At 68.6% G+C, this 54,414-nt stretch carries 63 protein-coding genes and 1 tRNA gene (1 of these 64 only partly in view); 29 read left to right on the forward strand and 35 right to left on the reverse strand.

The annotated features are described in order from the left end of the window. Positions 1–174: 174 nt before the first annotated feature. The 10 genes from AB0H36_RS15765 to AB0H36_RS15810 are packed head-to-tail and all read right to left on the reverse strand — an operon-like array spanning position 175 to position 6,216. Positions 175–2,490 carry an FtsK/SpoIIIE domain-containing protein gene (locus tag AB0H36_RS15765; RefSeq protein WP_360522541.1) on the reverse strand — a complete coding sequence of 772 codons (2,316 nt, stop codon included), beginning with the start codon at positions 2,488–2,490 and terminating at the stop codon, positions 175–177. Beyond that, entirely contained in the window at positions 2,490–3,500 is a 1,011-nt protein-coding gene (locus tag AB0H36_RS15770) for a hypothetical protein (protein ID WP_360522544.1), read from the reverse strand. The genes AB0H36_RS15765 and AB0H36_RS15770 overlap by 1 nt, the downstream gene beginning before the upstream one ends. Then, the gene (locus AB0H36_RS15775; RefSeq protein ID WP_360522547.1) at positions 3,497–3,865 is read right to left on the reverse strand and encodes a hypothetical protein; all 369 of its coding nucleotides are present in this window, start codon (positions 3,863–3,865) and stop codon (positions 3,497–3,499) included. The genes AB0H36_RS15770 and AB0H36_RS15775 overlap by 4 nt, the downstream gene beginning before the upstream one ends. After that, positions 3,865–4,104, reverse strand: a complete 240-nt coding sequence (locus AB0H36_RS15780) for a hypothetical protein (RefSeq protein WP_360522550.1) — start codon at positions 4,102–4,104, stop codon at positions 3,865–3,867. Before AB0H36_RS15780 ends, AB0H36_RS15775 begins: the two co-directional genes overlap by 1 nt. Before the next feature lie 26 nt (positions 4,105–4,130). Beyond that, on the reverse strand, positions 4,131–4,622 hold the full coding sequence (locus AB0H36_RS15785) for a hypothetical protein (RefSeq protein WP_360522553.1): 492 nt from the start codon (positions 4,620–4,622) through the stop codon (positions 4,131–4,133). Continuing rightward, positions 4,619–4,978: a hypothetical protein gene (locus tag AB0H36_RS15790; protein WP_360522556.1), complete on the reverse strand. Its 360-nt coding sequence runs from the start codon at positions 4,976–4,978 to the stop codon at positions 4,619–4,621. The genes AB0H36_RS15785 and AB0H36_RS15790 overlap by 4 nt, the downstream gene beginning before the upstream one ends. Continuing rightward, entirely contained in the window at positions 4,975–5,265 is a 291-nt protein-coding gene (locus AB0H36_RS15795) for a hypothetical protein (RefSeq protein ID WP_360522559.1), read from the reverse strand. The genes AB0H36_RS15790 and AB0H36_RS15795 overlap by 4 nt, the downstream gene beginning before the upstream one ends. After that, the gene (locus AB0H36_RS15800) at positions 5,262–5,633 is read right to left on the reverse strand and encodes a hypothetical protein (RefSeq protein ID WP_360522562.1); all 372 of its coding nucleotides are present in this window, start codon (positions 5,631–5,633) and stop codon (positions 5,262–5,264) included. Before AB0H36_RS15800 ends, AB0H36_RS15795 begins: the two co-directional genes overlap by 4 nt. Further along, positions 5,633–5,998 carry a hypothetical protein gene (locus AB0H36_RS15805; RefSeq protein ID WP_360522565.1) on the reverse strand — a complete coding sequence of 122 codons (366 nt, stop codon included), beginning with the start codon at positions 5,996–5,998 and terminating at the stop codon, positions 5,633–5,635. The genes AB0H36_RS15800 and AB0H36_RS15805 overlap by 1 nt, the downstream gene beginning before the upstream one ends. After that, complete coding sequence (locus AB0H36_RS15810; protein WP_360522568.1) at positions 5,995–6,216, reverse strand: hypothetical protein; 222 nt, start codon at positions 6,214–6,216, stop codon at positions 5,995–5,997. Before AB0H36_RS15810 ends, AB0H36_RS15805 begins: the two co-directional genes overlap by 4 nt. A gap of 377 nt (positions 6,217–6,593) precedes the next feature. Between AB0H36_RS15810 and AB0H36_RS15815 the strand changes: the two genes are divergently transcribed. From AB0H36_RS15815 to AB0H36_RS15825, 3 genes are read left to right on the forward strand one after another with little or no spacing between them, the layout of a single operon-like run. Next, positions 6,594–7,958 (forward strand): hypothetical protein, encoded by a 1,365-nt coding sequence (locus AB0H36_RS15815; protein WP_360522571.1) that lies wholly within the window; start codon positions 6,594–6,596, stop codon positions 7,956–7,958. After that, a complete protein-coding gene (locus AB0H36_RS15820) occupies positions 7,955–8,536 on the forward strand; it encodes an NUDIX hydrolase (RefSeq protein WP_360522574.1) in 582 nt (193 codons plus the stop codon). The genes AB0H36_RS15815 and AB0H36_RS15820 overlap by 4 nt, the downstream gene beginning before the upstream one ends. Beyond that, positions 8,529–8,927 carry a MazG nucleotide pyrophosphohydrolase domain-containing protein gene (locus AB0H36_RS15825; RefSeq protein WP_360522577.1) on the forward strand — a complete coding sequence of 133 codons (399 nt, stop codon included), beginning with the start codon at positions 8,529–8,531 and terminating at the stop codon, positions 8,925–8,927. Before AB0H36_RS15820 ends, AB0H36_RS15825 begins: the two co-directional genes overlap by 8 nt. 77 nt (positions 8,928–9,004) lie before the next feature. On the opposite strand, the gene AB0H36_RS15830 is transcribed toward AB0H36_RS15825, so the two are convergent. From AB0H36_RS15830 to AB0H36_RS15845, 4 genes are all read right to left on the reverse strand, one after another. Next, a complete protein-coding gene (locus AB0H36_RS15830) occupies positions 9,005–9,235 on the reverse strand; it encodes a helix-turn-helix domain-containing protein (protein ID WP_360522580.1) in 231 nt (76 codons plus the stop codon). Positions 9,236–9,450: 215 nt separating this feature from the next. After that, positions 9,451–9,837 (reverse strand): hypothetical protein, encoded by a 387-nt coding sequence (locus AB0H36_RS15835; protein ID WP_360522583.1) that lies wholly within the window; start codon positions 9,835–9,837, stop codon positions 9,451–9,453. A 128-nt stretch (positions 9,838–9,965) separates the two neighbouring features. Then, a complete protein-coding gene (locus AB0H36_RS15840) occupies positions 9,966–10,226 on the reverse strand; it encodes a hypothetical protein (RefSeq protein ID WP_360522586.1) in 261 nt (86 codons plus the stop codon). A 117-nt stretch (positions 10,227–10,343) separates the two neighbouring features. After that, on the reverse strand, positions 10,344–10,781 hold the full coding sequence (locus AB0H36_RS15845) for a hypothetical protein (protein ID WP_360522589.1): 438 nt from the start codon (positions 10,779–10,781) through the stop codon (positions 10,344–10,346). 605 nt (positions 10,782–11,386) lie between these two features. Here AB0H36_RS15845 and AB0H36_RS15850 point away from each other — a divergent pair. Next, positions 11,387–12,406: a hypothetical protein gene (locus AB0H36_RS15850; protein ID WP_360522592.1), complete on the forward strand. Its 1,020-nt coding sequence runs from the start codon at positions 11,387–11,389 to the stop codon at positions 12,404–12,406. Between the two features lie 92 nt (positions 12,407–12,498). Next, positions 12,499–12,882, forward strand: coding sequence for a hypothetical protein (locus AB0H36_RS15855; protein WP_360522595.1), 384 nt, complete (start codon positions 12,499–12,501; stop codon positions 12,880–12,882). A 63-nt stretch (positions 12,883–12,945) separates the two neighbouring features. Here the strand turns inward: AB0H36_RS15855 and AB0H36_RS15860 are convergent, their stop codons facing one another. Next, positions 12,946–13,317, reverse strand: a complete 372-nt coding sequence (locus AB0H36_RS15860) for a hypothetical protein (RefSeq protein ID WP_360522598.1) — start codon at positions 13,315–13,317, stop codon at positions 12,946–12,948. A gap of 69 nt (positions 13,318–13,386) precedes the next feature. Continuing rightward, on the reverse strand, positions 13,387–13,725 hold the full coding sequence (locus tag AB0H36_RS15865; RefSeq protein ID WP_360522601.1) for a hypothetical protein: 339 nt from the start codon (positions 13,723–13,725) through the stop codon (positions 13,387–13,389). A 572-nt stretch (positions 13,726–14,297) separates the two neighbouring features. On the opposite strand from AB0H36_RS15865, the gene AB0H36_RS15870 reads away from it, so the two are divergent. From AB0H36_RS15870 to AB0H36_RS15880, 3 genes are all read left to right on the forward strand, one after another. After that, a complete protein-coding gene (locus AB0H36_RS15870; protein ID WP_360522604.1) occupies positions 14,298–14,456 on the forward strand; it encodes a hypothetical protein in 159 nt (52 codons plus the stop codon). A 38-nt stretch (positions 14,457–14,494) separates the two neighbouring features. Then, positions 14,495–14,944 (forward strand): hypothetical protein, encoded by a 450-nt coding sequence (locus AB0H36_RS15875; protein WP_360522607.1) that lies wholly within the window; start codon positions 14,495–14,497, stop codon positions 14,942–14,944. A 287-nt stretch (positions 14,945–15,231) separates the two neighbouring features. Next, entirely contained in the window at positions 15,232–15,453 is a 222-nt protein-coding gene (locus AB0H36_RS15880; RefSeq protein WP_360522609.1) for a hypothetical protein, read from the forward strand. 195 nt (positions 15,454–15,648) lie between these two features. Here AB0H36_RS15880 and AB0H36_RS15885 read toward each other — a convergent pair. After that, positions 15,649–15,737: transfer RNA gene (locus tag AB0H36_RS15885), tRNA-Ser, on the reverse strand. 270 nt (positions 15,738–16,007) lie between these two features. On the opposite strand from AB0H36_RS15885, the gene AB0H36_RS15890 reads away from it, so the two are divergent. Then, entirely contained in the window at positions 16,008–17,255 is a 1,248-nt protein-coding gene (locus AB0H36_RS15890) for an MFS transporter (protein ID WP_360522612.1), read from the forward strand. A gap of 142 nt (positions 17,256–17,397) precedes the next feature. Then, positions 17,398–18,618, forward strand: coding sequence for an MFS transporter (locus AB0H36_RS15895; protein ID WP_360522615.1), 1,221 nt, complete (start codon positions 17,398–17,400; stop codon positions 18,616–18,618). An 85-nt stretch (positions 18,619–18,703) separates the two neighbouring features. Here AB0H36_RS15895 and AB0H36_RS15900 read toward each other — a convergent pair whose 3' ends face one another. Next, a complete protein-coding gene (locus AB0H36_RS15900) occupies positions 18,704–19,618 on the reverse strand; it encodes a phosphotransferase (RefSeq protein ID WP_360522618.1) in 915 nt (304 codons plus the stop codon). A gap of 422 nt (positions 19,619–20,040) precedes the next feature. Here AB0H36_RS15900 and AB0H36_RS15905 point away from each other — a divergent pair, with 422 nt between their 5' ends. After that, positions 20,041–20,610, forward strand: coding sequence for a gamma carbonic anhydrase family protein (locus tag AB0H36_RS15905; RefSeq protein ID WP_360522621.1), 570 nt, complete (start codon positions 20,041–20,043; stop codon positions 20,608–20,610). A gap of 65 nt (positions 20,611–20,675) precedes the next feature. On the opposite strand, the gene AB0H36_RS15910 is transcribed toward AB0H36_RS15905, so the two are convergent. From AB0H36_RS15910 to AB0H36_RS15930, 5 genes are all read right to left on the reverse strand, one after another. Beyond that, positions 20,676–21,275: a sucrase ferredoxin gene (locus AB0H36_RS15910; RefSeq protein ID WP_360522624.1), complete on the reverse strand. Its 600-nt coding sequence runs from the start codon at positions 21,273–21,275 to the stop codon at positions 20,676–20,678. A 362-nt stretch (positions 21,276–21,637) separates the two neighbouring features. After that, entirely contained in the window at positions 21,638–22,885 is a 1,248-nt protein-coding gene (locus tag AB0H36_RS15915; RefSeq protein WP_360522627.1) for a cupin domain-containing protein, read from the reverse strand. Further along, positions 22,882–23,367 (reverse strand): BatC protein, encoded by a 486-nt coding sequence (locus AB0H36_RS15920; protein ID WP_360522630.1) that lies wholly within the window; start codon positions 23,365–23,367, stop codon positions 22,882–22,884. The genes AB0H36_RS15915 and AB0H36_RS15920 overlap by 4 nt, the downstream gene beginning before the upstream one ends. Before the next feature lie 101 nt (positions 23,368–23,468). Continuing rightward, the gene (gene cobC / locus AB0H36_RS15925; RefSeq protein ID WP_360522633.1) at positions 23,469–24,518 is read right to left on the reverse strand and encodes an Rv2231c family pyridoxal phosphate-dependent protein CobC; all 1,050 of its coding nucleotides are present in this window, start codon (positions 24,516–24,518) and stop codon (positions 23,469–23,471) included. 46 nt (positions 24,519–24,564) lie between these two features. Further along, complete coding sequence (locus AB0H36_RS15930; RefSeq protein ID WP_360522636.1) at positions 24,565–25,356, reverse strand: carbon-nitrogen hydrolase family protein; 792 nt, start codon at positions 25,354–25,356, stop codon at positions 24,565–24,567. A gap of 44 nt (positions 25,357–25,400) precedes the next feature. On the opposite strand from AB0H36_RS15930, the gene AB0H36_RS15935 reads away from it, so the two are divergent. The 3 genes from AB0H36_RS15935 to AB0H36_RS15945 are packed head-to-tail and all read left to right on the forward strand — an operon-like array spanning position 25,401 to position 27,770. After that, complete coding sequence (locus AB0H36_RS15935) at positions 25,401–25,940, forward strand: NTP transferase domain-containing protein (protein WP_360522639.1); 540 nt, start codon at positions 25,401–25,403, stop codon at positions 25,938–25,940. Beyond that, positions 25,930–26,775 carry an aminoglycoside phosphotransferase family protein gene (locus tag AB0H36_RS15940; protein WP_360522642.1) on the forward strand — a complete coding sequence of 282 codons (846 nt, stop codon included), beginning with the start codon at positions 25,930–25,932 and terminating at the stop codon, positions 26,773–26,775. The genes AB0H36_RS15935 and AB0H36_RS15940 overlap by 11 nt, the downstream gene beginning before the upstream one ends. Before the next feature lie 17 nt (positions 26,776–26,792). Then, a complete protein-coding gene (locus AB0H36_RS15945) occupies positions 26,793–27,770 on the forward strand; it encodes an NAD(P)H-quinone oxidoreductase (RefSeq protein ID WP_360522645.1) in 978 nt (325 codons plus the stop codon). Here AB0H36_RS15945 and AB0H36_RS15950 read toward each other — a convergent pair. After that, the gene (locus AB0H36_RS15950; protein WP_360522648.1) at positions 27,759–28,181 is read right to left on the reverse strand and encodes a VOC family protein; all 423 of its coding nucleotides are present in this window, start codon (positions 28,179–28,181) and stop codon (positions 27,759–27,761) included. The two genes, AB0H36_RS15945 and AB0H36_RS15950, sit on opposite strands and share 12 nt — an antisense overlap. Positions 28,182–28,254: 73 nt before the next feature. Between AB0H36_RS15950 and AB0H36_RS15955 the strand changes: the two genes are divergently transcribed. The 6 genes from AB0H36_RS15955 (at position 28,255) to AB0H36_RS15980 (ending at position 34,246) form a co-directional block, all read left to right on the forward strand. Beyond that, positions 28,255–28,827 (forward strand): TetR/AcrR family transcriptional regulator, encoded by a 573-nt coding sequence (locus AB0H36_RS15955; protein WP_360522651.1) that lies wholly within the window; start codon positions 28,255–28,257, stop codon positions 28,825–28,827. Between the two features lie 114 nt (positions 28,828–28,941). After that, positions 28,942–29,514 (forward strand): PadR family transcriptional regulator, encoded by a 573-nt coding sequence (locus AB0H36_RS15960; RefSeq protein ID WP_360522654.1) that lies wholly within the window; start codon positions 28,942–28,944, stop codon positions 29,512–29,514. Next, the gene (locus AB0H36_RS15965) at positions 29,511–30,227 is read left to right on the forward strand and encodes an ABC transporter ATP-binding protein (protein WP_360522657.1); all 717 of its coding nucleotides are present in this window, start codon (positions 29,511–29,513) and stop codon (positions 30,225–30,227) included. The genes AB0H36_RS15960 and AB0H36_RS15965 overlap by 4 nt, the downstream gene beginning before the upstream one ends. Next, positions 30,227–32,863, forward strand: a complete 2,637-nt coding sequence (locus tag AB0H36_RS15970) for an ABC transporter permease (protein WP_360522660.1) — start codon at positions 30,227–30,229, stop codon at positions 32,861–32,863. The genes AB0H36_RS15965 and AB0H36_RS15970 overlap by 1 nt, the downstream gene beginning before the upstream one ends. 178 nt (positions 32,864–33,041) lie before the next feature. Next, positions 33,042–33,572 (forward strand): CGNR zinc finger domain-containing protein, encoded by a 531-nt coding sequence (locus tag AB0H36_RS15975; RefSeq protein WP_360522663.1) that lies wholly within the window; start codon positions 33,042–33,044, stop codon positions 33,570–33,572. A gap of 62 nt (positions 33,573–33,634) precedes the next feature. Beyond that, entirely contained in the window at positions 33,635–34,246 is a 612-nt protein-coding gene (locus tag AB0H36_RS15980; protein ID WP_360522666.1) for a bacterial proteasome activator family protein, read from the forward strand. Positions 34,247–34,250: 4 nt separating this feature from the next. Here the strand turns inward: AB0H36_RS15980 and AB0H36_RS15985 are convergent, their stop codons facing one another. After that, positions 34,251–35,069: an HAD-IIB family hydrolase gene (locus tag AB0H36_RS15985; protein WP_360522669.1), complete on the reverse strand. Its 819-nt coding sequence runs from the start codon at positions 35,067–35,069 to the stop codon at positions 34,251–34,253. Between the two features lie 572 nt (positions 35,070–35,641). On the opposite strand from AB0H36_RS15985, the gene AB0H36_RS15990 reads away from it, so the two are divergent. Then, a complete protein-coding gene (locus AB0H36_RS15990) occupies positions 35,642–36,196 on the forward strand; it encodes a WhiB family transcriptional regulator (protein WP_360522673.1) in 555 nt (184 codons plus the stop codon). Positions 36,197–36,367: 171 nt separating this feature from the next. On the opposite strand, the gene AB0H36_RS15995 is transcribed toward AB0H36_RS15990, so the two are convergent. Together AB0H36_RS15995 and serS are read right to left on the reverse strand one after the other, a co-directional pair. Beyond that, the gene (locus AB0H36_RS15995; protein WP_360522676.1) at positions 36,368–37,162 is read right to left on the reverse strand and encodes an HAD family hydrolase; all 795 of its coding nucleotides are present in this window, start codon (positions 37,160–37,162) and stop codon (positions 36,368–36,370) included. Then, positions 37,159–38,433: a serine--tRNA ligase gene (serS, locus tag AB0H36_RS16000; protein WP_360522679.1), complete on the reverse strand. Its 1,275-nt coding sequence runs from the start codon at positions 38,431–38,433 to the stop codon at positions 37,159–37,161. Before serS ends, AB0H36_RS15995 begins: the two co-directional genes overlap by 4 nt. A gap of 93 nt (positions 38,434–38,526) precedes the next feature. Between serS and AB0H36_RS16005 the strand changes: the two genes are divergently transcribed. Beyond that, the gene (locus tag AB0H36_RS16005) at positions 38,527–40,119 is read left to right on the forward strand and encodes a diacylglycerol kinase family protein (RefSeq protein ID WP_360522682.1); all 1,593 of its coding nucleotides are present in this window, start codon (positions 38,527–38,529) and stop codon (positions 40,117–40,119) included. 21 nt (positions 40,120–40,140) lie between these two features. On the opposite strand, the gene AB0H36_RS16010 is transcribed toward AB0H36_RS16005, so the two are convergent. Next, complete coding sequence (locus AB0H36_RS16010) at positions 40,141–40,635, reverse strand: DUF4446 family protein (RefSeq protein ID WP_360522685.1); 495 nt, start codon at positions 40,633–40,635, stop codon at positions 40,141–40,143. A 124-nt stretch (positions 40,636–40,759) separates the two neighbouring features. On the opposite strand from AB0H36_RS16010, the gene larB reads away from it, so the two are divergent. Continuing rightward, positions 40,760–41,479 carry a nickel pincer cofactor biosynthesis protein LarB gene (gene larB / locus AB0H36_RS16015; protein ID WP_360522688.1) on the forward strand — a complete coding sequence of 240 codons (720 nt, stop codon included), beginning with the start codon at positions 40,760–40,762 and terminating at the stop codon, positions 41,477–41,479. Beyond that, complete coding sequence (gene larC / locus AB0H36_RS16020) at positions 41,476–42,861, forward strand: nickel pincer cofactor biosynthesis protein LarC (RefSeq protein WP_360522691.1); 1,386 nt, start codon at positions 41,476–41,478, stop codon at positions 42,859–42,861. The genes larB and larC overlap by 4 nt, the downstream gene beginning before the upstream one ends. Before the next feature lie 15 nt (positions 42,862–42,876). Here the strand turns inward: larC and AB0H36_RS16025 are convergent, their stop codons facing one another. The 3 genes from AB0H36_RS16025 to AB0H36_RS16035 are packed head-to-tail and all read right to left on the reverse strand — an operon-like array spanning position 42,877 to position 45,557. After that, positions 42,877–43,197 carry a cupin domain-containing protein gene (locus tag AB0H36_RS16025; RefSeq protein WP_360522694.1) on the reverse strand — a complete coding sequence of 107 codons (321 nt, stop codon included), beginning with the start codon at positions 43,195–43,197 and terminating at the stop codon, positions 42,877–42,879. A 9-nt stretch (positions 43,198–43,206) separates the two neighbouring features. Beyond that, positions 43,207–44,772: a glycosyltransferase 87 family protein gene (locus tag AB0H36_RS16030; RefSeq protein ID WP_360522697.1), complete on the reverse strand. Its 1,566-nt coding sequence runs from the start codon at positions 44,770–44,772 to the stop codon at positions 43,207–43,209. Beyond that, on the reverse strand, positions 44,769–45,557 hold the full coding sequence (locus AB0H36_RS16035; RefSeq protein WP_360522700.1) for a glycosyltransferase: 789 nt from the start codon (positions 45,555–45,557) through the stop codon (positions 44,769–44,771). Before AB0H36_RS16035 ends, AB0H36_RS16030 begins: the two co-directional genes overlap by 4 nt. Positions 45,558–45,825: 268 nt before the next feature. On the opposite strand from AB0H36_RS16035, the gene AB0H36_RS16040 reads away from it, so the two are divergent. Beyond that, the gene (locus AB0H36_RS16040) at positions 45,826–47,043 is read left to right on the forward strand and encodes an arginine deiminase (protein WP_360522703.1); all 1,218 of its coding nucleotides are present in this window, start codon (positions 45,826–45,828) and stop codon (positions 47,041–47,043) included. Between the two features lie 789 nt (positions 47,044–47,832). Here the strand turns inward: AB0H36_RS16040 and AB0H36_RS16045 are convergent. Both AB0H36_RS16045 and AB0H36_RS16050 read right to left on the reverse strand, forming a co-directional pair. After that, a complete protein-coding gene (locus AB0H36_RS16045; protein WP_360522706.1) occupies positions 47,833–48,801 on the reverse strand; it encodes a DUF5926 family protein in 969 nt (322 codons plus the stop codon). Positions 48,802–48,914: 113 nt separating this feature from the next. Next, positions 48,915–49,331 (reverse strand): ATP-binding protein, encoded by a 417-nt coding sequence (locus AB0H36_RS16050; RefSeq protein WP_360522709.1) that lies wholly within the window; start codon positions 49,329–49,331, stop codon positions 48,915–48,917. Positions 49,332–49,730: 399 nt separating this feature from the next. On the opposite strand from AB0H36_RS16050, the gene AB0H36_RS16055 reads away from it, so the two are divergent. Genes AB0H36_RS16055 through AB0H36_RS16070 form a run of 4 tightly spaced genes read left to right on the forward strand, consistent with a single transcriptional unit; the run spans position 49,731 to position 52,954 of the window. Beyond that, positions 49,731–50,438: a hypothetical protein gene (locus tag AB0H36_RS16055; protein WP_360522712.1), complete on the forward strand. Its 708-nt coding sequence runs from the start codon at positions 49,731–49,733 to the stop codon at positions 50,436–50,438. Then, positions 50,435–51,286, forward strand: coding sequence for an NDP-sugar synthase (locus AB0H36_RS16060; protein WP_360522715.1), 852 nt, complete (start codon positions 50,435–50,437; stop codon positions 51,284–51,286). Before AB0H36_RS16055 ends, AB0H36_RS16060 begins: the two co-directional genes overlap by 4 nt. 8 nt (positions 51,287–51,294) lie before the next feature. Continuing rightward, complete coding sequence (locus AB0H36_RS16065) at positions 51,295–51,900, forward strand: phytanoyl-CoA dioxygenase family protein (RefSeq protein WP_360522718.1); 606 nt, start codon at positions 51,295–51,297, stop codon at positions 51,898–51,900. Next, on the forward strand, positions 51,893–52,954 hold the full coding sequence (locus AB0H36_RS16070; RefSeq protein WP_360522721.1) for a polyprenyl synthetase family protein: 1,062 nt from the start codon (positions 51,893–51,895) through the stop codon (positions 52,952–52,954). The genes AB0H36_RS16065 and AB0H36_RS16070 overlap by 8 nt, the downstream gene beginning before the upstream one ends. 3 nt (positions 52,955–52,957) lie before the next feature. Here the strand turns inward: AB0H36_RS16070 and AB0H36_RS16075 are convergent, their stop codons facing one another. After that, positions 52,958–53,824, reverse strand: coding sequence for a glycerophosphodiester phosphodiesterase (locus tag AB0H36_RS16075; RefSeq protein WP_360522724.1), 867 nt, complete (start codon positions 53,822–53,824; stop codon positions 52,958–52,960). Between the two features lie 242 nt (positions 53,825–54,066). After that, positions 54,067–54,414 carry the final stretch of an LLM class flavin-dependent oxidoreductase gene (locus AB0H36_RS16080; protein ID WP_360522727.1) on the reverse strand. 996 nt of this gene lie beyond the right edge of the window, so only the last 348 of its 1,344 coding nucleotides appear in the window; its start codon lies beyond the right edge, outside the window; its stop codon occupies positions 54,067–54,069.

Here is a 54,414-nt window from a genome sequence, read left to right on the forward strand (position 1 = left end):
CGACCGCTGCCAACCCTTCATCTGGACCAAAACCGCCGACGACCTACTCGACCACTGCAAACCCGGTCAAAGAACATCGTTTACGCGACACTAGGAACTGTGGTGATTCGCTGGCCCCGCTAGGGCCGGGCGGCAGCTAGCCGCGGATGGAGTTGTCGGGGTGCTCGGTTGGCGTTAGGCGGTCGCCTCCCCACCCGCAGTGTCGTCACGCTGCGTGTTCTTCTTCGCGGCGCGGCGCGCCTGATCGAGGTCGGCGCGGGTGAAGCCGCGCCGGTTGGCGTTCTTGCCGTCCGGCCCGGTGGCCCAGACCTGGGCGGTGGTGACGCCGTGCGGCTTGAGCGCGTTGGCCAGGCCGGTGGCGTCCCAGCCGCGGTAGACCTCGGGGCGCAGTTCCTCGAGCCGGTCGCAGATGACCTCGGAGTGGACCTTGTCCTCGCCCGGTGCCAGGACGGCGGCGATGTCGTCCAGCAGCGAGAACTGGTGGCCGGTGTGGGCGTCAGTGGTCTCGCCGGCCGCGTGCCCGGTGATCGTCCCGGCGGCCTCACGCAGCGCACGGGCGCGCTTGACGATCTGCTCGGCGGCGGGACCGTCGATGTAGTAGGCGCGGACAGTCTGGGGAACGTCGGCGTGACCCTTGAGGATGCCGATGCCCTTGTCCTTGGGCGTGAACACGGTCGCCCGCAGCCCGTTCTGGTAGCTGGAGGTGCCCAGGACCATGTCGTTCTCGGTCTGGCCCATCACCCGCAGGCAGTACCGGATCCCGGCGTTCGCGGAGATCCCGGTCGGCAGCGAGTCCTTGTCCGGACGCTGCGTGGCCAGGACCAGCATGATCCCCAGGGCGGGACCGCGCTTGATGATCGCCAGGCACAACTGCTCCGCCTCGGCCGCGCGGGACTTGTCCGAGAACAACTCCTGGCACTCATCAATCGCAACCACGATCGGGTACAGCCCCAGGGACCGCTTCGCCGCGATCTCCGGCGTGACCTTGTTCTCCTTGCGCAAGTCCACCGGGAGCCGCTTCAGCGCGTGCGCGCGGGACTCCAGTTCCGCGTGCACCTCGCGCAGTCCCGCCATCACCGCGTCCAGGGACTTGTCGTCGGCAGGACCGGAGTGGAACCGGTGCGACACCTGCTCCAGGGAGTCCAGGTCGCCGGTGCCCTTGAGCTCGTAGCAGTACAGCTCCACGGTCGGGTCCAGCGCGGCGGCCAGCAGGACCACCCGCAGCGCGAACGTCTTGCCGAACCGGGGCATCGCGCCGATCAGCATGTTGCCGAACATCAGCAGCAGCGTCACCATCCGGCCGCGCTGGTCGGTCGCGAACGCGAACGGCTCGAACAGCGACACCTTGCCCTTGTTCGCGAGCGGCCACGCGGCGGCCGGGGTCTTGGCCATGTCCTTGTCGCCGACCCACAGCACCAGGCGGCCCTCGTGCTGGTCGGGGTCCGGCTCGGGCCACACACACCCCAGCGGCCGGCGCAGCGCCGACGCGAGCGCGGACCGCTTCTCCATGATGTCGTAGGCGGTCACGCCATACGGCAGGTCCACGTCGGCCCGCCATCCGGGGCCGTCGCGGTGGATCGGGTTCGGGAACGTGATGCCCTTGCCGGACTTGACCGCCGCGTTCAGCAGGCTGTTGTTCATCGCGCCCAGGGCGCGGACGATCATGTCGGAGGTGAGTTCCGGGACCTTCCCGGTCACCACCGCCCGGCCGATCAGCGGCTTGTCCTCGGTCCCGCCCCGCACCCCCAGCCACGCGGCCACGGCGGTACCGAGCAGGACCGCGACCGGGACCGGAGCGGCGAACACCACCACCGCCAGTCCCGCCAGGACCGGGACCGCCAGCACCCCCGAGATCGCCAGCCGCGCCTTCTGCCGCTCGGCGGTCTTCTGCGCCAGCTTCATGTGCTCCAGCGCGTCAGCCTTGCGCACCGCCTCGGCGCGCAGCGGCCGGGTCTCGGCATCGGTCACCCAGCGGGTGTAGTCGACCATCAGCCGACCCGCACCGCGCGGCACCCGCACCGCGACCCGACCCGCATACAACGGCGTCCGGGCGGCGTGGAACTTCGCCTTGTGCTTCACCATCCCGCCCGCCCACACCACCGCCGCCTTACGAGTCGCGGCATCGGTCAGCCACAGCGGCAGCACCTCACGCCTGTCGTCCGTGCGGTCCCACGGAAACAGCCCCGGGACCGACCCCGGCACCGGGTCCACCGCCACCACCGCCGCAGCCGCCTCGCCGTCCTCATCGGAGTCCAGGTCGTAGTCGGCCGGTGCCGACTCCGACCCCGGTGGGACCTCGCGGGCGATCACGTCCTGCACGCGCGGACCGGTCCCGCCGTCGCTGCCCTGGCCGCCGGCGGCGCGGTCCTGGTCGGCGGCGGCCGGGTCGCGGTGCAGCGGGACCACCTCACCCATCACCTGCCCCGCCACCTCCCGGTCGCCGGAGTGGTCGTCGTGCTCGTCATGGTTCTTGCGGCCGATGAAGCGCATCAGGCGGCCTCTCCTTCGATCTCGTTCGTGCCGGAGGTGTCGGTGGTCGCGGCCGGTGTGATGTCGGCCGCCACCGCCTGGTCAGGTGTGGTGGCGTCGGTGGTGCTGTCGGGGGTTTCGGTCTTCCAGTCGCGCGCCCACCGTCGGCCCAGTGACGGGTCAACCTCGGCGACCCGGGCCAGCTCGCCGCCGGTCGGTTCCCGGCCCGCCGCAAGCTCGGCATCCCAGTGCGCCCGGGCCTTGTCCTTACCCGTCGTCTTGCCGGTGGTCTTGCCGCCGCGCTTGCCCGCCGGGCGCGCCGGCGCCTTGCGGGCGGGCCGCTTCCGACCCGGAGTAGTCAGAGCGGTGTCGGGCCGTTCTGTCACCTGGTCGGCGGGCGGCTGGCCCACCTCGAGTACGGCGGCCGGCTCCGGGGTGGCGGTGGGCTGCGCGAGAGGTGCTGCGGTCGGGTTGGCTTCGGCGGCGGTGCGCTCGGCGCGCAGCACGGCTTCGGTGAGCCGGTCGCGCAGCACCGGGGCGGTTTCGGCCGCGCAGAACACCAGCAGCGGCGGCACCGAGTGCAGCACGATCCCGGCCACGTCGAGCGCGGTGAACGAGTGCCAGGTGTTCATCGCGTACGTCGCGGCGAACGCGAACAGCTTCGTCCGCGACAGCCACCCGGTGGCGTCACTGACCTGGTAGCGGGCGGTGATCTGCTCGGCGCGCAGCACCGCGATCAGCACCAGCGACACCATCGGGTCCAGCAGCCACGCGGCCAGCCACGGCAGCGACCACGGGTCCGCGCCGGCGGCGGCGAACGCCTGCACGTTGACCATCGTGAACGCCAGCCCGAGCACGATCCCGACCCACATCAACACGTCCACCTGCGTGCGGATCGACTCCACCCGCAGCGCGATCACGTCCGGGTGCGTAGACAGCGCCCGCACCTGCGACGCCTGCGCGGCGGACTCACGCAACTTGTCCACCCCGGACACCTTCGCGTTGCCGGGGGCAACCAGTGCCGCGCTCATCGCGCGTCCTCCTCATCGTCGTTGTCGGTGCGGTAGCCCTGCGCGGCAATCGCCTGCTGCGCGCGGCCGAACCGCCATGCCATGTCGTTGGCCTGTGAAGCGGCCCGCGTCAGATCCAGGCCAGCCAGCTCAACGCTCGCCGCTGGGTCGCGGTCGTCGTCGTACACGTCGTGCGTGGTCAGCGACGACCTCAGGCCGGCGTCGATCTGGTCGGCCAGCTGCGACAGCGCGACACCCAGGGAGCGCAGGTTGCCGAGCAGGCTGTAAGCCAGCGGTGCCGGGATGGTGCGGTAGGTGCCGTGATTGAGGGCACGGATCGCCTCGTAGGCGGAGTCGGCGTGCTTGATCAGGCTCTCGTCGTTCATCAGGCAGCGTCCTTGAAGTCGGTGCGGTCACAGGTCTGGTTCGCGCCGTCGCGGGCCGGGAGGATCGCCATCACCGGCACCGGGGCGCAGGACTCGCAGATCGCGAACACCACGCCGGCCACGTCCATCCGCCGCCGGGTCCGCCGCAACGCGCACGCCTCGCACAGGCGGTCGGTGCCCTCGGCAACCCGCAGCACCAGATCGCGCGGTGCAGTGGCGTTGTAGCGCTTGCGGTTCATCAGCGGTCTCCAGTCAGGAAAGGTCGTCAGGCCGCGTCAGCGGTCATGTCAGTGGTGGTGGTGCGGCCGGTAGCCCAGTCGTCTTTGAGGTTGGCGGCGTGTCGCTCGGGCCGGATCTCGGACGGGTGCTTGATGAACCGGCCCGCGACGATGCCGACCACGGGCGGCTCGGTGGCCAGGAACGCCTTGCAGCGGTCGAACACCGGGCACGCGGTCCGGCACAGCTGCGCGGCGCGAAACACGTCCTCGCGGGTTACCCGGCCCACGGTCTGGTCGGCGTCCCAGGTCGCCGGGTCGGTCAGGCACGGCACCGTCACGCCCGCCTCGTACTCGGTCCGGATTGCCGCCTGAAGGTTGCGCTCGGCCCGCGCCTGCTTCTGCGTCAGAACGGCCAGCGGCAGGTCGTAGTCGTCAAGCGACCCGTACTCGTGGCGCACCACGGCCCTGGTGGTCTCGTCGTCGGCCAGCGACAGCGCGACGACCGGGACTGCCACAGTCAGCGGGTTGGGGGTGTTCATGCGGCGTCGCCTCCGGTCAGGTCGAACAGCTCGAGTTGGTCGGTGTTCTCAGCGGCGGCCAGGTCGGCGGCCTTCGTCGCGACCCGCTTGGCGCCGGCCTGGCAGGTGACGCACATCGCCACCAGGTCCACGGCGCCCGTGGTTGCCTGGAACGGCGAGGCCAGCAGATCGGCCGGGACAGCGGCGAGGCGATGTGACCGACCGTGCTCGGTCCCGCAGCGGCCGCCGGTCTTGGTGTGCGAACGCCCGCATTCGCCAGTGCACTCGCATCGCCAGCCCGCGCCGTTCATCACCAGCAACCAGGCCTCAGCGCCCAGCATCGGCGGACGGAACGGGTCGAACGCGCTGTACGTCATGCCGCGCCACCTCCTGGCCGGGCGAACTCCAGCACCCGGCCACCGGGGAGCGCGGTGGCGCGGTAGGCAGCCAGGTCGATCACCGGCGCCAGCACCACAGGCACCGCGGCCGGGGCGGTGGGGTGCTCCGCGGTCAGGTGCGCATCGGCGGCGGTCTGCGCGTCCGCCCAGCTGGTCGCGCGGCCGGTGCACGGCCACACCGCGGGCGAACACAGACACGTCCACTCCCAGCGACCCGGCGCGGCCCGCCGAACCCGGCACGGCCGGTCGATGCGCAACCCGGTCATGACGACACCGCCTGACCAGAGGGACGGTCAGCGGGCTTGATCAGCACCGACGTGGACAGCACCGCCGACAGGAACCCGCCGATCCCGACCGCCAGACCGACATGGCCGATGTGGGCCGCGACCACCACCGGGACACCGGCCACGACCGCCAGCGCGGGCAGGTACGGCAACAGCCGCTCGCCGTCCTCGGCCGCCCACACGAACCGCCACACCGTCTCCCCGATCTGCAGCGTCGCGGCCGGCAGCACCAACACCCGCACGACCGCGGACCGGTCCGCCAGGTCGATCCCGGCGACCATCGCCAGCACCAGGCCGGCGCACAGCGTGAACAGCACCGCCGACACACGAGCGGCCACCCGTGCGGTCATCACGCCACCTCCCGCGCCCGGTCGTCACCGTCGTCGCCGCGGTGACGCCACGACGGGCCCAGCACGAGGCTCGCCGCGCAGCCCTGATCGATCGCCTCGCGCAGCACCGGCGTGATGTCGGCCTGCGTCCAGCGCATCGCGTCCCACAGGTCGGCCGCCTCGTCGCGGACCACCACGATCGGGCCGGGCGTCGAACCGAACCGCTCCAGGCGGCGCTGCGACTCCAGCCACGCGGCCACGTCCAACCGGTAACGGCGCGAACCGAACCGGCCCTTGCGAACCTCCCAGCCCCGCGCCTTGTGGGAGGTGTCCGACGCGGCGTGCAGCGCGTCCATCACGCGGCCCCAGATCACCCGGGCGCTCACCGGCTACCACCGTTGAACAGCGTGTTGCCGATGTCGCCGATCACGTTCCGCGTGCCGTCCGTGAACGACTGCGACGGACGCTCCAGCGGCCCGTTGCTCGCCGCGATCGTCATGCCCAGCATCAGCGCAACCACCGCGACCAGCCCGGCAATGAAGTTCTTCCAACACATCAAGACCAGCGCCGACAACAGCACCAGCCCGAAGATCGCGAGTTCCATACCGTCTCTCCTTTCTCCACAGCGTCATCATTTACAGACTGACTCAGTACTCGAATACTGACTCAGTCAGTACTTGGTGTCAAGCCGTACCCGCCCGGTTACGCCGAGCGCCTATGTGATCCGCTCCTCGACCTGCCGCTGCCGTTAGGCTCGTAACAGCGCGCACATGACTGCACACGCGTGCGCACCGGGCGCAGACAGGAGGAGCGCGTGAGCCAGGTACTCACCGAGCCGCGGAGGACGGTCGAGGATCTCGCGACGCAGCTTGAGTTCCTGGAGGCTCATACCTGCAAGTCAACGGCCGATCCGGGCTCCAAACCATGAAAGGACGACTGCAACTCGTCTGCACATTTCCTGCACATCGGCGGGGCCGTTGAATGGATGTGCAGAGCGAGGTGTGGACCCCAGCAACCGTTCAGCTGCTTCAGGATGCCTATCGCGCCGTCATTCCGACGTTGACGGATGAGGAGTTCGCGCAGGACGTTCTGAGGATCGCACCACGCACGCTCTACAACTGGCGTAGCCGCCCGCAGACGAAGCTTCGACGGGACGTGCAGAGGGAGCTGAGTCGTGCTCTTGCCGATGCTCCAACCGCCGTAGCGACGCAATTCCGAGAGATGCGCCCGCTGCCCGGCACTACGGTGACAGCGACCGACGCCGGCCATACTCTGACCGCCTACCCATCTGGGTTGGACGCGGCCGTGACGATCCTGGAGAGCCTCACTGAGCCGTCCGCGGAGCGCGTCGCCTACCGGCCTGAAGACCTCGCCGCAACAGTGCTCGACTGGCTCACATCGGCGGTCGGACAGGCCGTCGCCACCACTGACGGACGTCGCGTTACAGCCGGCAATGTCGAGCAAGTCCGGACAATGATCTCCGCGATAGACACCATCGAGCGCCGAGCAGGCGGTGCAGAGTGCCGCGCGACGGCGCGGCGGTACCTCCACGAGGTGGCGTTGCCGATGCTTCAAGGCGAGATCGAGGCCCACGCCCGCTCGGAGCTGTTCTCCGCCGTGGCTGAGTTGTGCGAGATAGTCGGATGGATGTTCTACGATGCGGGACGCCATGGAGTGGGGCAGGCCTACTTCACTCAAGCCCTTCGGCTGGCCCGCGAGGTTGGCGATGACGCCCTGTCGGCCTACCTCATGACCAGCATCACTCACCAGGCACTGCACGTCGGACAAGCGGCTGCAGCTCTGCGTGTTGCGAAGGCTGCGCGGAACATTGCGGAGTCCGCTGGCAGTCCACAAGTGCTTGTCGAGGCAGACCTCCTGGTAGCCCGATCACACTCAGCCCTGGCTTCTGTCGGCGAAGCCACATCTGCCCTTCGCAGGGCTGAGCAATCGTACGAACGGATTCAGACTGCGGAGCCGCGTGCCTGGGTGCCGCAATGGGATGAAATCATGTTCGCGAGCCACGCAGGGACATGCTGGAACGATCTCGGTAATACGAAGGAAGCCAGGAGGCACCTCAGCCAGGTATGGGAAGGGTCGGGAGATCGGCCAAGGCGCAGAATTTACAGCGCGGCAGAACTCGGAATCGCAGCTGCCCGGGAAGGTGAACTAGAGCTTGCATGCCACTACGGCGAGGAAATCATCTCCCTTCGAGATAATATCGACTCGAATCGCGCACAACGACACCTAGAACGACTCGCCGCGAAACTCCAACCATTCAACTCCACGTACGCAGTCCGAGATTTCTTTGACCAGAGCGGTCTCACCCGGGAAGGTGTAACGAAATGATCCACCCCAGCCGCGAGGCTGACCTGGCAGCAGAAGGCGAACCGGAGAAGGAATTCAACCCGGGCATCGCGGGGAGGCTGCCAAAGAAGACGACCGCCGCGGGAGCGCTCGTTCGCAACAGCGATGGATTAATCCTTTTCCTCGAAGCTGTCTACAAACCGACCCTTGAAATCCCCGGTGGCGTTACTGAGTTCGATGAATCTCCTCTCGATGCTTGCCGTCGAGAAGCTCGGGAGGAGATCGGGATTGATATCGAAATCGGCCCGATACTGGTCGTGGACTGGATTCCCGCTCAGGGGGTTTGGTTCGACGGCATCATGTTCATCTTCGACGGCGGAGTTCTGACCGACGAACAGATCGAGCGCATCACCTTGGATGCGACTGAGGCGCGGCGCTTTCAGTTCCTGACGCTAGAGCAGGCAAGTGATCGCATGCGGCCATCAATGGTGCGGCGTATCGCTCGCGCCGAGGAAGCCCTCCGTAGAGGGTTCCCGAGCTATGCGGAATTCGGCCGGATGGTGACAAGCGGACCCACCGAAATGGTTCCATCCGAAAGGCACGGATTCCCGGGTGCGTGAGTCTCCATGGCGGCAGGTTCGTGAGTTCCACGAGAGGTTCGGCCTGGCGCACCCCGATCGACCAACCCAACTGGCGAGCGACTTAGCAGAGGCACGGCAAAGGATTCTCGATGAGGAAGTCCATGAGCTTGCTGAAGCCGCTCGGGGAGGGCGGTTAGATGAAATCGCACACGAACTGGCTGACGTTGTTTACGCGGCCTATGGAACGGCGATCAGTTACGGGATCGACCTTGATGCTGTCTTGGCAGTGATCCACCAAGCGAACATGACGAAGCTTGGAGCCGATGGGCGGCCAGTGGAGCACGACGGAAAGGTGCAGAAGGGCGACAGGTATCGCCCACCTGATGTCGCCAGCGTGCTTCACCGTCAAGTTTCGGCATCGGGCACCTGACCTCGACGTTCCCGGCGGGAACCGGCCGCACCAGGTTTGCGTGCTTAATCCGAACGGCGCCCGTCACCCAACAACGCCTAATCGTCAGCAGTTGGCCGTCCGCCGACGCCGGGCCGGGGGCGCGCCTCGTGCCACTCGATGATGCGACTGGGCTTCCAGACGTGCGTGCGCCCGATCGTCGCGTCCGGTGCTGGCATCTGCTCCCGCTGGCGATATGAGCTAACCGTGCCGAGGCGCACGCCCAGGTAGGCGGCGACGTCGCTTGTTGTCCACCACTCGGCAGCGGGATCAGGTACGGATTCGGTCACCCGGCCATTCTGTCGGACGTGAACCCATTGACACGAGCATGGTGAGCCGCACCCGGACTGGACGCGGTGTCGGGGACAGCACGGAGACACCATCTACTGTCCCCGCTGTCCCCCTGTCCCCCTCGGCGCTCTGACCTGCGGTTTTACCCCCGATTCAGGGGGACAGTCCCTCAACCTGCCTGTCCCCGCTGTCCCCGGTGCTCTCCCTGTTCGGGCTACGAGCCCCACTCGTCGCGCCAGTCTGGATGGTTGCGCCACGCGGTGGAGAGTTCCTGGATGGTCCTGCGGATCTCGGGCGGGGCGGACGGACTGGCGTCCCTCATCTCGTCGTACCGGGCGAGGATCAAGCGGATCGCTGCACAGAGTCGGCGGATGTCGAGCGCGTACCGCACCATGGCCGGCCCGAGGGGCTGATTGCGATACTCGGCGGCCTCTGTGGCCGCCTGGGTCTCCCACTCACGGACTCGTGCGCAGACGAACTCGAGTAGCGCATCACCGCGGGGATCAGGCAGGGGCGGCCGGGGCTTCGGAAAGGTCTGCTCCGTCCACGGCTTCGCCTGCCCGAGCACCCGCCGAGTGTCGCCGATCCCCTTACTCGTCATCCCTGTATTTGAACAGATGTTCCCTTAAGCCCCGAATTGAGATTTCGGTGGGTGACCTGGGCGGTTGCGTCGTGGACGCTGTCCGCGACGTAGAAGGTCTACAACCAGACTCGACGTCGCTCGGGGCGTTAGTGGGTTTCGACGTGCGCAAGCAACAGTTCGGCCGCGTCTAGGAAACCCGACCCCTCACCCGACCAATCGTCATCGAGGCAGACCACGGTGACTGTTGAACCATCCTGCGCCGGAACGAAGTGAGCACGAGCTCCCCGAGCCTCGATCGCGTCGTAGGGGATGGACGTCTTCGATCCGTTCGGCAGCCGCACCAGCGCGCGGCCGTTCCTGTCCTCAATGAACGTCGCGACGACACGACACAGTTGCCCAGGGTTCACGCCGCGACTCTCTCACGGTGCCGTGGCCGTGCTCGACCATGGGCAGTTCGTGCTTCGCCGGCATCGGCATGAGCGGCGACGCTGCGTCGCACTGACTGCGGCAGATGAAGACTTTCCTTAGTCGCCCTCGAAAGTGATCGAGCCACCCCACCCAGGGCGGCCCAAGCGGATCGCCACGTAGTCGGAGACCGCTTGGACGGTCTGCACCGCCAGTGGATCGTTGAGTCGGTCAGCCACGAATGCAAGTTCGTCAAGCAGCGATTCGCAGCGTGGGCGGTTCAACTGCTCTGCTTCGGGTCCGCCGAGCATGGGCAGCGTGTGAAGGTCATAGGCCGCAGCGACGCCAGTTAGGCGATAGAACAGGCGTCCGGACAACCACAGCGAGTCCGGCTCATCTGGACTCGACTCGAAGATGCCGACCGTCTCGTCGTCATCCTCGTACGTGGCCGCGTCCAGGCGGTCGGCATATCGGTCCGGGGTCACTGCAGCATCTTGCCAGGGACAGGCTGCCAAACGCCCTGGATTCGGCACGTTGGCGCGATTGGAGCGCGGCATAATCGGGCACCCACGGGCTAGTCTCCGAGGATGCCGACGATGGACGAGTGGCGCCGGGCCACGACCTTTTGGCCCCCTGAGCAGATACCTGATCAGCTTCGGCCGCTGATCTCCCACGCCGCGCACCCGCCGCTCGGCGTCTACGTGGGGGGGTTGGTTCGATCTCGTCGCCGTCTGCCACCAGCGATCGATCGAGGCCTTTCCGGACTACGTGATCGGCGCGATCAAGCAGAAGTTCGGACGCCTCGCATTCCAGGCCTCTCCGCGTCCTTGGCAGGGGCCCGGCACGTGGACTGCCGACGACCTTGAGCTACTAGATGAATTGATCGAGCCGCTCGAGGAGCGGAGTGAAGACGTTTGCGAGCGATGCGGCGCCCCTGGGCGGCTGCGCGAGTCGCGTCCGGTGATCCTCACGCTATGCGACCGGTGCGACGCTGAGGTGCTCAAGCCATGAAACCCGAGAGGCACTGATCTCGGCAGTTCCGAGCTTTGCACTGTCCGCGGCATGTTCGGACGTTGCCAGGCTGGCCTGAGAGGATCCGACTTGTGCTCGGCGAACGGCAGGATCTGCCGCGCCGGGCGCGTGATGCTTGAGCCATTAGTGCATGGTGATCGTGGCATTCGGTGAGCTGGAGGGGAACAACGTGGGGTCAAGCGACGGGCTGACGGGTCAGCTGTCGGCGGCCGACGAGGCGACGCGGTTGAGGTCGGCGCGTGGGTTTCGGGTGGAGTTGGATTATCTGCTGCCGGAGGGTGCTGCCGAGGTGGGGCCGCGGGTGGTGGACTGGTTCACGTCGGCGGTGGAGCGGCTGGCGGGCGGGTTTCTGGCCGAGCTGCCGGCGACAGGTTTGCCGTCGAAGGGGTTGCGTGACCCGGCGGGTGGGCCGTTTGGGCCGGTTGGTTCGCGGTGGTGTTCGTTGTTGGTGATCGGGCAGGGTGAGCGGCGGTTGTCGAAGTCGCTGCGCGCCTGGTCGCCGAAGAACTGGGAGCGGTTCTTGGTGCAGGCGGCGGATGTGTCGGTTGAGATGTCGGCGAAGTTCTCGACCTTGAACAGGTTCGGTCATGCCGGCGTTCCGAGTCTGACGATTTCGGCCTACCGGCCACGTCCACCCGAAGCGCGGCAGTGGCTGCGGCTGGACGCTACCTACGTCGTGGGCAGGTTGGGCGAGACCGCCCCGATCCCGGACGAGGTGCCGGAGGCGTGGCGGCAGTTCCTGCTGACGCAGGCTGAGCGCTGGCCGGCGGTGTTCGGATTCCTCGCCGATGACACGATCCCTGCCGGGACCCGCACGCCGCTCGAGGCCATGAGAGCGACTTTCCCGGACGATACGCTGCCGCTGTCGGACTCCGAGGTCCGGGGCTATTCGTGGGTGACGGTCACGTCGGGCGGTGTTCTGCAGCGGTTGGGTGGTATCGAGGCGGTCCGCAAGGGTGGCGCGTTTGCCAGTGCGGTTGAGTTGCCGTCGGGCGGGGCGGTGTTGCAGGCGACGCCGCGACTGTCGCAGTACGAGGGTGACGCGGTCCGCAAGGTGTTCGAGGCGTTGGCGCCGGTGCTACCCGCAGACGCGCCGTGGCCCGACGACTTCAACCGGTTCAAGCTGATCTACGAGGCGCCGCGCAGGTAGTGCGGCTAGTACATCCGCAACTCGGCATGACCGCGCATCACTCTCAGCGGCAGATGCGTGCGCGCTCGGCGTCCACGTGGCACTGTTGAGCGATGTCGTTCGATGTCTTCTTCCAACGGTTCCGAGACGGAGACGCGGAGCCCGGTGGCGGCGACCGAGTGCGTCAGATGCTCAAACCTTTCGTCGTGCGCGCGGAGGACCCTGAGCATCCCTTCATGCTCGTGGAATATGGCGACGGCTCGGCAGTCGTCTACCTCAACGCCGACGGCATGATGGCCAACCACATCACCGGACGGGACCCGTGGGACCTCCTCGTTGAAGGGGCCCGCGCAGCCGGGTGGGTGATCATGCCCGTTGGCTGTCCGACGTGCCTCACCGACGAGGTCCAGCGCATCCACTTGCCAGAAGGCCTCAGCGAGGACGTGGCAATGGTCGCCACCGGAGAGGAAGTACTCCGCGTCATCCAATCGGGCTGACCGTTCGGACAGGCCAGTGCCCTGACAGCGGCTACTTGTTGACGGACGTTCGTGCGGCTGATCTCAGGGCCGCTCTGCGAACCAGCGGAGTTCCGCCGGCGCGAGCGTTTCGATCAGCTGGCCGTCGCGGATGGTCCACGACGTCGACTGTTGCCGTTCGTAACTCAAGAGGAAGAACCCGGCCGGCATGTCCAGGTCCTCATCCACTGGAGCCAGTCGCGCGAGCTCGGCAACCAGGTCACGGAACGAGGCCACTGCTGATTCCCGTATGTCGCCGCCGTAGAACACGTACAGCGTCCAATTGAACGGCTTGACGGGAAACGCCCAACCTCCCGCATAGCCATCCCGGCCGTACGCGGCCACGGTCTGCTCGACCTGCTCTCGCTGCTTGTGGTCGACCTCAAGCCATCCACGAACGGCGACATACATCCCCATGGGCGCAATATAGGGGCCCGCTCCCCAGACTTCCTGATCGGCTCACTTCATGGACCGCGGCAGTACAGGTCAGCGCGCCGACGGCGAGCGATCACGGAGATATGCCAAGTACTCGGTCTCGGAGGCACTTACCGTGTCCTGCGGAATGTCGGAAGTGCGCGCGAAGACCTCTGCCGGCAGTTCGTGCCACTCGGCGAGTTCTGCCAGAGCGTGGAGTTGTGCTTCTCGAGCGACTGGATCAGTCTCGCCCACCCGAATGGCCGCCAGCAGATGCGCCAGGACGGCCATATGACCGGAATCAAGCGCCCGGATGACGTCAGTGACCTCGTCTGCAGATCGCGCACGCACTCCGGCATCCGCTGCAACCAGCCCGCGAGCGATGGCCATCGCGATCGCGTCCATGGTCACGGGGACATCATGACCGAGACCGGCGACCTGAGCGAACTCAATTCGGCAGATCCGTGCGTTGCTCCGACACCTGGACAGACTTATGGCCTGTCGCACATCAGTTGGTGAGGTCGCTGTGCGCGGATCTCATCGGCTTGCTGGTTGATGTGTACGACCGCACGTCTGCGCCGACCCGGCCACGGCACTCAGATGCGTCCAGGAACCCTCCGAAGCGTCGACAACACCCCAGATAACGACCCGCTGCGACCGCGGCTACACACAGCGGATCCTTCGTGGACTACGTGGAAGACATCGTTACGAAGGCTTAAGGGAACATATGTTCGATGGAGAGGATAGAAGGTGAGCGGCCCTCCAGTGGGCATCTGGACCTGTCCCCGCTGTCCCTGCTGTCCCCGCAATGCTCTGACCTGCGGTTTGCCGCCTATCGGCGGGGGCAGGCCGTGAACCCAACTGTCCCCACTGTCCCCGGAGGGGCAGTGAGCGAAGCCACTGACACCCACCGCTTGACCCTGTACGAACTTTCGTACATTGTAGGTTGTACGAAAGTTCGTACAGCAAGGATCGGAGCAGCAATGAGCGACAAGCACACCTCGAAGAACACCGCGAGGGCTGGCCGGCGCGGCGGGATCGGCAAGATCACCGGCACGGTCGGGCGGCGGATCGACAACCCGACCGGTCCACTCAACCTCGGCACCGGCAAGCAGATCAACGTTCAGCCCGGCAAGAAGTAGCCAGCCATCTCACCGGAAACGGAAGGCGTACAACAACCATGCGTGACTACCCCGGCGTCAACCCCTTTGAACGCTCGATGCTTCGCGAGTACTACGACAGCATCGAGTACGGCCTCGACGCTCTCCGGGCCCGCCGATGGGCACTCGACGGCAGCAAGGACAGCAAGACCCTCGCCGACCTGCACGCCTGCATCAACGACATCAGCACCCGACTGCTCCCGCGGCTCGAAGGACTCCAGGACGCACTGATCCGCGCCCACCAGGCCGCCGGCGGCAGCGTCTCCCACCTCGCCAACTCGCTCGACAAACCCCGCTCGACTGCCCAGTACCGGCGCGAGCTCGTTCTCAACAGCGAGCCCTCGATGTGGGAGGTGTGGGCCAACGGCGACCTCGAGGAAGGCCAGGAATATCTCGAACCACTCCGTGCCGACCCCAAGCGCTCCAACGGCTACATCAGCGGCAAGCCCTACCGTCAGCCGCTGGACTAACCACCGCGCAGAGCGGGGCCGACAGAAGTGCGGTCACACTCCCGTCGGCCCCTGTACCTCCAGCGATCCCCGAAGCCCTAGCACGGAACCGGAGACCACCTCATGCAAGCTAGCACCTTCGCCGCCTACGCCGTCGCTCTGCTGGTCGCCCATCACGTCGCCGACTACTGGGTCCAAACCCACCACCAGGCAATGACCAAGGGCAGTCGCACCCGAGAGGGCGCGAAGGCGTGCCTCGGGCATGTCCTGAGCTACACCGCAGTCACCGCGGCCTTCGGTGCAGTCGTGTGGGCCAGCTTCGGACTCGCCATCACCCCGGCAGGATCCTCATCGGACAAGGGGTCAGCGCCGTCACCCACTACTGGGCAGACCGCCGCTGGACGCTCGCGTGGCTGGCCAGCAAGCTCGGCAAAACCGGCTACTACGACAACGGAGGCGCACCCGCCCTCGACCAGTCCTGGCACTGGCTATGGATCGGAGTCGCGGCCTACTCGACCGCGATGATCTGACCCCCCGTATGTTCCAGCCCTCACGAGCCGAGTCACGAGAGCTGGAACATACGGGGGAGCGCTGCACGCATTCTGCACGATCAACCGAAAAGGACCGCCCAGAACCGCACGTAACCGGACGCAGCCGGATAGGCCGCGGCGGAGATGCGTGGATGCGTTTCCGCAGGTCAGCTGCCGATTCGGCCACACGGTAAGCGGAGGGTGTGGGATTCGAACCCACGATGACGGTCACCCGCCATACCGGTTTTCAAGACCAGCGCACTCGGCCGCTATGCGAACCCTCCAGGCGACGTGTCGCCGAGCGTTGAGGATAGCGCGGGGGTCGGGGGCGCGGCCAACGGGCGTGCGGGGGCGGGGAGCGGACTGTAGCCTCTGCGGAGAGGCGGACGGGCCGCCTGGTTGTGCGGACGGAGGTGAGGGCAATGTCTCGGCTGTTCGAGGACATGGCACGCACCGTCCGGTCGGCTCGCTGATCAGCGACTGACCGGATCACCCGCCGGCGCCGGAGCGGCGCCGGTTGTCAGGCTGTTCCGTCATGCCCTCTGGAGATCTGGATGCGATCCCTCCGTACTGCTCTGCTGCCCTCGGAGCTCGGCCGCGACTTCGGCAAGATCTGGCCGGCCTCGATCATCTCGAACCTCGGCGACGGCGCGATGCTCGCCGCCGGGCCGCTGCTCGTCGCCTCGATCACGCGCGAGCCCGCCGCGGTCGGCGCGGCCGCGTTCATCCAGCAACTGCCGTGGTTGCTGTTCGCCTTGTTCAGCGGGGCGCTCGTCGACCGGCTCGACCGCCGGTTGATGATCGTTGCCGCCGACATCTTTCGCGCGACCGTCCTCGCCGGACTGGGCGCCGCCGTACTGCTGGACACTTCACCTCTGTGGGCGATCTACGTCGCGCTGTTCCTGCTCGGTACGGCGGAGACGCTCGCCGACAACGCATCGGGTGCGCTGCTGGTGAGCGCCGTACCCAAGGAGCACCTGGGTAAGGCGAACGCCCGGTTGTTCGCCACTGGCACGCTGGTGCAGCTGCTCGGCGGGCCGCCGCTCGGCGCGTTGCTGTTCGCGGTCGGCGCGGGCGTACCGCTGGTGTTCAACGCCGTCACGTTCGCCGCCGCAGCTGCACTCATCGCGCGGGTCGCCATACGTCCGCCGCTTCCAGAGAGGCCTGGTACGGCGCTCTGGAGCGAAGTGCGGGACGGGGTCCGCTGGCTGTGGGCGCACGCGGGCGTGCGGACGCTGGCATGTTCGATCCTGGTCATGAACATCACGTTCTGTGCGGCCTTCGCGACCTGGGTGCTGTTCGCGCGGGAGCGGCTCGGGCTGACTGAGACGCAGTTCGGGCTGCTGGTGTCGGTCGGTGCGGTCGGTGGCCTGCTTGGCATGCCGGTGTACCACCTGCTCGAGCCACGGGTCGGCTCGCTGACTCTGCTGCGGGCCGGTCTGGTCATCGAGACGACAGTGCACCTCATCCTCGCGCTGACACGGAGTCCGTGGGTCGCCGGCGCGACTATGGCGGTGTTCGGCGTCCATGCGGTGGTGTGGGGCATCGTGTCGACCACAGCGCGGCAGCTTGCAACACCAGAGCCGCTGATGGGGCGGGTGAACAGCGTGTACCTGCTGGCCTCTGTCGGCGGCGCGGCGATCGGCTCGGCGCTGGGCGGCGTACTGGCGCAGAACTTCGGACTGGCCGCGCCGTTCGCCGGTGCGTTCGTTGGCATGGTGCTGATGACAGTGGTCGCGTGGCGGCCGCTCAGGCACGTCTCGGTACGGCGGACGCCCGCCGCGGACCCGGTGGCCGACTGAAAAGGGCTGGAGGCTCTCGGCCGGGACTTGCTACTGTCTTTGGCCGAAGAGCCCCAACTGTAGTCAGGGGAACACCCCTGGTGGAGTGGTCTCGTAGCTGAGCTGCGAGTGGGCCGAGTCGATGCGATCGGAGCACTCTGTCATGCCTACAGCCACGTCCCTCGGCCTGCCGAACGTCCGCGGCCGCTTACCGCTGCTCGCCGGCCTGGCGATCGACTCCTTCGGTGGCGGCTGCGCCGGTCCGCTGCTGCTGCTCTACTTCGTGCGGGTCGCAGAGATCCCACTGGGTACGGCGGGCATCCTGCTGACCGTGGCGACGCTCTTCTCGATCGCTGCACCGGCCGGTGTAGGTGTGGTGATCGACCGTGTCGGGCCGCGGGCCCTGGTGGTCGGGTCGCAGTTCGCGCAGGGCCTGGCGTTCACCGGGTTCTTCTTCGGGCGGTCGCTGTGGCTGCTGTTCCTGTGCGCGCTTTTGACCACGTTCGGTCAGCGGGTGTTCTGGTCGTCGATCTTCAGCCTGCTGTCGGACGTCGCCGACGAGGGCGACCGTGACAGGTGGTTCGGTCTGGGCGGCATGATGCAGGCGGGTGGCTTCGGCCTCGGCGCACTGGCTGCTGGTGCACTGCTGGCCGTCGGTGGGGACACACCGTTCCTCATTGCGATGGCGCTGAACGCGGTGACCTTCTTCCTGGCCGGGCTGCTCCTGCTGCGGCTGCATCCGTCGCACCACACGCGTCAGGTGCAGGACAACACCGGGCCGGCACCGCTGCTGCGCAAGGACAAGCCGTTCCTGGTGCTGATCGGCGCCAACACTGTCCTGGCGCTCTGCACCATGCTGATGGGCGTTGCGCTGCCGGTGTACGTGTCTGAGGCGCTGCCCGCGCCGAAGTGGCTGGTCGGCGTGTTGCTGGCGGCGGTTTCCGTCGTACTGGCGACTGGACAGACGCTGGTGGTGCGGCACACCGAGAGCCGTCGTCGTACCAACGTGCTGATCGTCGCCGGGGTGACGTGGGCTGTGTGGGGCGTGCTGATGGCGTCGCTGCTGCACATCCCGACCGCACTGGTGGTACCCGGTCTAATCCTGGCCACGGCGGTGTTTGCGTTTGCCGACGTACTGCATGCGGCGACCTCGAACGCGCTGGCCGCGGCGGTGGCGCCGGTGGTGGGGCATGGGAAGTACTTGTCCTACTGGCAGTACTCGTTCACCTTTGCGTCCGTGCTGGCGCCGGCCTTCTTCGCGCAGCTCTTCGAGGTCCGTCACGAGTTCCCGTGGCTGGCCCTCTCGGGGCTGGCGTTGCTGGCCGCGGCCACGATCCTGGTCCTCGATCGGACACTGCCGCACTCCACCACGCAGCGCCGCTGAACCCAGGCGGTTGACGGGTCAGCGGCGCACCCGCGGGCGTGCCTGTGAGTGACCTTGTTGATCGGCGTGTGATCAGCTGCCGTAGTCAGCGGATCTCGCTCCAGCGGGCTCCGGTCCAAGGTGGCAGGTCGAGCGAGCGGGATGCCCAGCTGAGGCAGATCACGGCGATACGTTGAAAGACCCTGCGGAGCCACTGCGGAGCCTGCGTCTCATGAGCGGCCCGGCGAGCGCACTGACCGGCGATGTGGGCCGCCCAAGGCCCTCCTTCAGGTAGTACGTCGAACGGATCCGGGCCGCCTTCGAGTGGCAACGTAGCGAGTGCCGAAGCGAGGTCCTGCTGCGGATTCCCACGAATGGCCTGGGCCCAGTCCACCAGCACCACGCGTCGACCGACGAAACACAGATTGTCGCTCCGGACGTCGTTGTGCACCAGCGCATCACCCTCGACCGGGACGTTGCCCTCCGCTTCCACCAGTCCATCCAGCGCAGCGCTGAACCAGGCCTCGCTGCACAGGCCGAGCGCCAGGAAGTCATCCGCCTCGCGCTCGATCAACGGCCACTGCGGCCGGAATCCGTCCCGGGCTGACGGAAGGGATGCCGGCGGGGGCAGCTCACCGACCCGCCGCAGTGCCGCGAACAGGAGATCGAACTGACCGGGCTTCCACGTCACCGGGTCATGGTCGGCCGGCCAATGCGCAGCACGCAGGTCCTCCATCACGAGGACCGGGCGATCGCCGTCCTCGAGCCAGGCCAGCTCCCGAGCGACCAGGTCGCTATCGACACTGGAGACGATCTCATGCTCTGTACGGAGCCCTTTCGCTCCCTGGTCATCGACCGCAGCCTTCACGAAGGCGCTCGAGCCGTCAGCAAAGCCAACGACGAAGGACGCGGCCGACCGCCCGGTGTGCGGCCGATGCCAGTCAATCGGCTCTTTGCTCAGTGCCGACGCAATCAGCGTGTGCAGCTCCTGCGTCGGATGCCCGTCCTTTGTCAGAGCCATACTGTGCTTCTCCAAGCCGGTTGGATCTTGCTGCTCCGAGTGCTAGCGCCAATCGCATTCAACGGCCGAAACGTAACCGAAGTCCTGACACATCCATAGTCACCGATGCCCCAGAACCGTCACTGATGTCCTGAGACATCACTGGTTGACGGGTCAGTTGACGGGTCAGGATTCGTTGCGTTCGATCGAACATCTGTTCTAATGTTTTCCTCGTTCGCGGTTCTCCAACCCGGATCGTCCCGGCGTCCGAACCTCCCACCTCCGATGTGGACCGGTCGCCCGAGACGCCGCCGCCCGGGTGCGTGAGGGCCCGGGCAGTGGAGATCCGCAGGCCGAATCGGGTACAGCTGACGAGGACGAGGTGATGCTCAGCGAAGGGACAGCACGCAATGCTGCTCGAACACCGCGGCCGACGACCGGTCGTGCCCGAATCCGCTTACGTCGCACCATCGGCAGTGCTCTGCGGCGCCGTCGTACTGGCTGAAGGCAGTCGCGTCCTGCATGGTGCCGTGCTGACGGCGGAGAACGGCGAGGTCCGTCTCGGTGCGAACAGTGTGGTGATGGAGAACGCCCTGGTGCGCGGCCGGGCCGACCATCCCGCCCTGCTCGGCGACGCGGTCCTGGTAGGTCCCCATGCACACGTGAACGGCGCCACGGTCGAGGACGAGGTCTTCATCGCCACGGGCGCCGCGTTGTTCCCCGGTTCGGTCGCCGGCGCGGGCGCGGAACTCCGGATCAACAGCGTGCTGCACGTGAACTCGCGCCTGGAACCCGGCACGGTCCTCCCGATCGGATGGATCGCAGCCGGCGACCCGGCCACGCTCTTCTCGCCCGACCGGCACGAGGAGCTCTGGCAGGTGCAGCGCGACCTGGACTTCCCCGGGACGGTGTACGGCGTCCCCCGCGGCACACCCATGCGCGAGATCATGGCGCGCCAATCGGAGTTCTTCGGCGCCCACGTTGACGACCGTCAGCTACCCGATCCCGAGTAGACGCATCAGATCTCGCGGCGGCGCTCCCACAGCCGGCGCTGGTCGCTGGGGCTGTCTACCGGACGTCAGCTGGTGGTGAGGCTGTGCAGTTCGAAGCGGCGGACTTGGGATGGCGTGCGGCCTGCGCAGGTCAGGCGGGCGTCGACGGTGTCGAGGTGCGCTGAGAGCTGGACGCTGACGTGCGTGGTGCCGGTGGTCAGGTCGACTTGCCAGTGGTCGGGGTGGAGTTGGCGGACGGCTTGCGGGAGGAGTGCGTCTACGGCGAGCGAGTGGCCGGCAGCTCGGGCGTAGTGCTGGGCGGCTTGGACGGGAGGCATGAACGCGCCTGATCCGCGGAGGAGGTCAGGTACGACGCGACCCTCGTCGTGATGCTTGGCGAGCTCGACGGCGCGGGGTGCTGAGACGTGCCCGTAGAACAGGCTGTGGGGCAGGACGACGACGTTCGCGGCGAACCGGTCGCCGCCGATGTGGCTGCACTCCCAGGTGCGTTCGGGATAAGCAGCCGCCAACGCGGCCGCCACCGGTCGCCCGCGTACGGCGCAACACGCGTCGTGCCGCCCGTGCGTGCACACCAGGTACGCCGGCTCGTCGCTGGCCTCACCTGGATCCGCGCCGGCAAGCACGTCCAGCAGATGCCCGTCCGTCGGCAGCTCACCCCATCGCATCGACTCCCGCCCGGGCCGGCAATCCACCAACCCCCACTTCCGCGGCACCCCACGGTCAATCCGCCCGAACCGCCGAATCAACACCGGCCGATACCCCAGCTCCGCACACCGCCGCCCAACCTCAGTTCCGAGGTTGGAACGCAACGCGGTGAGGGCGGTGCGGGGCCAAGCGGTGTGGGACTCGATGAGGAGCCAGCGGGTCGCGGGTGGGGCCGTGGCGAACAGGGGGTCGCGGCGCTGGTCGGCCAGAGCGGCACAGCCTGTCTCTGGTCGGTACCTTTCAGCCACCACGTCTGCCTGCCTCACGCCACAACCTCGGAGCTGACCAAGCCTCGGCCTGGTGATTGCCAGTCGCAACCAATCTACGCACTAGTCGCGACGAGGACTGCCTCCGTGAGCAGGCGTCGTACGAGGACCAGTTGGTCCTGTTCGTCGAGGCCGGGTAGGTCGCCGAGCTTGTGGTCGGTCCCGTCGCACAGCGCCTGGACCGCGTCGAGGGTGGTTGCGGGAAGGGTGATGGTGCGGTCGGGGAGCTGGAGGGTTACCGGGTCGCCCGGGATGACGCGGCAGCGTAGGCCGGGGCGAAGGTGGACTGTTGCGCCGACAGCCAGTGAGGCGATCGAGGCCGCGTGGGCCAGGGGAGGCAGCGGCGCGGGGCGGCTGGTGGGCCAGGTCCGGCGGCCCAGACGGGCCGCCAGCTCTTCGGGGCGAGCGGACTGGATCTGCTTGCTGAAGAACTCGGCCACCTCCGGCAAGATCTCGCTGAGCTGAGCAGGGTCCGCGGGGTCGAAGCCGAGGGGTAGCGCAGTTCGCAGCGCAGCCTGGTCTGCGGCGAGCGCGGCCAGCTCCTGCACGAGCAGGTAGCGAGTCATGGTGTGCAGGCCGACCGTCAGGTGTGCACTGACCCCACCTAGCGCCTTCGCCGAGTGCAGGAAGCCGCGCGGCACGTACAGCGCATCCCCAGGGCGCAGTACGTCGTCCACCACCGGAGCCTTGTCTCGCGCAGCAGCCGCCACCGCCGCGGAGTGGTCCGTCCACGGCTGGTTGCGCAGCGGATCGACGTGCACCGGCTCGTGTACTGTCCAGTGCTTCTCGCCCGCCACCTGCAGCACGAAGACGTCGTGTACGTCGTAGTGCGCCGAAAACCCCTGCGACTCGGCAGGAGTGATGTACGCGTTGATCTGCACCGGATGACCCGCGTCGACCGTCAGCTGCGTCGCGAAGTCGACCAGCGCCGGCCAGGTCCGGTGCAGCGCCTGCAGTACGACGGTATGCCCGTCGGCGAACAGCGCAGCCACCTTGTCGTCGCGCACCTGGTCGGCGATCTCCGCACCGACGCCACCCGAGCCGGTGAACTCCTTGTCCCCGACGACCGCACCGTTCTTCGCGATCCGCAGGAACGGCGTCCGCAGGCCGCGGCGAGACAGCAGTTCGTCCGCGGCCTCCAGGCTGAACAGATCGTCGTACGGCGCCGGCAGGTCCGGACCGTGTGACAGCAGCGCGCGCTTCCCCCAGTAGGAGCGCGCGAACTCGTCCAGCTCACCTGCTACGCAGCGCCGGAGAGCCGGGCGCTCGTCCGGCAGCGGCCCGGCCCCCGGCACCGTCCTCACCAACTTCCGGAGCTCCCGCTGGCCCCACCGTCGGCGCCACCGTCCGCCCCGCCGTCGGTCGCACCCGGGTCGGCGCCGCCGTCAGCAGGTCCTTCCGAGCCGCCCCCGGCACCGCCATCGGCACCGCCGTCGGCGCCGCCGTCGCCGACACCGGGCGAGGCGCCACCGTCCGCGGGCCCTTCACCGCCGGCTCCCCCGTCGGCACCGCCATCGGTGCCACCTGGAGTCGCCCCACCGTCCGCAGGCCCCTCACCGGACCCGTAACCACCGGCCCCGCCGTCCGCACCACCATCGGTCGTGCCCTGGCTGGCGCCGCCGTCCGCGGGCCCTTCACTGCCAGAGCTGCCAGAGCCGGACGAGCCCCCGTACTCGCCGGCGCCGCCGTCGGCCCCGCCGTCCGTCGCACCCGCGGTCGCGCCGCCGTCCGCCAGGCCTTCTTCGCCGTCGGACGAGGTCGTCATGTCGTCGTTGTTCAGACTCATCGTGCTGCTCCCATCGCAGTTGGCCGCGAGTGCCGGACCGTGAGCAGGCACTCTGCGACCATCCTGTGCGCAAATGGGAGACGTACTAAACCCCGCCCGGGTTACAGCGGCCACTCGGTTCCACGGCGATGGCCGCACAGGTCGTGCCACACCTTCACGAACGCGTCGGTGATCTCCTCCGGCCGTACGGCGATCCGCAGCCAGTCGGTCCCGAGTCCGGGGAACGTGTCCCCGCGCCGGACCGCGTATCCCCGCTCCCGCAAGGCATTCCGCAGTACGTCGGCCCCCTCGACCTGCACGAGCACGAACGGGCCCCGCGCGACGCCGTACGTCGCGACGGAATCCCCCAATGCGTCCAGCAGATAGGCACGATCCCGGTCCAAGTCAGCCGCCGCGTGGGCAGCCTCGACGACCGCGTGCTCGTTGCTGCAGGCAATCGCCGCGGCCAGCGCAGGAGTGGACACCGGCCAGTGCGGCTGTACGGCGGCCAACTGCTCGATCAGCCCCGGCGCGGCCAGCACGTACCCGACCCGCAACCCCGCGAGCCCCCACGTCTTGGTCAGGCTGCGGATCACGACCAGCCCCGGAATCGACGCGCCGGCGAGCGACTCCGGCTCACCGGGTACGGCGTCCATGAACGCCTCGTCGACCACCAGGACCCGACCGGGTCGAGCCAACTCACGCAGGTCGTCGGCCCGATGCAGCACAGACGTCGGATTGGTCGGGTTGCCGATGACAACGAGGTCGGCATCGTCGGGTACGGCGCCTGGATCGAGCACGAACCCGTCCTCCGGCCGCAGGATCACCCGGTCCACCAGATGCCCGGCCGACCGCAGCGCCGCCTCCGGTTCGGTGAACTGCGGATGTACGACGACCGCATGCCGCGGCCGGAACGCCCGCGCGACCAGCACGAACGCCTCCGCGGCCCCAGCCGTCAGCAGCACCCGATCCGGCGTCACCCGATGCCGCGCGGCGACCGCTGCCAGCGCCGCCTCCTGCCGCGGGTACGACGCCAGGTCGCTCAGACTGCCCGCGATCTGCTCGACCAACCAGCCCGGCGGCGTCCCCACCCGGACGTTGACCGCCAGGTCGACCAGCCCACCGCCGACCTCGAGATCGCCGTGATGTTCCAGATCAAACCCATCGGCCACCCCAGGAGGCTAACCGCTCGGACCCGGTCCCGGGCTGTGAGTCCACTCACCGAGGCTGCACGGTGTACCGCCGGTTCTGCAGCGACGGGTTCCGGTGCCGCACCTCGGAGAGGCGGTCGGCGGAGACCGAGGCAAAGGCGTGTCCGTCCGCCTCCCCGGCCGAGGCGACCACCACCCCTTGTGGGTCGATGACCTGGCTGAGGCCGCAGTACTTCTTCCCGTTCTGCGCAGCGGCCGCCACATAGCAGGTGTTCTCCAGAGCCCGCGCGGTCAGCAGAGTGGTCCAGTGGTGCTCCTTCAGCGGCCCGCGAACCCAGGCCGCCGGTACGACGAGCACCTGAGCGCCGGCGTCCACCAGAGCACGCGACAACTCCGGGAAGCGCAGGTCGTAACACGTCATCAGCCCGAACGACAGCCCGCCGATCGAGACCACGACCGGCGCGACATCACCCGGTGTCAACTGGTCCGACTCCTTGTAGCCGAAGGCGTCGTACAGATGGATCTTCCGGTAGGCGCCCAGCAGCGAGCCGTCCGCGCCGACAGCCAGCAAGGTGTTGTACGGGCGGTCCTGGTCGCAGCTGCGCTCGAACATGCCCGCCACGATCGCCACCCCGTGCTCGACCGCGCTCTTGCGCAGCGTGGCGACGAACTCGCCGTCCAGCGCCTCGGCCGCCTCCGCCACCGACCCGCCCTCGACGGCGAAGTCGGACATGATCGCTTCCGGCAGTACGACGAGGTCCGGTTGCTCGCGTACGGCGTCGGCGACGACTCTGGTCACCAGCTCACGGTTGGCGGCCTTGTCGTAGCTGCTGGCGGTCTGCACGACGGCGATCTTCATGAGTCCATGGTGCCCGAAAGCGCAGATGGGGAAGACTGCGTGGCGTGGAGTACGACGCGCTGATTCTGGCCGGGGGTGGTTCGACCCGGTTCGGTGGAGTGGACAAGGCCATGCTGGTGCTCGACGGCGTCACGCTGCTCGACCGGGTGCTGACGGCAACGGCGGATGCAGCTGCGACCGTCGTGGTCGGCCCGGAGCGCACGACGTGCCGCCCGGTCGCGTGGACCGTCGAGGATCCACCCTCGGGCGGACCGCTGGCAGGCATCGCAGCCGGCCTGGCCCACGGCACCGCTCCGGTGGTCGTCGTCCTCAGCTGCGACCTCCCGTGGCTGACGAACGACGACATCACCACCCTGCTCAACGGCCTCGGCGACCACGACGGCCACGGCCTGCAGGACCCGGACGGCCACGAACAACACCTCGCCACGGCGTACCGCCGTACCAAACTCACCCAAGCGATCAACCAGGCCGGCGATCCCCACAACAGATCAGTACGCCGTACCCTCGCCCCCCTCGACCTCACCTGGTCCACCCCCACCCGAGGCGCCCGCGACGTCGACACCTGGTCAGACCTTGACGACTGAAGCCATCGCCACAGCCTTCCCAGGCAGCGAGATCATCCCGCGAACCGGTGGCCAACAGAACACCGTCTTCGAGGTGCGACGCCCAGGCACCACCCCGGTCATCGTCAAGGCCTACACCCCCGACCTGGCCTGGAAACAAGCCAAGGAGATCCACGTGTACGGACTGCTCGCCGGCCTTGGCGACCAAGTTCCCCACGTGCTCCAGGTCGAGGACGGCTTCACCGTGTTCTCCAAGTTGCCCGGCGTACCGCTGTCCGAGACGGATCCGCCCGACTGGCGAGCGACGTACGAACAACTCGGTCGGCTGCTGGCCGCGATCCATCGCATCGAGCAACCGGCGTACGGCTACCTGACCGACCGGATCATCGACCCCCTACCCGACAACACGCAGTACATGCGCCGTCAGTTCGCCAACAAACTCAAAGAATTCACCGGCGACCGCACACTGCATAACAAGATCCAGCAGTACGCCGACGCACACGACGTACTGCCCGGCACGCCGCCAGCCCTGTGTCACAACGACTTTCACGAGGGCAACGTGCTGGTGGATCCGGAGACCTGGCGCATCACCGGCTTCATCGACGTCGAGAACGCGATCGCTGCCGACCCCCTGATGGACCTCGCCAAGACCATGTCCTATTCCATCCGCGGCGACACCGGGAAACTCGACGGCCTGCTCGACGGGTACGGCGACCTGCCGCCGGACTGGTGTGCTCGCACGACGTTCTACCGGCTCTACCATTCGCTTGAGCTATGGGACTGGTTCGCTTCGATAGGCGCCACGATTCACCTGGACGGTATCGCGCGAGACATGGCCGAGATCGTCGAGAGCTAGCGGGTACCGTGTGCTGCATGCGAGCTGTCGTGTGTGAGGGTGCCGGCGGGATCGACGTTCTGACGATCGGTGAGATCGAGGATCCGAAGCCGGCTGTCGACGAGGTCGTCATCGACGTGGTCGCCGCGGGTGTGAACCGGGCCGACCTGCTCCAGCGGCAGGGCCACTACCCACCACCGCCGGGCGCACCCGGGACGATCGGGCTCGAGGTGTCCGGCACCATCTCCGCGGTCGGCGCGGAGGTCGAGGGCTGGTCGGTCGGCGACGAGTGCTGCGCGCTGCTCGCCGGTGGCGGGTACGCCGAGAAGGTCGTCGTACCGGCGCCGCAGGTGATGCCGGTGCCGGACGGGCTCGACCTGGTCAGCGCGGCCGCGCTGCCCGAGGTGGTCGCGACGGTGTGGTCGAACGTGTTCATGACCGCGCACCTGAAGGCGGGCGAGACGCTGCTCGTCCATGGTGGCGCGTCCGGGATCGGGACGATGGCGATCCAGCTAGCGGTCGCGCACGGAGCCCGCGTGCTGTGCACGGTCGGCAGCACGGACAAGATGGAGTTCTGCACCCGGCTCGGCGCCGAGGTCGCGATCAACTACAAGGAAGCCGAGTGGGCGTCGGTGGTGAACGAGGCGACCGGCAAGGCCGGAGCGGACGTCATCCTCGACATCATCGGCGCGAAGTACCTGGCCGACAACGTGAAGTCCCTCGCGTACGACGGCCGGCTGGTCGTGATCGGCTTGCAGGGCGGCGTGAAGGGCGAGCTCGACCTCGGCCGGCTGATGTCCCGCCGCGGCTCGATCACCGGCACCGGGCTGCGCGCCCGCTCGGTCGAGGACAAGGGCCGGATCCTCGCCGAGGTGGTCGGCCACGTCTGGCCGCTGGTCGCGGAGAAGAAGGTGCGGCCGATCGTCCACACCACCTTCCCCCTCGACCAGGTCGCCCGCGCCCACGAGACCCTCGAGCAGTCCACCCAGATCGGCAAGGTTCTGCTAACCCTCTGAGGCCGGCAGGTTGGCGGCCAGCCAGTCCGGGTCCGGCGCGACCAGCTGGATGACGTCGATCCAGGTGCCCTCGGGGTCGCGGACGAAGAAGTGCCGCTGCCCGAACACCTCGGTGACCACCTCGGTCTCGAGCTTCACGCCCGCCTCGGTCAAGGACTGGGCGACCTTGTCGGCGTCCTCGACGACGAAGCCGAACAGGTTCGTGCTCTCGGTCAGCTTGTTGACGGCGGCCGGCACGGTCTCGTGCCCGCGCTGACAGATCGCGAGCTCCCAGTCCGCCTCGCCGCGACGGACCGTCACGAACCAGCCGAGGTCGATAGCGATCTGCAGGTCGAAGTGCTGCTGGTAGAAGGCGGCGACCTCCGCCGGTCGGTCGGTGACCACGGTCGCGCCGAATGCCGCGGGTTGCATACGTTCTCCTGACTACTACAGCTGTCGTTGTTGTGTACGACAGTTGTAGTGGAACTCTGCTAGCCTTGTCAACATGCCGAGGAACCCCGAACGCCGTACCCAACTCGCCGACGCCGGCCTCGCCGTCCTCGCGGACGCCGGCGCCCGCGGCCTGACGCACCGCGCCGTCGACGCAGCAGCCGGACTCCCCGCCGGTACGGCGTCCAACTACTTCCGCACCCGCGACGCGCTCCTCGGCGCGCTCGGCGAGCGCATCTTCGAGCGACTCGCGCCCGACGAGGCCGTGCTCGAACCGTTGGCCAAGCGCGAGCCGGGGATCGACCTGATGGTCGACTACGTCCGCTACATCGTCGAGCGGCTGCTCGGCCGGCCCGAGCTTTCCCTGGCCCTGCTGGAGCTCCGGCTCGAGGCCGCCCGCCGGCCCGGCCTGCACGAAATCCTGTCCCGGACCCTCCGGCAGGGCTTCGACGCCGACGTCGCCTTCAACTCCAACGCCGGCCTCCCCGGCGGCGCCGAGGAGATCCGCCTGCTGCACTTCGCGATCGACGGCCTCGTCCTGGACCAGCTGACCCCCGGCACCGGCCGCCCGTACGACGTCGACGCAACCACCGACCGCCTCGTCCGGCGACTCGTCGGGGCCGACTAACCCCCTGGTTGCCCACGCAGTTCGGGGTTGCCCACCGAAATTCCGAGGGGGCAACCCTCGTGCTCGATGGGCAAGCGTTGACCTGCGCATACTCGGTATGCATACTCAGTATCCATGTCGATCAAGCATGGATTGCTGGCCCTGCTGCGTCAGGATCCGAAGTACGGCTACCAGTTGCGCGGTGAGTTCGAGGCCGCGACCGGCGCCACCTGGCCGCTGAACATCGGGCAGGTCTACACCACGCTTACCCGCCTGGAGCGGGACGGACTGGTCCGGGCCGCGTCGTCGGAGGGTGACGGCCGGTCGATGTACGAGATCACCGAGGCCGGCCGGGCCGAGCTGGCCGGCTGGTTCGACACGCCGGTCACCCGCGAGTCCCGGCCGCGCGACGAGCTGGCGATCAAGCTCGCGCTGGCCCTCGCCGTACCGGGGGTCGACGTGAGCGCCGTCGTCCAGCGGCAGCGGATGGCGGCCATGCAGTCGCTGCAGGAGCTGACCAAGCTGAAGCGCGGCAGCCGGGACAGCGAGATCTCCTGGCAGCTCGTCCTGGAGTCGATGATCTTCGCGGCCGAGGCAGAGATCCGCTGGCTCGATCACTGCGAAGCCATGCTCTTACGCCACCGCGGCAAACCGTCCACAGGTTCGAAGGCCGCCGTACCAGCGCCGGAGCAGGAGGCGAAGCGATGATCCTCGACATCCGCAACCTGACCAGGACCCACTGGCAAGGCGAGCAGGCCGTGCACGCGCTGCGATACGTCGACCTGTCGGTCGAACCCGGTGAGCTCGTCGCTGTCATGGGCCCGTCGGGCTCGGGCAAGTCCACCCTGCTCACGTGTGCCGGTGGACTCGACCGTCCGAGCGCAGGAGAAGTACTTGTCGACGGCAACAGTCTCACCACGCTGAGCCCGAACGCGGTGGCTGCTTTGCGCCGGCGCAGGATCGGCTACGTCTTCCAGGACTTCAATCTGATCCCGGCCCTGACCGCGGCCGAGAACGTCGCGCTGCCGCTCGAGCTGGACGGCGCCCGGACCCGGGTTGCCCGCAAGTACGCCGAAGAAGCCCTGACGGAGGTGGCCATCGGTGATCTCGCCGACCGATTCCCCGAGGACATGTCTGGTGGCCAGCGGCAACGAGTCGCGATCGCCCGCGCAATCGTCGGCGAGCGCCGCCTCCTCCTCGCCGACGAACCCACCGGCGCTCTCGATTCCGACACCGGCGAAGCGGTTCTCCAACTGCTGCGGGACCGCTGCGACCAGCACGGCATCGCCGGTGTGCTCGTCACCCACGACGCCAGGCACGCTGCCTGGGCCGATCGCGTCGTCTACCTGCGCGATGGTGTCCTGGTAGGCCAGTCCGGTCCCCTCCCTGAGGCCGACGCCCTGCTGCAGGAGAGCCGCTGATGGGAGGCTGGGGGCCGCCGCTCCGGATCGCCCGGCGCACCACCAGGAGATCGCTGGGCCGGACGTTCCTGGTCGCTGCACTGATCGGCCTGCCGGTTCTCGCCGCGACCTGGATGGGAGTCGTGCTGAAGACCAGCTCTCCGTCTGGGGAGGCGCTGGCCAGGCTGAGCATCGGCCAGGCGGACGCGAGCGTCACCGTCTCGCAGTACGGCCGGTTCGCGCCGATGGACATGCCGCACGTGCTCGGGTCGTCGGAATCGGCGCCCGCCGAGGGCGCCGAGAAGCCGGTCCGGGTGCCGGCGACCTTCGACCCGCGGCCGTTGCTGCCGGTCGGCAGCGTCCTGGCGCGGATGCTGGTCGAGGCCGGCACCGTCGACATCCAGGGGCCGTCGACGACCAGCGCGGTCAGCGTCGTGACAGGTGATGCGAGCAGCCCGCTCGCGAGGGACCTGACCCGGCTCGACGAAGGGCGTCTCCCCGCGTCGCCGTCGGAGGTCGCGATCTCGCCGTCGCTGGCGAAATACCTCGGCATCAGCGAACTCGACGGTGCGACGGTGCGTAGCGCGGAAGGAGCGTCGTACCAGGTCGTCGGGATCGTTCGGCCGACGAACCGGCCGCACGCGCGGACTGTTCTGGCGACGCCCGGCACGCCGTTGATCACGGTCGACCCGACGTCTTCCGTCCAGTACCTGGTCGACCTTCCCGACGCGGTCGACGCAACCAGCCTGGCCGCACCGCTCCGCAACACCGGCCTGTTCCTGTTGCCGCGGGCAAATATCTTGAACCCGCCGCCGGAGATGTATGGCGGCGGATCGGGCGACATCGGCCCGTACGCCGCAATGGCGCTGGCGATCGGACTCGGCGTGCTGGAGATCGTGCTGCTCGCCGGGACCGCGTTCGCGGTCGGCGCCCGGCGGCAGACCCGCGAGCTCGGCCTGGTGATGGCGACCGGCGGTACGGCGCGCGACGTACGGCGGATCGTCCTGCTGCAAGGCCTGTTCGCCGGTGTGGTCGGAGTGACCGCAGGCGTGCTGCTGGCGGCCGTCGTACTGGTCGCCGGGAAGCCTTGGTGGGAACGGATGAACTCGACGCTGTTCCTCTCCTGGCAGATCCCGTGGGTCAGCGTGATCGTGATCGCGCTGCTCGGCGTGCTCGCCGGTCTTGCCGCTGCCGTCGTCCCGGCGGTGAGCGCTGGTCGACAGGCGCCGCTGGCCGCGTTGGCCGGACGGTTCGCCGCGACCGTCGGTACGGCGAAGATCCGCAAGCCTGCTGTGGTCATGGTGATCGCGGGTGTCGCATCGGTGCTGATAGGCAGCACGATGCTCGCGTCGGCGCTCGCTGAGGCGCGACGGACGTTGCCGTCGGATGCCGACTACCAGGCGACGGTGACGCCAGCCGGCCCGATTGCCCTTGTTTTACTGGGGATCACAGCGGTCATCGCAGGGTTGGTCTGGATGCTCCCCAACCTGGTCGGCAAGCTCGCAGGCCTCGCCGGCCGCCTGCCGTTGAGCGGCCGGTTGGCGCTGCGCGACGCAGCCCGGCACCGCCACCGCACCGGACCGGCCACCGCGGCGATCATGATGGCCGTCGCCAGTACGGCGGCGGTCGCCTTCGCAGCATCGAACGCGATCGCCGCGGAGGCGAAGGACTACACGCCGGAGGGACGGTCGGGTAACGCGACGGTCCAGTTCGACACCGGGGGATCTGGTTCGGTGCCCTACTCGACCGCCACCGAGCAGCGGATCGCGTCGCTGCTGCCGACCGAGCAGACCTTCCGCGTCGGCACCGTCACCGCACCGGGGGTCAAGCCGATCGGCGAGTACGTGCCGACGATCATCGCCCGCGCGCCGGAGACGGCCGTCGGCGAGGCCGGATTCAGTCTGCTCGTGGTCGATCCGGCGTACGTCGCGAAGTTCGCCGGCCTCGAGCGCGCGGCCGCAGAGCTGCGTGCGGGCCGGATCCTGCTGCCCAGGTCCGACCTGACCACCAAGGACACCGTCGAGCTGATCAGCGACACCCCGACCAGCAGCAAGCGGGTCGCCCGCCACCCGGCTGTCTACGCCGGCGGCGTACCCGCGATTCGGCTGCTGCGGGCCAACGCGCTGATCAGCCCGGATGCGGCCGCCAAACTCGGCACCATCAACACGATCAGCGTCGAGTACGAGCTGAGCCGTACGCCGACCGACGACCAGCTGGCCGCGGCGCATCGGCTGCTCGGACGCGACGACCTGCTGACCATCGAGCAGGGGTACCAGAGTCCCGCACGCAAGTTCCTGATCGGCATCCTGACGGCGGCGACCGTGGTCACGCTGCTCGGCGTGGCGATCTCGGTGTCGCTGTCTGCCGCCGAAGGCCGGGCCGACCTCGCGACGCTCGCCGCGATCGGTGCGCAACCGCGCCGGCGCAGGAACCTGGCGGCCGCACAGGCGTGGGTGCTGGGACAACTCGGGTGTGTGCTGGGTGTCGGTGTCGGCGCGTTGTACGGCTACACAGCGCACGCGGCCTTCGGATCACCGCATTTCGTGGTGCCGTGGCTGGAGATCGGCGGCATCGTGGTCGCCGTACCGCTGTTTGCCGGGCTGCTCGCCTGGCTGCTGACGCGGTCGCGGCTACCGATGGTCAGCCGCATCGACTAGCGCGAGCTCGGGGTAGGCGACCGGGCACGGCGGTGTGCTCGTGACTCTCCACTGGCCGCAGGCACACCGCTGGTAGACGACCAGGCCTTCGCTGACCTGATGGGAGGACGCCACCGTCCAGCGATGGCGGTGGGCTTCGCGTCTGGCTGTCATGGATCCATCGTGATGTAATGCCATTATGCACCTCAACCCTTACGGGGCCGACGCGGTCCTGCTGGCCGTCAACCTGGTCACGCGACCGGCGAACACGCCCGAGGAGTTGGCCGAGCGCTGCGAGGAGAGCGGTGTCGAGAGCCGGCTGGTGCGGGAGCGCCGCGTGACGGCTGCGGACCTGGCCGCCGTACGGGTTGCGCTGGACGAGTGGCTCGAAGTGGTCGACGCCAAGGACGAGCAGTCCCGCGTCGACCTGATCAACGCGATGCTGGCCAAGTACACCGAGCATCCACGGCTGACCAACCACGCCGGCGACGGCTGGCACGTGCACTACCGGCCGGACAAGGTCCCGGTCGGGCGACTGGTCGCGACCCTGATCAGCACCGGTACGGCGTTGCACCTCGCGGGCCGCGGCATCAGCCGGCTCGGCCGGTGCGCGACCGACGGCTGCGGCAACGTCTACGCCGACCTGTCCCGCACCGGCCGGCAGCGCTACTGCAGCCCCGCCTGCGCCAACCGGGACGCAGTACGGCGGCACCGCGCTCGCTCCACGTAGTCGCGTCGAGTTTGTCCACAGCCCGCCCGCGAACCCCGAAAAGGGGAGCCTAGGATGGGCAGATGACCGAGAGCAGCAGCGAGGGCCAGGAAGTTCCGATGGCCGGGGCGCGGACCGAGGACGGCAAGGTGCTGATCGTCGGGCCGGACGGCATGGCCGTCGAGGGGCCGCCGCGCTCCGACAGCGACCACGACGAGCAGGACGAGCCCCGGTCGGTGACCGAGCTCGTCGAGCAGCCGGCCAAGGTGATGCGGGTCGCGAACATGATCCGGCAGCTCCTCGAGGAGGTGAAGTCGGCACCGCTCGACGAAGCCTCCCGGCAGCGCCTGAAGTCGATCCACGAGGTCTCCATCAAGGAGCTCGAGAGCGGCCTGGCGCCGGAGCTGGTGGACGAGCTGGAACGGCTCAGCCTCGACTTCACCGACGACACCGTGCCGACCGAGGCCGAGCTGCGGATCGCGCAGGCCCAGCTGGTCGGCTGGCTGGAGGGCCTGTTCCACGGCATCCAGACGGCGCTGTTCGCCCAGCAGATGGCGGCCCGCCAGCAACTGGAAGGCATGCGCCGCGCGCTCCCCGGCGGCCAGCAGATGCACGGCGAGGAAGCCGCCGGCTTCCCCGGCGCGCCGCGGGCCAACAACACCGACGGCCCGGGCAGCGGCGGGATGTATCTGTAACGCCTTAATTCAAAGGCTGAAACAACTCTTCGAGGACGGCGGCGACGCCGTCCTCGTCGTTTGTGGGGCACACTTCGTCAACCACGGCGAGGACTTCGGCGTGCGCGTTCGCCACGCCGTACGACGTACCGGCCCAGGCGAGCATCGGCAGGTCGTTGATCGAGTCACCGAAAGCGATCGAATCGTTAGCCGCAATCCCTTGCGATGCAGCGAAATCGGCCAGCATGGCCGCCTTCGACACGCCACTCGCGGAGATCTCCACCAGGCTGGTGCCGCCGCTGTGGCTGGCCGTGACCCGCCCGGCCACCAAGGGATTGATGCGCGCGAGCAACTCGTCGGAGTGAAAGCTCGGGTGCCGGACGAGCAGTTTCGCGGCCGGTTCGGACAGCAGGACGTCGATGGCGGCGACCAACGTGTCGTCGGGCTTCGGCCAGCGGTTCAGGTACTGCGGCTCCTGTCCATAGCGGTTGGAGCGCTCGATCGCGAACTCCACTTCGGGAATCTCGGCGCGGATCGCCTGCGCGACCTCGAGCGCGACCGCCGGGTCGATCATCCGGGTCCGGATCGGCTGCCGGCGGACGACGTCGTACAAAATAGCGCCGTTGGCAACGATCGCGACCCCGTGCTCGCCGACCAGGTCGGCCAGGTCGTGCAGCCAGCGAGGTGGACGGGCGGTGACCATCACGAAAACACTTCCCGCGTGCTGCGCCGCGAGCACAGCCGAACGAGTGCGATCGGAGATCGTTCCGTCGCTGCGTACTAAGGTTCCGTCAAGATCGGTGGCGATCAGACGGGGCGGGCGCGGGTCGTCGGGTGCCGTCACCAGGCCACCGTATCCGGCCGGGTGAGGAATGCTCATTACCCCTCCCAGCACGTCCGGCGCAAGCGATCAGACGGCGGTTTCAGACGTTTCTGACCAATCTGATTGAGCCTTGAACAACGTCACCAGACCGTTACGGCAGGATGCTGCAAAGGCAGCAAGTTCCCCTGCGCAGCACGGTTTACGCATGATTTCATGCGGTGGTCTGGCGGGGAACCGGGGGCGACGCGACCGCGTCGTAAGCCTGTTCTGGATCAGCGCGACTGATGCAGCCCCACCCTGGAAGCACACACAAACGTCGAAAAACTGTTGTGGAATTGGCTGCAACCAAAACCACAGGAGCGGCGTCAACAGTTATGGATCGGTGCGTCCCGTTCGGGACGACACGGTGGGTCGGCAACAGTTCGTCGGTCCATCAGCTAGTGGATCCGCGTGGCCGAACGACGTTCATCGTTCGTTCATTCGGGTCCTGATACTTGGGGAGCCACATGACCGTCAACAGCGCCAATCTAGCGGGATCAGGGGGCAGCAGTTCCCGAGCCGCTGTCGACACATCTTCCACCACGGAAGGGGCAATGACCGGCTGCATCGCCCGGTCGGACATTTTCCAGCACCGGCTGATGGAAGAGCCGCCGCCCGCCTCCGCCACCCGGCGGACCCGCGAGCGGTACGAGCAGCTCGTCCGGGAGGCGAAGGCCCTGTGCGCTTCGTGTCCGCTGTTCACCGACTGCCTGTACAGCGCGGTCGCCGAGCACGACGTGAGCGGCTTCGTCGCCGGAACCACTGCTGTACAACGGCGTTCGATGCGCAACCTGCTCGACGTCGAGGTGCAGGCCGACGACTTCGACCAGCTCGCCGGGGCCCGTGGGACCCGCCGGCCGGTCAGCCACGAAGAGGTGCTGCGGCTGCGGACCCAGTACCCGAACGACAGCCTGGAGTCGCTGGCCATGCGGCTCGGCTGCTCGCTCTCGACGGTGAAGCGGCACCTGCGTCGCGCCCGCCGCGGCCAGAGCCCGGCCGTCAAGACCCCGCGTCCGCGACCGGCCGTCAACGCCGTCCTGGACGCCTTCGACACGGTCGTCGACCAGCAACGCCAGCAGCGCCGGACCGGCAGCAGCCGAGTCGCCTGACCCGATACTCGGCCCGCCAGCGGACTATCGGACACCAACGGTATAGGCCCGGAAACCCTGCGAAAACAGGGATTCCGGGCCTTTCGGTTGCCCTGGACAACTGTCAAGCCTTTCGACGGCGACCGAAAGGGTTGGCGTCGCTGCCGGGGTGCGCTGAACTGGAACCGTGGGTCAGAACCAACGGTTGAGGACAGCGGCGACGCCGTCGTCCTGGACCGACTTGGTCACCTCGTCGGCGGCGGCCTTCACCTCGTCCGGCGCGGACCCCATGGCGATGCCGAGACCGGCGTACGTCAGCATCTCGATGTCGTTGCGTCCGTCACCGATCGCGACCAGGCCGGAGCGGTCCAGGTCGTACTGTGCGAGCGCGACCTTCAGGCCGGTCGACTTGTCCACGCCCTCCGGGGCGATGTCCAGCCATGCGGTCCAGCCGACGAAGTAGCTGACGCCGTGCAGGCCGAGGCGTTCCGCCAGGTGGACGAAGTCCGCCTCCGACTGCTCCGGGTCCCGGATGATCAACCGGGTCACGGGTTCCGGCGCGAGCTGGTCGTCGCTGACCACCCGGATCTGCGCGTCGTACCCGAGGTCGCCGTCCGGGAACGGCGCGGTGACCAGGTAGCTGCCGTCGTACTCCTCGACCGCCATCCGGGCGTTCGGCGCGTGCTTGCGCACCGACGCGATCACCGTGGTCGGGTCGAAGGTCCGCTCGTCCACCACCTGGCCGGCCGGGAACCGCATCGTCCGCGCACCGTTGCTACAGACAACCAACGCGCCGGCGGCCAGGCCGAGTCGCTCGGCGACCGGCCGGGTGGTCTGCCAGCCCCGCCCGGTGGCCAGGATCACCGGCACCTCGGCGGCGGTACGACGTACGGCGTCGACCACCGCCTCGGAGAGCAGCTCGTCGTGGTCCAGCAGGGTGCCATCGATGTCCAGGGCAACGGCCGTCGGCCGCGGGGTGTCCGTCATCTGCCGACCGGTTCGAGGACCTCACGACCACCGACGTACGGACGCAGTGCGGTCGGCACCCGGACCGAGCCGTCGGCCAGCTGGTGCGTCTCCAGGATGGCGACGATCCAGCGGGTGGTGGCCAGCGTCCCGTTCAGCGTCGCGACCGGCCGGGTCTTGCCGTCGGCGTCGCGGTGCCGGATGTTCAGCCGGCGGGCCTGGAAGTCGGTGCAGTTCGACGTCGAGGTCAGCTCCCGGTACCGGCCCTGCGTCGGCACCCACGCCTCGCAGTCGAACTTCCGGTACGCCGAGATGCCGAGGTCACCGGTCGCGGTGTCGATCACCCGGTAGGACAGCTCCATCTTGTCGAGCATCTCCTTCTCCCAGTTCAGCAGCCGCAGGTGCTCGGCGGCGGCGTCCTCCAGGCTGCAGTAGGAGAACATCTCGACCTTGTCGAACTGGTGGACGCGGATGATCCCGCGGGTGTCCTTCCCGTGCGACCCGGCCTCCTTGCGGTAGCAGGACGACCAGCCGGCGTACCGGACCGGGCCGTCGGACAGGTCGAGGATCTCGTCCATGTGGTAGCCGGCCAGCGACACCTCCGACGTACCGACCAGGTAGAGGTCCGGGTCGGCGAGCCGGTAGACGTCGTCGTGCGCGGACAGGTAGCCGGTGCCGCCCATCACCTCGGGCTTGACCAGCGTCGGCGTGATCATCGGGGTGAAGCCGGCCTCGACCGCCTGCTGGATCGCCAGTTGGAGCATGCCCAGCTGCAGCAGCATGCCGGCGCCCTTGAGGAAGTAGAACCGCGAGCCGGAGATCTTCGCGCCGCGCTCCATGTCGATCGCGCCGAGCAGCTCGCCCAGCTCGAGGTGGTCGCGGGGCTCGAAGCCCTCGGCGGCGAAGTCGCGCGGCTTGCCGATCTCCTCGACCACGACGTAGTCGTCCTCGCCGCCGACCGGCGCCTCGTCGGACACCAGGTTCGGCAGCGCGCGGGCCAGGTCGTCGAACCGGCGCTCGGCGTCGTTCGCGTTGGCCTCGGTGGCCTTCACCTCGGCGGCCAGGGTCTTGGTCCGCTCCAGCAGGGCGGCCCGCTCGTCGCCCTTGGCCTGGGCGACCTGCTTGCCGAGCCCCTTCTGCTCGGCCCGCAGCGCCTCGAACGCGGAGATGGACGATCGACGCTCACTGTCGGCGACCAGGATCTGGTCGACCAGGTCCGTACTCTCGCCGCGCTTGGTCAGGGCCGCACGCACGACATCGGGGTTCTCACGGAGCAGTTTCGCGTCAATCACACGACGAGGGTATCGGGGCGTGTCAGAAGGGGCGAAGTCTATTCGGGATGATGTGGTTGACGCACTGTCACTCGAGGGGGAATCGCGCGGGTCATGAACCACCATCCACCCAGTCACGTCGGCCGTGCGTTCACGGTCGTGCTGGGTGCGCTGCCGTTCACCCTGCTCACGCTCCTGGTCGCCAACCACTGGGCACCGCTGGAGCGCTGGGACCAGTCCGTCGCCGACCGCGCCGCGGAGTACGGCGCCACCCACCCGAACACGGTGGACTTCTGGCACGTGATCGGTGACGTATTCCTGCCCTGGGCGATGCGGGCGGTGATCGTGGTCGTCGCGGTGTACCTCTGGCACCGGCGGGCCCGGCTGCTGACGATCTGGCTGCTCGTCTCGGCCGCGACCGAGCTCGTCCTGGTGCACACGGTCAAGCACCTCTTCGACCGGCCCCGTCCGGCCCAGATGCTGGTGGAGACCGAGGGCTGGTCGTACGTCTCCGGCCACGCCGCCGCCGCGTTCGTGATGGCCGGCGCGCTGGGCGTCGTACTGCCGTCGGTCCGGGGGTGGCGGCGCCGGTTTCGGCTGCTGGTGATGCTGCCCACGATCGCGGTGGTGTGGATCGCCTCGGCCGACCGGGTCGCGCTCAACGTGCACTACGTGTCCGACGTGCTCGGCGGCTGGGCGCTCGGGCTGGCGATCCTGACCGCGACGTCGATCGGGTTCGGGCTCCGGCCCGGGCTGCGGCGGCGGCGGCGTCGTACCCCGACCGAGGACGACGGTACGACGATCCCGCCCAAGGCCGCCGTGATCGTGAACCCGATCAAGGTCGGCGACGGGGTCGCGTTCCGGCGGAAGGTGACCCGGGCGCTGGCGGTCCGCGGGTTCGACGACCCGCTGTGGCTGGAGACGCGCGAGGACGACGCCGGGAACGCGATGGCCAAGCGGGCGATCGAGCACGAGTCGGACCTGGTGCTGGTCGCCGGTGGCGACGGGACCGTGCGGGTGGTCTGCGCGGCGCTGGCGCACACCGGGATCCCGGTCGGCGTGATTCCGGCCGGCACCGGCAACCTGCTGGCCCGGAACCTGCACATCCCGCTCGACCTGGACGACGCGCTGGAGCGGATCCTGGAGGGCCGGGACCGGCGGATCGACCTGGTCAAGGTGCACGGCGACGAGCTGGACACCGACCGGTTCGCGGTGATGGCCGGGCTCGGGCTGGACGCGGCGATCATCTCCGACGCGCCGCCGCACCTGAAGCGGCAGATCGGCTGGACGGCGTACCTGGTGTCGGCGGCGAAGAACATCAACCACCCGTCGGTCCGGGTCCGGATCGAGCTCGACGAGGACGTGGTGCTGGAGCGCCGGGTGCGGACCGTGGTGGTCGGCAACGTCGGCATGCTGCAGGCCAACATCCCGCTGCTCCCGGACGCTCGGCCGGACGACGGGCTGCTCGACGTGGTGGTGATCGCGCCGCGGCGGGTGACCCAGTGGCCGATCGTGGTCTGGCGGCTGATGACGCGGACGAACCGGACCGACATGTACCTGGAGCGGTTCACCGGGCGGAAGGTGGAGATCACTGCGGCGGTCGACGTCCAGCGGCAGCTCGACGGCGACCCGATCGGGCCTGGGCGGTCACTGACCGCGGAGATCGAGGCCGGCGCGCTCGTGGCTCGGGTGCCGAAGCGCCGCTAGCCCGTCTGTGCCGAAGCGCCGTCAGCCCTCTACGGTCGGGCCGGCCTCTTTGCGGAGGGTCTCGATCGCCTCGTCCTCCTCGGGGGACAGCTTCGCATCGCTGGCGAACGCCTTGACCTCCTTGGCGTACGTGCGGGCGTCCGTCCGGCTGTTGATCGACGTCAGCACGACCCCGTCGCCGTTGTCGTCCAGGATCGCCATCGACCACGACAGCTTGCCGCCGGTGTCACCGAAAGCGTCGTACCGGACCACTGCCAGGTGCTGCAGCGTCTCGCGGAGCTCGCCGCGGGTCACCTCGAGGTCCTTGCCCAGCTTCTTCAGCTCGGACCGGACCGTGCCCGGCTTGCCTTCCGGCTGCTGGGGTTGCTGCTCAGGTTCGGGGCTGGGGGTTGCGGGCAGCTTGGCCGATTTGGCGGCCGCGGACTGCCCCCGCAACGCCTGAATGGCGAACACCAGGGCGAGGACCGCCACGAACAAGGCGGCGATCCCGAATGCACCGGCTAACGACGAAGACACGCACGGAAGCCTAAAGCATTCCTCGTCATAGCTGAGTATTCAGGTGATTGCGGAGAGTGTTCGCATGGTGATGCTTGGTGGACCAGACGACGAGGTGGTGTCAGGAGCAACGTAGATTCACGACGTGACACATTTGCCTGATCCAGGTCCACAACCGGGCGTCCACGACCTCGGATACGCGCGGCTCGACACCGACCGACTGGAGCGCACCGGCGATGCCGAGGTGGTCTACGGCGCCGGCAAGACACCTGTCCAGGTGGTGGAACTGTTGCGCACGCTGCACGCCACCCACCCGACGCACGCCGTACTGGCCACCCGCCTGAGCGTCGAGGCGCAGGAGGCCGTTGCCGCCGCCCTGCCGACCGCGGTCATCGATCCGGTCGGCCGTACGGCGGTGCTCGGTGAGCCGCCCGTGCTGCGCGGGACGGTCGCCGTGGTGGCGGCCGGCACGTCGGATGCGCCGGTCGCGGCGGAGGCGGCGACCACGGCTCGGGTCTTCGGGGCCGAGGTGGATGTGATCAACGATGTGGGCGTGGCGGGGCTGCACCGGGTGATGGGGGTCCGGGAGCGCCTGGACGCTGCGGACTGCTTGATCGTGGTCGCAGGCATGGAGGGGGCGCTGCCGAGTGTCATCGGCGGGCTGGTCGGGGTGCCGCTGGTCGCCGTACCGACGTCGGTCGGGTACGGCGCTTCGTTCGGCGGCGTCGCGGCGTTGCTCGGGATGCTCAACTCGTGCGCGCCGGGTGTGACCGTGGTGAACATCGACAACGGCTTCGGGGCCGGCGTCTTCGCGGCCCGCGTGGCGCGACGCTCGGCACCGCGTGAGACCAAGGAGAACCGGTGAGGATCGCCTGGATCGACTGCGCCGCCGGAGCCTCCGGTGACATGCTCCTGGGCGCCCTCCTGGACGCAGGCGCCGATCTGGCGGTGGTGAACTCCGCGGTGTCCGCCGTGGACTCGTCGTTGTCCGTCACCGTCGAGCAAACCTCCCGGCACCAGATAGCCGCCACCAAAGCCACCGTCCGCGTCGAAGGCACGCCGCACCCGGAAACCATCCCGGATGCCGGCCACGGCCACGGGCACTCCGCCGGTCACGGGCACGGACATGGGCACGCCGGACACGGCAACGAGCCGGGCGCAGCCGGGCACGCCGGAGCCTCGTCCGACCCCACCAATCCCACCGACACCGGCGACGCCGGGTCGAGCGAGGAGCGCCACTCCGAGCAGGCGGTTGGGCATGGGCATGCTCATGGTCCGACTCGGGCTTGGGCGGATGTGCGGGAGTTGCTGCAGCGGGCTGAGCTGGAGGAGGCGGTTCGGGCCAGGGCGCTGGATACGTTTGCTCGGTTGGCTCGGGCGGAGGCGTCTGCTCATGGGGTTGAGCCGGATGCGGTGCACTTTCATGAGGTGGGTGCGCTGGATGCGATCGCGGACATCGTGGGGGTCGCCGCGGCGTCCGCCTCACTCGGGTTGGAGCGGGTCGTGGTGTCGACGATCGCGCTCGGTGGTGGGCGGCAGGTTCGCGGTCAGCACGGAGGCATTCCGGTGCCCGGTCCCGCCGTACTGCATCTGCTGTCCGAGGCCGGCGCGCCGGTCGTCGGCGGCACCGCGCCGTACGAGATGACCACGCCGACCGGGGCCGCGCTGCTCGCCTCGCTGGCCGACGAGTTCGGGATGATGCCGCCGATGCGGATCACCCGGACCGGCGTCGGCGCCGGCGGCCGCGACCCGGTCGAGGTGCCGAACGTCGTCCGTGTCGTCGTCGGCGAGACCAGCGACCGCCCGGCCACCGAGCTCGTCTACGAGACCAACGTCGACGACCTCGACCCGCGGCTGTGGCCGCAGACGCTCGCCCGCCTGCTCGAGGCCGGGGCGGCCGACGCCTGGCTGACCCCGATCCTGATGAAGAAGGGCCGCCCGGCCCACACCCTCTCGGTCCTCGTCAGCAGCACGAACGCCGACGCGGTGCGCCGGGTGATCCTGACCGAGACCACGGCGATCGGCCTGCGCGAGTTCCCGATCAGCAAGCACGCCGCCGACCGCGAGTTCAGCACGGTCGAGGTCGACGGCCAGCAGATCAGCGTGAAGATCGCCCGGTACGACGGCCAGGTCGTCAACGTGCAGCCCGAGTACGACGACGTGGTGGCAGCCGCGGCCGAGCTCAAGCAACCGGTCAAGGCCGTCCTCGCCCGAGCGGTGGCCGCCGCGGAGCCGCTCTGGCGCTGAGCCCGACCGCCCGCGCTATCCCCGCCCGGTGTAGGGAGGAGCGAAGAACACCAGCAGCGCCAGGTCCTCGGTGATGTCGGTGAACCGATGCTCCTCCCCGGCCGGGACGAACAGCACGTCGCCCGGCTCGACCGGGGTGTTCTTGCCCGGCGTCACCAACGTCGCCCGGCCGGTCGTGACGACGTAGATCTCGTCCTCGCGATGCGGCAGCTGGTCGTCCACACCCCCGGCCGGGATCGAATACGTCCCGACCGTCATCGACTCGTTCCGCAGCTGTTCCACGTAGTCGTTCGGCTCGCCGCGCACGAAGTCGCCCGCCCCAACCAGTTTCTCCACCCGGCGAGACTAGTGTGCTTCGGCCTTCTCTGGCACGGCTTTCTGCCGGCGGCGGGGCCAGTCGTACGGCCACCACTGGGCGCCACCGCGCCGGGCCCACACGATGAGCCCGATCAGCACCGCCAACTCGATCGCCGGGCAGATCGTGTCGCGCAGGCGGGCGCTGAACCACTCCAGCGAGTCGGACAGGCTGGCCGCCACCTGGCGAGCGTTCGGATCTCGGCCAGGGACGTAGGCGATCGCGAGCATGGTCGTGCGTATGACCATCAGCCCGTCCACCTTCGACGCCGCCACTGCCGCCAGCGCGACCCAGGCGATCAGGTCGTACCAGGGCAGGGAGTACATCGCCGTCAGGATCCAGGCGATCGCGTAGATCGCGGTGTACCGGATCGCGGCCGGGGTCGGGTCGTCCGGATGCGTCTGCGGCACCAGCGACTTCGGGAACACCTGGGACAGCAGGATCGCGACGACGATCAGGCCGAGCCACGCGATGATCGCCAGGAACGTCCGCACCAGCGGCCCCGGCAGGAACAGGTCGAAGAAGCTCAGCAGCACCTTGTGCGGCGTGCCGGTCGAGATGAACGACGTCTGCGACCGGGCCTGCTGGAAGGCCTGCAGACCGACGAACGCGTACAGCCCGCCCATCGCCAGCGCACCGCCGCCGCAGAAGATCGCAGCCTTCCGCCGGTCCTTGTGCAGCGCCCACAGCATCGCCACACCGACCAGCCCGATGGACAGCTTCGTACAGCCCGCGACGCCGATCAGGATGCCCGCCCAGAACACGTGCCGCCGGAACAGCCACAGCGCGAGCACCGCAAACATCACCGCGATCGCGTCGTTGTGCGCACCGGCCAGGACCGTCCAGAGGATCAACGGGTTGGCCAGCCCCAGCATCACCACGCGCCGCCGGTTCGGCAGGTTGTTGCCGACCAGCCTGAGCAGCACCAGCCCGGTGACGATCAGGCTGATCGCGACGGACAGCTGCAGCATCCAGACCGTCAGCTGCGCCGAGTCGCCGCCGATCAGCGACGAGAGCCACTGCACCCAGGTCGCGATCGGGCCGTAGACGCTCTTCGCGCCCTGCCACGGCCGCTCGGTCGCGGCGATCACCGGGTCGTACCCAAGCCGGATCGTGTCCGCCGGGGAGATCGTGTACGGGTCGCCGCCGAGTGACATGATCCGGCCGTACGCCGCGTAGATCAGCACGTCGCCGGACGCCATCGGCGGGACCAGCGTGATGGCCAGCGTCGTGCCGATGCCTAGGGCAACCAAGCGGTCGACGCGCGGGGCCCAGCCGTGCTTGAGCGCCTTGGTCGCGAGGTAGACGCCGTACCCGCCGAGCAGGATGGCGACGTAGATCATCATCGTGACGAGCCAGTCGTTCGGCTTGGAGTCGAACCAGTACGACGGCAGCCACGTGTGCCGGTTGGTCAGGGTCAGCACGACCACGGACGGGCCGAGCAGGCCGACGGCCACGATGAGCGCCGTACAGGCCAGGTAGAGCGCGACCGCGCGGCGACCGTACCGCTCTGCAAGCTTGGGGTCGGCGCTGGCGTCAGTTGTGTCGGTGCTCATCGCGAAGGCTTCCGCGGGATCAGACTGCGCAGCGACGGCCCTCCGGTCTCCGGCAGGGCGCTGCGCGCGGCGAGGGCACGACGGACGTGCAGGAACTGCCGGCCGCGGTGTAACTGGCCGCGCAGGTCGGTGCCGGTCGCCCGGTGCTTGACGTCGATCGGCACCTCGAGGATGCGGAAGCCCTTGCGGCCGAGATCGATGCTCAGCGCGGTCTCGACGCCGAACCCTGGGGCGAGCGGTACGGCGGCGTCGAAGGCGACCCGGGTCAGGCAGCGCTGACCGGACAGCGGCTGCTCCGGGGACCAGCCGGTCGCCTCCTCGATCCCGGCCCGCGCGAGCTTGACGACGAACCCGTGACCGCCGGCCTTTGAACCGTCCGGCCGCAGCTGCACCGGCAGCGTGCCGATCGTCATGTCCGCCTTGCCGGTCTGCACCGGCTCGATCAGCGGCGCGGCAGCGGTCGCGGAGTCGGTCAGGTCGGCGTCGAGGAACAGCAGGTGCCGCGCTCGCGCGCCGTCCCGCTCCGCGACCGCCGCCGCTCCGGTCTCCATCGCCGCCGCCTTCCCCCGGTTCCGCTCGTGCCGGGCCACGACCGCGCCGGCGCGCTCGGCGGCCTCCGCCGTACCGTCCGCGGAGCCGTCGTCGACGACCACGACCAGGTCCACCCCGATGATCTTGTGCACCGCGTCCACCGTGGCCGCAATCCGCTCCGCTTCGTCCTTCGCCGGGATCACGCAGGCGACGGCTCGCTCGAAGGGCTCGGAAGGCAGGTCATGACCGGACACAGCACCGCAGCCTAGTTCCTCCGCAGCCGATCGACCTCGTCAGTTCCGGGCGACTGTGGATATCTCGTTCTTTCGTACGACCTGTGGAAAACCCGGGAGGCCCGGTGGCCGATCAGGGCATCTTCTCTGGCGAGAGTCCGCAGCCGGGCCGGCCGGAGCTTGGCCATTCAGGCATATTGTCGGACAATCAGACAGATCGGAGCGGCATCCGGCGCGGAGGACGCGGCTGCCGTAGCGTGGTTGGGACGACCGGAGAAGGGACAGGCGGATGACCGAGACCCAGGAAGTCGGCAAGGCGTACGGCGTCGACAGTGAGGTCGGACCGCTGCGGACAGTGATGCTGCATCGGCCGGGCAACGAGCTCCGCCGGCTCACCCCGCGGAACAACGACAAGCTGCTCTTCGACGGCATCCCGTGGGTCGGCCGGGCGCAGGACGAGCACGACGCGTTCGCCCAGGCGCTGCGCGACCGCGACGTCGAGGTGCTCTACCTCGGCGAGCTGCTCACCGAGGCGCTCAGCGACCCCGAGGCGCGGTCGGTCGCGGTCACCGGGACCACTGAGGACCTCCGGCTCGGCGACACCCTGCGCGACTACCTTCGCTCGGCCTTGAGCGACCTCGATCCGGCCCGCCTGGCCGAGGCGCTGATGGCCGGCGTCCGGAACGACGAGGTGCGCGCAGGTGGTCTAGTCACGTCGCTGCTGGAGCATGAGGATTTCCTCATCGATCCGCTTCCCAACCTGCTCTTCACCCGGGACTCGAGTGTCTGGATCAGGGACTCGGTCGCGGTGACCTCGCTGGCGATGCCGGCCCGGGTCCGCGAGACCCAGCTGACCGAGCTGATCTACCGCTTCCATCCACGGTTCGCCGGCGCGGACAAGGTCTACGACCACCAGCTCGAACACGTCGAGGGCGGGGACGTTCTGGCCCTCGGTCCGGGCGTGCTGGCCGTTGGCGTCGGCGAGCGGACGACACCGGCCGGGGTGGAGCGGTTGGCGCGGCGTGTGTTCGCGAAGGGACTGGTGCACACGGTGCTCGCCGTACCGATTGCTCAGCAGCGCGCGACGATGCATCTCGACACCGTCTGCACGATGGTCGACGTCGACGCCGTACTGATGTATCCCAACATGGCCGAGGAGATGCGGGCGCACGCGGTCACCACGGACGGGGACCAGCTGCATGTCGCGGAGCCTGAGCCGTTCCTCGTTGCGGCGGCGAAGGCGCTGGGCATCGACACGCTCCGGCGGATCGACACTGGTCTAGACCCCGTCACCGCCGAACGGGAGCAGTGGGACGACGGGAACAACACTCTCGCGGTCGCGCCGCGGGTGTGTATCGCGTACGAGCGGACGGTCGAGACGAACGCGCGACTCGAGGAGTCTGGGATCGATGTCATCCGCATCTCCGGCTCGGAGCTGGGCTCCGGTCGAGGTGGTCCGCGCTGCATGTCCTGCCCGGTTCTGCGCGCCCCACTCGCGGCAGGCTGAGCGTGACCGGACGGGTACTGGACTGCCCCGGTAAGCCCAACGACACGCGGAGTGAAATCGGGGCTTGTGGCGGAAGACCAATCTGAGTACTCTTCATGCCTAGGCCCAGGCCCTGTTGCTCCCCCGTCAGCAGGACTTGGGCCGTCCACGTTACCCGGTAGCAGGCGCGCCCCCGCCTCCCGGCCTAGACCACAACGTTGCCCACCGCACCTAACCGAGTCGCGCCAGCACAAACCAACAGCACCCAGCCGCCCGATGCCCGACCGGGTGTTGCACAAGTCCCGGCTCCACGAAGGAGCCGCCCCGGCGCCGGTTCCTCGCCGTCCGCGGCGGGGTGACCTGCACGCGCCTTGGCGAGCCACCCAGCGCCAGTGCATCGCCATAGGCAGCAGGGTGACCGGCGCGCCTTCTAAGCCGCCCGACGCTGGTGCTTAGCCGTCGGCTGCGGGGTGACTGGCGGGCGCCTCACCGGCGGGGTCACCCCCGCGTGCCTCCCGCCCTCACCGGCACAAATCAGCAGCGCCCGGCCGCGCGATGCGCGACCGGGCGCCGCATGAGTTCCTGGCTCCATGAGGGAGCCGCCCTGTGCCGGTACTACACCGGCGGCGGGGTCACCGGCGCGCGCCTTGGGGAGCCACCCGGCGCCGGTTCTTCGCCGAAGGCGGCAGGGTGACCGGCGCGTGCCTTCTGCGTGCACCGGCGGGGTGACCGGGGCCTGCCTTCTGCCTTCGCTGGCGGGGTGGGCGGCGGGTGGCTTCTGCGTTTGCTGGCGGTTGGTGGGTGGGGTGGTCAGCGGATGGTTAGTTGGCGGCTGGAGAGGCCGGCTCGGGCGGCTCGTTGTTCAGTGGTGAGGGGGGCCTCGGTGGCCAGGGCCTTCTCGAGGGCTGCGGCGAAGTCGGCGGCGGGCTTCTCCACGTCGGCTGCCTCGGTGTCGGCGGGGAGCTCCCAGACGGGGGCCAGGACGCCCAGGGCGCGGAAGGAGCCGATGAGGCGGCTGCCTTCGGTCAGGGCGGAGGAGCCGGCGGCGTGCAGACGGGCCAGGGCGTCCAGCAGGGTGTCCTCGGTGTGCGGCATCACCCAGCGGAGGTAGCGGCGGTCGCCGATCTGCGTCCAGTACGCCGCATCCACCGACTCGAGCCGGACCGTCGGCGCCGCGGCGGCGTTCGCCCGCTCGAGGCCGGCGGCGACCTCACCGGTCGGGTCCTCGACGTTCTCGCCGATCCAGAAGTCGAAGCCCTCGTGCACCTTCACCTCGATCGGCTTCGAGGTGTCGATCAGGTCCTGCAGCCGCGGGCCGTCCTTCAGCAGGTCGCCCAGCTGGATCGGGTTGCCAGGCACGGTCTCCAGCGCGGCGGTGATCGCGTGCCCGAGGTCGCGGCTCGGGTCGCCGGACGACGCGTGCGTTTGCAGGCCGATCCAGATCGACTCGTCGTCGCGCACCAGGCCCGGCATCGCCATCGGTAGCAGCGTGACCAGGTTGACGACCTTGCCCGCGTGCTCGCCGGTCAGCACGACCTCCGCCGTACCGGACGGGACGATCTCGCGGAACGCGATCAGGTCACACTCGGACGGCAGGCCCTCGAACGGCCGCACCACGAACGTGTCCGCCGCCTGCGCCCGGTCCTTGCCGTGGCACTGCTTGAACCGCTTCCCCGACCCGCACGGGCAGGGCTCGCGCGGCCCGACATCGACCAGGTCGGCCGGATCCAGCGTGACGGTCGTCGTGTTCTTGGTGCGCTGCCGCGACTTCTTTCCCATACCCCGCAGTCTTGCAGCCCCGCACCCAAGACAGCCAACCCGCCGACCCGCACCGACGGGAAGGACCAGCCCGGAGGCGGGTCAGCCCGGAGGCGGGTCAGCCCGGAGGCGGGTCAGCTGGGGATGATCGCGTGGACGGTGCGGTGGCTGGTGGTGGTGCGGACGTCCCAGCTGGAGGTGAGTACGTCGACGATCGCCAGCCCGCGGCCGCCGATCGACTCGGGGTGGGCGTCGCTGATCCGCTGCGGCTCGGTGTCACCGCAGCCGTCGGTCACCTCGACGTGGATGCCGGCCTTGTCGATCCACCAGGCCGCGCGGACCTCACCGGCCGGCAGTGGCGGTGCGTAGCGGATCGCGTTCGAGAGCAGTTCGGACAGGACGAGCTGAGCGTCGTCACGGGCAGTTTCAGCGACCCGCAAACGCTTGAGGTAGGCGGCCAGACGGCGACGGGCATCCGCTACCGCGGACACTTCATGCGGCAGTACGACGTCCATGACGCTCACGTCGGCAGGCAAGGTCGCAGAGGACAAGCAGGGTCTCCTCATCATCGGAACAGCCATAAGCACATCTGCCCACGTTCCAGCCTGGGAAAACACCTGCGTGTATTCCGTTACATACCGCCGCGGAAGATCACACGTTTAGCCAAGAAACCGAGACGAAATCGACGGAATTGAACGTTGCAATAACGCCTTGCATTCATCCCGCTACCCAGCCATACCACCCCCGTTCTCACCCCGAGTGACCCATCCCACAGCCCATCCATGACACGGTCGCGGCAAAAGACGCAGCGGGTGTCACACACAGCAACCGGAGGCGCCGCCTACTACCGCGCGGTAAAGCCTGTCGGAGCGGTCTCGTAACGTGACAGGCTGTGCGCCGGATGTAGACCGCAGAGGAAGTGCCGACTTTCTGTTCGCGAGGAGCGACGAGTGCCACGTGGAGTTCCGGGCCGGCCGGTGAACGGTGGCGACGCCCGGCGGACGGCATGGTTCGGGGTGCTGACCAGCAAGGCGTGGTTCTACGGCGTCCTCGGCGTGGCCGCCACGCTGGCGTTCGTGGTCTTCCTGATCATGGGCTACGGCCTGTTCAGCAGTACGTCGGTCAACCTGGACAGATCGGGTCCGGCGTCGGAGTGGGCGGGCGCGCTGTTCACCGCGTTGAGCACGCTGGTGCTCGCCTACCAACTCCGCATCATCGGCCTGGCGGCCGAGCGCCGGCGGGCGCAGAACCTCGACCTCGTGCAACCGGTCGGGCGGCTGTCCGCGTGGGCCCGTAACTCCTCCCGGCCGGGCTGGCTCCTGACAGTAGCCGTGCGCAACGAAAGTGAGGAGCACCTGCTGGAACCCGTCGTACGGCTTGCGTGGCGGGGCCGGCCGTTGGACCGGAGCTGGTTGATCGGAGCCCCCGATGAGCAGGAAGATGTGAGCAACGGCGATGCGGACCTGTGCGTCCAACTCAGCAATGTCAAGATCAGCAGCGTGGACCAGCCGGTTCTGTTGATTCATGTCCCTGAGGAAGCGTGCGCGGAGATGGACGAGATCCCAGCGGGACTCACGGTCACTCTCCAGTGGGCAGAGCTCAGCCAGCCCGTCAGCGTGCCGCTGACATCAGCCCGATCGGGGTCGAGGAGCAGATGAGGTTGAGCCGTGGGGACGTGACTCTCGTCCTGCTCGCGGGTGGCTACAACAAGCGGTTGCGGCGCGACGAGCGTTCGCTGCCCAAGAGCCTGGTGCCGCTGACAGACGTCCCGCCCGTGATGGTCATGCTGGCCGACCAGTTCCTCGCCGACGGCGCGAAGGTGCTGGTGATCTGTGACGCGCCGGCGGCTGCGATGTTCCGGCTGATGTATCCCCAGTTCGACAAGTCGGTGCGGGTCGTCGAGGACGAGTTCGTCGGGACGGGCCAGGCGCTGCGGATGGCAGTCGAGGCCGCCCGGACGCGCTGGGTCGTGTGTGCGAACGCGGACACGATCGTGCCGGTCGACCTGAGCTCTTGGTACCAGTCGGTCGACCTCGTCGCGCCCGTTCACCAGTTGCTGGTGCCGGACAGCGTGCAGAACTCGGGCCTGATCGGTGTCGACGCACATTCGGGCGATGTCACGCACTGGGGCGAGACGATCGGCCGGGCTCCCGCGAGCTCGTTGCGGCACGCGTCGTCGACCGGCGTGTACCTCCTGCACCGGAACAGCTGGCTCAGCTGGCAGCACAGCAGCGGGGAGAGCCTGGAGCGCGAGATCCTGCCGCAAGCCGTCGAGCACGGACTCCTGCATGGGACGATCGCCGAGAGCCCGTGGCCGGTCTTCGACTACGGAACCATCGACCGGTTGCAGGAACTCCAGTCCAACGACTGGCTGCGCCACAGTCTGCTGGCAGCTGCCTGCCTGACTCCGAAAGGAACTCGGTGCACTCCGCCCAGCATCTACTCCGGACCCAGGGCTACTACCGACGACAGGCCGCGGTTGGCCCTGAGCGGTGCCGCGACCTGACGCAGGCCTTGGCGACAGCTGCCGGTCCGGTCCAGGCCGACGAGTCCGTCCGGTTGGAGGATCCGGCCGGTGAGGTGATCGCCGCCGTACTCGAGGAGCCCGGTCTGCGTGGTCTAGCAGCAGAGCTCCTGGGGCCGAGCTGGGTCCTGGTGACGAACCGGCACAACCATGCGGTGATCGATCACGGCGGAGGTTCGCGAGGTACGCGTATGCATCGCGACCTCCTGCACTGGAGCCGCAGCCCGATCACGCTGCTCCTGATGCTCGACTGTGCGCCAGACGATCCACAGGCCTGGCCCTCGCTGATTCCGGGATCGCACTTGTGGCCGACGTCCGAGCCGAGCAATGGCGGCGGGTACTGGCTGGACGAGGCGCCGGAGCCCGAGCTCGCCGGCCAAGCCGTCAAGGTTCCGATGAATCCGGGCGACGTACTGGTGATGGACGGGATGACCTATCACTCCGCCGGGCTCGGTTCGCCCGATCGGGCCCGGGTGATGGTGACGCTGTGCCTGCGCACGCCCGACGAGCTCACCGGTGAGGCAGGTCCGAACGAGCAGCTGGTCGCCGGTTCGATCCGGTACGAAGGGCAGCCGCGGTGGAGGCGCAATGGTTGAGGCATGGTGGAAGTTCCACGGCGACGACGACGACAAGCCGCCGGTAGTCGAGCTTCGGGACGCGCAATGGGACTTCTACGAGGACAGCGTGGTGCCGCGGCTGTTCCGCCTGCTCGACCACGAGCTGAGTGAGACCGTCGGCAGCCAGCTCAAGCAGCGGCTGCGCTACAGCGCCCGCTTCCGTCCCTCGCAGCTGCTCTACGCGTTCAGCCAGGACTGGGACATCCCCACGGAGTCGGTCGTCTGGGCGTCCGCCAGCCTCGAGCTGCTGTACCTGGGCCGGGTGATCCTCGACGACGTTGCGGATCAGCACGACCAGCGCTGGGGCCTTCCGTCGGTACGACGGGTGTTCGACGACGCGTCCGCCGTACAGATCGCCAACCTGTTGCAGCACACCGCGGTCCTGTGCGCGACCAACATCGACTCGCACACGACCGAGATTCCCGCGGCCGGTGTGATCGCCGAGTACGGGCGGCAGATCAACGCCGCGATGCTGGCAGAGCTGCAGTGGGGCAAGCAGACGATCCCGGAGGCGACGTACCGGTCCATCGCGTTGCGCAAGGGGTCGTCCGGGCAGCTGACCACCGACCTGCTCCGGCTGATCGCACCGGCCGAGTACGGCGATCAGCTCGGCAGGCTCGGGCCGGCGATCCGGAACCTCGACTACGCGGCCATGATCACGAACGACGTCACCGAGGCGAACCTGCGCCGGGGGCTGGAGGAGGTCCGGTTCCTCAGCGGTGAGGTGCGCGGCGAGATGTCCGAGATCCAGCTGAACCGGCCGACGATCTTCAGCGTCCTGCTCGCCACCGACGCCTTTCTCCGGCGCAATCCCGCGGTCGGGGACACGCTGCCCGACTTCACCACGATGGGCCTGCCGGAGATCTTCACCTACCTCGAGGAGACCGGGGCGATCCGCGACGCCGAGCGCCAGATCGCCGAGCTCGAGCACGACGCGATGCAGACCATCCCGGAGAACACCAAGGTGTACACGTTGCTGGCGAGGGCGCGGGCGACCAACCCCACCGACGAGCCACCTCAGGTGGAACCTTAGTCGTCAGGGACGCCTGCGTTTCGGCGGGAACGTGTAGGAGGGAAGGGGTGGCGTTGGGGGTTCGGCGAGGGTTCTGAGGGCGGCTTCGGGGCGGTCGGTGATGATGGCGTCGACGCCGATGTCGCGGCAGTGGCGGACGTCGGCATCAGCGTTGACGGTCCAGACGTGGACCTGGTGGCCGTGCTTGTGGGCGCGATCGACGTACTCCGGGTGTGCGGTGACGATCTCCAGGCTGGGGCCGGCGTAGGAGACGCCGGTGGGCAGGGAGCCGTCGCGGAAGCGGAGCGGGACGCGGTCCATCAGCAGGACGGTGCGGAGGCTGGGCGCCATCGTGCGCAGGCGGCGCAGGGACAGCCAGGAGAAGCTCATCACCCGGGCCGGCGACTCGGTGCCGACCCTCGGGTGCGCCCACCCGTAGCGGTCGAGGGCCTCGATCAGGCGACGCTCGACCAGTCCGGCGTACCGGGTCGGGTGCTTGGTCTCGATCGCCAGCTCGACCGGGCGGCCGGCGTCGCGGACCGTGGACAACAGCTCGTCGAGCGTGAGCACCTTCCGCATGTCCGGACTCGGCAGCTCGGCCTCGTCGTCGAGGTCGGCCCACGGGTTCTTCCAGGAACCCCAGTCGAAGGCCTCCAGCTCCTCCAGGCTCATCGTGGACAGCACGCCACGGCCGTTGGAGGTGCGCTCGATCCGGCGGTCGTGGACGCAGACCAGATGCCCGTCGGAGGTGAGCCGGACGTCGCACTCGAGCCCGTCGGCCCCGGCCTCGACCGCTCGGCGGTACGCCGCCAGGGTGTGCTCAGGACTGGTGTCACTGGCACCGCGATGGGCCACCACGCGCGGGCCCTGGCTGGACATCATCTGCCCCATGTGACCAACTCTGTCACGGGCCCAAGTCACCAAGTCACGCAGGCACGCCGACAGCGGAAAACGATTGCTCACGACCGCTTGACGCCGTCGCGAGCATGGGCGCATGGAGATGCGACCGGGACCGTCGACGGGGCGCCGGGCGGCGAGTTCGAGCCCGGGCAGCAGGTGGTCGCGATGATGGGCGGGATGGGCCGCGAGGACAGCGCTCGGGCCCCGCCACCTGACGGGGCCCGAGGCAACTGTCAGGCCGATACCTCCGCTGCTTCCGCGGGAGCGGTCCGCCCGGCGGGCCGCGCGAGACCGTAGTGCTCGCGGAGCGTGGTTCCTTCGTAGTCGGTGCGGAAGAGACCACGACGCTGCAGGATCGGGACGACCTCGTCCACGAAGGCGGTCAACCCGGACGGCAGTACGGCGGGCATGATGTTGAACCCGTCGGCCGCGTCCGCGTCGAACCAGTCCTGGATCGCGTCCGCGACCTGTTCCGGCGTACCGCTGAAGGTTCGGTGCCCGCGGCCGCCACCCAGCCGGCCGATCAGCTCGCGCACGGTCAGCTGCTCCCGCCGCGCCAGCGTGACGATCAGCGTGTAGCG

Origin of the sequence: Kribbella sp. NPDC050820, from assembly GCF_040653975.1 — a bacterium.
Lineage (GTDB): Bacteria > Actinomycetota > Actinomycetes > Propionibacteriales > Kribbellaceae > Kribbella.

Coding starts and splice junctions, on each gene's coding strand:
- AB0H36_RS15855 (WP_360522595.1), top strand. CDS start 12,499: ATGTCGTTCGATGTCTTCTTCCAACGGTTCCGAGACGGAGACGCGGAG.
- AB0H36_RS15970 (WP_360522660.1), top strand. CDS start 30,227: ATGGGAGGCTGGGGGCCGCCGCTCCGGATCGCCCGGCGCACCACCAGG.
- AB0H36_RS15890 (WP_360522612.1), top strand. CDS start 16,008: ATGCGATCCCTCCGTACTGCTCTGCTGCCCTCGGAGCTCGGCCGCGAC.
- AB0H36_RS16040 (WP_360522703.1), top strand. CDS start 45,826: ATGACCGAGACCCAGGAAGTCGGCAAGGCGTACGGCGTCGACAGTGAG.
- AB0H36_RS15875 (WP_360522607.1), top strand. CDS start 14,495: ATGCGTGACTACCCCGGCGTCAACCCCTTTGAACGCTCGATGCTTCGC.
- AB0H36_RS15910 (WP_360522624.1), bottom strand. CDS start 21,275: ATGCGATGGGGTGAGCTGCCGACGGACGGGCATCTGCTGGACGTGCTT.
- AB0H36_RS16075 (WP_360522724.1), bottom strand. CDS start 53,824: ATGGGGCAGATGATGTCCAGCCAGGGCCCGCGCGTGGTGGCCCATCGC.
- AB0H36_RS15770 (WP_360522544.1), bottom strand. CDS start 3,500: ATGAGCGCGGCACTGGTTGCCCCCGGCAACGCGAAGGTGTCCGGGGTG.
- AB0H36_RS15820 (WP_360522574.1), top strand. CDS start 7,955: ATGATCCACCCCAGCCGCGAGGCTGACCTGGCAGCAGAAGGCGAACCG.
- AB0H36_RS16070 (WP_360522721.1), top strand. CDS start 51,893: ATGGTTGAGGCATGGTGGAAGTTCCACGGCGACGACGACGACAAGCCG.
- AB0H36_RS16060 (WP_360522715.1), top strand. CDS start 50,435: ATGAGGTTGAGCCGTGGGGACGTGACTCTCGTCCTGCTCGCGGGTGGC.
- AB0H36_RS15800 (WP_360522562.1), bottom strand. CDS start 5,633: ATGACCGCACGGGTGGCCGCTCGTGTGTCGGCGGTGCTGTTCACGCTG.
- AB0H36_RS15815 (WP_360522571.1), top strand. CDS start 6,594: ATGGATGTGCAGAGCGAGGTGTGGACCCCAGCAACCGTTCAGCTGCTT.
- AB0H36_RS15795 (WP_360522559.1), bottom strand. CDS start 5,265: ATGACCGGGTTGCGCATCGACCGGCCGTGCCGGGTTCGGCGGGCCGCG.
- AB0H36_RS15895 (WP_360522615.1), top strand. CDS start 17,398: ATGCCTACAGCCACGTCCCTCGGCCTGCCGAACGTCCGCGGCCGCTTA.
- AB0H36_RS15790 (WP_360522556.1), bottom strand. CDS start 4,978: ATGACGTACAGCGCGTTCGACCCGTTCCGTCCGCCGATGCTGGGCGCT.
- AB0H36_RS15785 (WP_360522553.1), bottom strand. CDS start 4,622: ATGAACACCCCCAACCCGCTGACTGTGGCAGTCCCGGTCGTCGCGCTG.
- AB0H36_RS15860 (WP_360522598.1), bottom strand. CDS start 13,317: ATGGGGATGTATGTCGCCGTTCGTGGATGGCTTGAGGTCGACCACAAG.
- AB0H36_RS15920 (WP_360522630.1), bottom strand. CDS start 23,367: ATGAGTCTGAACAACGACGACATGACGACCTCGTCCGACGGCGAAGAA.
- AB0H36_RS16045 (WP_360522706.1), bottom strand. CDS start 48,801: ATGGGAAAGAAGTCGCGGCAGCGCACCAAGAACACGACGACCGTCACG.
- AB0H36_RS15990 (WP_360522673.1), top strand. CDS start 35,642: ATGACCGGCTGCATCGCCCGGTCGGACATTTTCCAGCACCGGCTGATG.
- AB0H36_RS15955 (WP_360522651.1), top strand. CDS start 28,255: ATGCCGAGGAACCCCGAACGCCGTACCCAACTCGCCGACGCCGGCCTC.
- AB0H36_RS16005 (WP_360522682.1), top strand. CDS start 38,527: ATGAACCACCATCCACCCAGTCACGTCGGCCGTGCGTTCACGGTCGTG.
- AB0H36_RS15980 (WP_360522666.1), top strand. CDS start 33,635: ATGACCGAGAGCAGCAGCGAGGGCCAGGAAGTTCCGATGGCCGGGGCG.
- AB0H36_RS15900 (WP_360522618.1), bottom strand. CDS start 19,618: ATGGCTCTGACAAAGGACGGGCATCCGACGCAGGAGCTGCACACGCTG.
- AB0H36_RS15995 (WP_360522676.1), bottom strand. CDS start 37,162: ATGACGGACACCCCGCGGCCGACGGCCGTTGCCCTGGACATCGATGGC.
- AB0H36_RS15945 (WP_360522645.1), top strand. CDS start 26,793: ATGCGAGCTGTCGTGTGTGAGGGTGCCGGCGGGATCGACGTTCTGACG.
- AB0H36_RS15810 (WP_360522568.1), bottom strand. CDS start 6,216: ATGGAACTCGCGATCTTCGGGCTGGTGCTGTTGTCGGCGCTGGTCTTG.
- AB0H36_RS15780 (WP_360522550.1), bottom strand. CDS start 4,104: ATGAACCGCAAGCGCTACAACGCCACTGCACCGCGCGATCTGGTGCTG.
- AB0H36_RS15845 (WP_360522589.1), bottom strand. CDS start 10,781: ATGCCGCGCTCCAATCGCGCCAACGTGCCGAATCCAGGGCGTTTGGCA.
- AB0H36_RS15975 (WP_360522663.1), top strand. CDS start 33,042: ATGCACCTCAACCCTTACGGGGCCGACGCGGTCCTGCTGGCCGTCAAC.
- AB0H36_RS15950 (WP_360522648.1), bottom strand. CDS start 28,181: ATGCAACCCGCGGCATTCGGCGCGACCGTGGTCACCGACCGACCGGCG.
- AB0H36_RS15960 (WP_360522654.1), top strand. CDS start 28,942: ATGTCGATCAAGCATGGATTGCTGGCCCTGCTGCGTCAGGATCCGAAG.
- AB0H36_RS16030 (WP_360522697.1), bottom strand. CDS start 44,772: ATGAGCACCGACACAACTGACGCCAGCGCCGACCCCAAGCTTGCAGAG.
- AB0H36_RS15930 (WP_360522636.1), bottom strand. CDS start 25,356: ATGAAGATCGCCGTCGTGCAGACCGCCAGCAGCTACGACAAGGCCGCC.
- AB0H36_RS15835 (WP_360522583.1), bottom strand. CDS start 9,837: ATGACGAGTAAGGGGATCGGCGACACTCGGCGGGTGCTCGGGCAGGCG.
- AB0H36_RS15765 (WP_360522541.1), bottom strand. CDS start 2,490: ATGCGCTTCATCGGCCGCAAGAACCATGACGAGCACGACGACCACTCC.
- AB0H36_RS15850 (WP_360522592.1), top strand. CDS start 11,387: ATGGTGATCGTGGCATTCGGTGAGCTGGAGGGGAACAACGTGGGGTCA.
- AB0H36_RS15965 (WP_360522657.1), top strand. CDS start 29,511: ATGATCCTCGACATCCGCAACCTGACCAGGACCCACTGGCAAGGCGAG.
- AB0H36_RS15870 (WP_360522604.1), top strand. CDS start 14,298: ATGAGCGACAAGCACACCTCGAAGAACACCGCGAGGGCTGGCCGGCGC.
- AB0H36_RS15775 (WP_360522547.1), bottom strand. CDS start 3,865: ATGAACGACGAGAGCCTGATCAAGCACGCCGACTCCGCCTACGAGGCG.